Annotated in this window: 42 protein-coding genes; 17 read left to right on the top strand and 25 right to left on the bottom strand. The window is 63.6% G+C overall.

Translation table 11 applies throughout. The features are described from left to right. Positions 1 to 274 precede the first annotated feature (274 nt). From ACFVJ5_RS27950 to ACFVJ5_RS27920, 7 genes are all read right to left on the bottom strand, one after another. Positions 275 to 1,264 carry a zinc-binding dehydrogenase gene (locus ACFVJ5_RS27950; RefSeq protein ID WP_379224519.1) on the bottom strand — a complete coding sequence of 330 codons (990 nt, stop codon included), beginning with the start codon at positions 1,262 to 1,264 and terminating at the stop codon, positions 275 to 277. 146 nt (positions 1,265 to 1,410) lie between these two features. Beyond that, positions 1,411 to 3,090 (bottom strand): CocE/NonD family hydrolase, encoded by a 1,680-nt coding sequence (locus tag ACFVJ5_RS27945; RefSeq protein ID WP_379224517.1) that lies wholly within the window; start codon positions 3,088 to 3,090, stop codon positions 1,411 to 1,413. A 553-nt stretch (positions 3,091 to 3,643) separates the two neighbouring features. Beyond that, on the bottom strand, positions 3,644 to 4,453 hold the full coding sequence (locus tag ACFVJ5_RS27940) for a mycofactocin-coupled SDR family oxidoreductase (protein WP_379224515.1): 810 nt from the start codon (positions 4,451 to 4,453) through the stop codon (positions 3,644 to 3,646). 180 nt (positions 4,454 to 4,633) lie between these two features. Continuing rightward, positions 4,634 to 6,028 carry an FAD-binding oxidoreductase gene (locus tag ACFVJ5_RS27935; protein WP_379224513.1) on the bottom strand — a complete coding sequence of 465 codons (1,395 nt, stop codon included), beginning with the start codon at positions 6,026 to 6,028 and terminating at the stop codon, positions 4,634 to 4,636. Positions 6,029 to 6,180: 152 nt separating this feature from the next. Then, entirely contained in the window at positions 6,181 to 7,296 is a 1,116-nt protein-coding gene (locus tag ACFVJ5_RS27930) for an alcohol dehydrogenase catalytic domain-containing protein (protein ID WP_379224511.1), read from the bottom strand. Positions 7,297 to 7,477: 181 nt separating this feature from the next. Then, positions 7,478 to 8,419: an SDR family NAD(P)-dependent oxidoreductase gene (locus ACFVJ5_RS27925; RefSeq protein WP_379224509.1), complete on the bottom strand. Its 942-nt coding sequence runs from the start codon at positions 8,417 to 8,419 to the stop codon at positions 7,478 to 7,480. A 327-nt stretch (positions 8,420 to 8,746) separates the two neighbouring features. Beyond that, complete coding sequence (locus tag ACFVJ5_RS27920; protein WP_379224507.1) at positions 8,747 to 9,580, bottom strand: IclR family transcriptional regulator; 834 nt, start codon at positions 9,578 to 9,580, stop codon at positions 8,747 to 8,749. Between the two features lie 273 nt (positions 9,581 to 9,853). Here ACFVJ5_RS27920 and ACFVJ5_RS27915 point away from each other — a divergent pair, with 273 nt between their 5' ends. From ACFVJ5_RS27915 to ACFVJ5_RS27885, 7 genes are all read left to right on the top strand, one after another. Then, positions 9,854 to 10,525: a TetR/AcrR family transcriptional regulator gene (locus ACFVJ5_RS27915; protein ID WP_379224505.1), complete on the top strand. Its 672-nt coding sequence runs from the start codon at positions 9,854 to 9,856 to the stop codon at positions 10,523 to 10,525. Positions 10,526 to 10,732: 207 nt separating this feature from the next. After that, positions 10,733 to 12,337: a mycofactocin system GMC family oxidoreductase MftG gene (mftG, locus tag ACFVJ5_RS27910; RefSeq protein WP_379224503.1), complete on the top strand. Its 1,605-nt coding sequence runs from the start codon at positions 10,733 to 10,735 to the stop codon at positions 12,335 to 12,337. A 28-nt stretch (positions 12,338 to 12,365) separates the two neighbouring features. Then, positions 12,366 to 14,198 (top strand): thiamine pyrophosphate-binding protein, encoded by a 1,833-nt coding sequence (locus ACFVJ5_RS27905; protein WP_379224501.1) that lies wholly within the window; start codon positions 12,366 to 12,368, stop codon positions 14,196 to 14,198. A gap of 18 nt (positions 14,199 to 14,216) precedes the next feature. After that, a complete protein-coding gene (locus ACFVJ5_RS27900; RefSeq protein ID WP_379224499.1) occupies positions 14,217 to 15,104 on the top strand; it encodes a sugar phosphate isomerase/epimerase family protein in 888 nt (295 codons plus the stop codon). A 16-nt stretch (positions 15,105 to 15,120) separates the two neighbouring features. After that, positions 15,121 to 16,497 carry an MFS transporter gene (locus tag ACFVJ5_RS27895; RefSeq protein WP_379224497.1) on the top strand — a complete coding sequence of 459 codons (1,377 nt, stop codon included), beginning with the start codon at positions 15,121 to 15,123 and terminating at the stop codon, positions 16,495 to 16,497. A gap of 227 nt (positions 16,498 to 16,724) precedes the next feature. Further along, positions 16,725 to 17,696, top strand: a complete 972-nt coding sequence (locus ACFVJ5_RS27890; protein WP_379224495.1) for an amidohydrolase family protein — start codon at positions 16,725 to 16,727, stop codon at positions 17,694 to 17,696. Positions 17,697 to 17,913: 217 nt separating this feature from the next. Continuing rightward, complete coding sequence (locus ACFVJ5_RS27885) at positions 17,914 to 18,672, top strand: cyclase family protein (RefSeq protein ID WP_379224493.1); 759 nt, start codon at positions 17,914 to 17,916, stop codon at positions 18,670 to 18,672. A gap of 200 nt (positions 18,673 to 18,872) precedes the next feature. Here the strand turns inward: ACFVJ5_RS27885 and ACFVJ5_RS27880 are convergent, their stop codons facing one another. The 5 genes from ACFVJ5_RS27880 to ACFVJ5_RS27860 form a co-directional block, all read right to left on the bottom strand. After that, positions 18,873 to 19,370, bottom strand: coding sequence for a hypothetical protein (locus ACFVJ5_RS27880; RefSeq protein WP_379224491.1), 498 nt, complete (start codon positions 19,368 to 19,370; stop codon positions 18,873 to 18,875). A gap of 257 nt (positions 19,371 to 19,627) precedes the next feature. Continuing rightward, positions 19,628 to 20,236 carry an ATP/GTP-binding protein gene (locus tag ACFVJ5_RS27875; RefSeq protein WP_379224489.1) on the bottom strand — a complete coding sequence of 203 codons (609 nt, stop codon included), beginning with the start codon at positions 20,234 to 20,236 and terminating at the stop codon, positions 19,628 to 19,630. After that, complete coding sequence (locus ACFVJ5_RS27870; RefSeq protein WP_379224487.1) at positions 20,217 to 20,588, bottom strand: DUF742 domain-containing protein; 372 nt, start codon at positions 20,586 to 20,588, stop codon at positions 20,217 to 20,219. Before ACFVJ5_RS27870 ends, ACFVJ5_RS27875 begins: the two co-directional genes overlap by 20 nt. Before the next feature lie 6 nt (positions 20,589 to 20,594). Next, complete coding sequence (locus tag ACFVJ5_RS27865) at positions 20,595 to 21,026, bottom strand: roadblock/LC7 domain-containing protein (protein WP_379224485.1); 432 nt, start codon at positions 21,024 to 21,026, stop codon at positions 20,595 to 20,597. Position 21,027: 1 nt separating this feature from the next. Beyond that, the gene (locus ACFVJ5_RS27860; protein WP_379224483.1) at positions 21,028 to 23,349 is read right to left on the bottom strand and encodes a nitrate- and nitrite sensing domain-containing protein; all 2,322 of its coding nucleotides are present in this window, start codon (positions 23,347 to 23,349) and stop codon (positions 21,028 to 21,030) included. Between the two features lie 740 nt (positions 23,350 to 24,089). On the opposite strand from ACFVJ5_RS27860, the gene ACFVJ5_RS27855 reads away from it, so the two are divergent. Then, positions 24,090 to 24,587 (top strand): MarR family winged helix-turn-helix transcriptional regulator, encoded by a 498-nt coding sequence (locus ACFVJ5_RS27855; protein WP_379224481.1) that lies wholly within the window; start codon positions 24,090 to 24,092, stop codon positions 24,585 to 24,587. Positions 24,588 to 24,915: 328 nt separating this feature from the next. Here ACFVJ5_RS27855 and ACFVJ5_RS27850 read toward each other — a convergent pair whose 3' ends face one another. The 4 genes from ACFVJ5_RS27850 to ACFVJ5_RS27835 all read right to left on the bottom strand — a co-directional run bounded on the left by ACFVJ5_RS27850 (position 24,916) and on the right by ACFVJ5_RS27835 (position 29,375). Continuing rightward, positions 24,916 to 26,106 (bottom strand): acetyl-CoA C-acetyltransferase, encoded by a 1,191-nt coding sequence (locus ACFVJ5_RS27850; protein ID WP_379224479.1) that lies wholly within the window; start codon positions 26,104 to 26,106, stop codon positions 24,916 to 24,918. An 82-nt stretch (positions 26,107 to 26,188) separates the two neighbouring features. Then, positions 26,189 to 26,947, bottom strand: coding sequence for an SDR family NAD(P)-dependent oxidoreductase (locus ACFVJ5_RS27845; RefSeq protein WP_379224477.1), 759 nt, complete (start codon positions 26,945 to 26,947; stop codon positions 26,189 to 26,191). 38 nt (positions 26,948 to 26,985) lie between these two features. Beyond that, positions 26,986 to 27,759: an enoyl-CoA hydratase/isomerase family protein gene (locus tag ACFVJ5_RS27840; protein ID WP_379224475.1), complete on the bottom strand. Its 774-nt coding sequence runs from the start codon at positions 27,757 to 27,759 to the stop codon at positions 26,986 to 26,988. Then, entirely contained in the window at positions 27,756 to 29,375 is a 1,620-nt protein-coding gene (locus ACFVJ5_RS27835) for an AMP-binding protein (RefSeq protein WP_379224572.1), read from the bottom strand. The genes ACFVJ5_RS27840 and ACFVJ5_RS27835 overlap by 4 nt, the downstream gene beginning before the upstream one ends. A gap of 120 nt (positions 29,376 to 29,495) precedes the next feature. Between ACFVJ5_RS27835 and ACFVJ5_RS27830 the strand changes: the two genes are divergently transcribed. The 4 genes from ACFVJ5_RS27830 to ACFVJ5_RS27815 all read left to right on the top strand — a co-directional run bounded on the left by ACFVJ5_RS27830 (position 29,496) and on the right by ACFVJ5_RS27815 (position 34,056). Continuing rightward, positions 29,496 to 30,125: a TetR/AcrR family transcriptional regulator gene (locus ACFVJ5_RS27830; RefSeq protein ID WP_379224473.1), complete on the top strand. Its 630-nt coding sequence runs from the start codon at positions 29,496 to 29,498 to the stop codon at positions 30,123 to 30,125. Between the two features lie 564 nt (positions 30,126 to 30,689). Next, positions 30,690 to 31,802, top strand: a complete 1,113-nt coding sequence (locus ACFVJ5_RS27825) for a GAF domain-containing sensor histidine kinase (RefSeq protein WP_379224471.1) — start codon at positions 30,690 to 30,692, stop codon at positions 31,800 to 31,802. Then, on the top strand, positions 31,799 to 32,380 hold the full coding sequence (locus ACFVJ5_RS27820; protein ID WP_379224469.1) for a LuxR C-terminal-related transcriptional regulator: 582 nt from the start codon (positions 31,799 to 31,801) through the stop codon (positions 32,378 to 32,380). Before ACFVJ5_RS27825 ends, ACFVJ5_RS27820 begins: the two co-directional genes overlap by 4 nt. Positions 32,381 to 32,481: 101 nt before the next feature. Further along, positions 32,482 to 34,056 carry a class I adenylate-forming enzyme family protein gene (locus ACFVJ5_RS27815; protein ID WP_379224468.1) on the top strand — a complete coding sequence of 525 codons (1,575 nt, stop codon included), beginning with the start codon at positions 32,482 to 32,484 and terminating at the stop codon, positions 34,054 to 34,056. Between the two features lie 406 nt (positions 34,057 to 34,462). Here ACFVJ5_RS27815 and ACFVJ5_RS27810 read toward each other — a convergent pair whose 3' ends face one another. The 3 genes from ACFVJ5_RS27810 to ACFVJ5_RS27800 form a co-directional block, all read right to left on the bottom strand. Then, the gene (locus tag ACFVJ5_RS27810) at positions 34,463 to 36,130 is read right to left on the bottom strand and encodes a CocE/NonD family hydrolase (RefSeq protein WP_379224466.1); all 1,668 of its coding nucleotides are present in this window, start codon (positions 36,128 to 36,130) and stop codon (positions 34,463 to 34,465) included. 172 nt (positions 36,131 to 36,302) lie between these two features. Continuing rightward, a complete protein-coding gene (locus ACFVJ5_RS27805; protein WP_379224464.1) occupies positions 36,303 to 37,580 on the bottom strand; it encodes an FAD-dependent oxidoreductase in 1,278 nt (425 codons plus the stop codon). Beyond that, complete coding sequence (locus ACFVJ5_RS27800) at positions 37,528 to 44,769, bottom strand: amino acid adenylation domain-containing protein (RefSeq protein WP_379224462.1); 7,242 nt, start codon at positions 44,767 to 44,769, stop codon at positions 37,528 to 37,530. The genes ACFVJ5_RS27805 and ACFVJ5_RS27800 overlap by 53 nt, the downstream gene beginning before the upstream one ends. A 1,728-nt stretch (positions 44,770 to 46,497) precedes the next feature. Here ACFVJ5_RS27800 and ACFVJ5_RS27795 point away from each other — a divergent pair. Further along, positions 46,498 to 46,848: an Lsr2 family protein gene (locus ACFVJ5_RS27795; protein ID WP_379224460.1), complete on the top strand. Its 351-nt coding sequence runs from the start codon at positions 46,498 to 46,500 to the stop codon at positions 46,846 to 46,848. A gap of 614 nt (positions 46,849 to 47,462) precedes the next feature. Here the strand turns inward: ACFVJ5_RS27795 and ACFVJ5_RS27790 are convergent. The 6 genes from ACFVJ5_RS27790 to ACFVJ5_RS27765 all read right to left on the bottom strand — a co-directional run bounded on the left by ACFVJ5_RS27790 (position 47,463) and on the right by ACFVJ5_RS27765 (position 51,810). Then, on the bottom strand, positions 47,463 to 47,690 hold the full coding sequence (locus ACFVJ5_RS27790; RefSeq protein ID WP_379224458.1) for a hypothetical protein: 228 nt from the start codon (positions 47,688 to 47,690) through the stop codon (positions 47,463 to 47,465). Further along, positions 47,690 to 47,827 carry a hypothetical protein gene (locus tag ACFVJ5_RS27785; RefSeq protein ID WP_379224457.1) on the bottom strand — a complete coding sequence of 46 codons (138 nt, stop codon included), beginning with the start codon at positions 47,825 to 47,827 and terminating at the stop codon, positions 47,690 to 47,692. Before ACFVJ5_RS27785 ends, ACFVJ5_RS27790 begins: the two co-directional genes overlap by 1 nt. Positions 47,828 to 48,068: 241 nt before the next feature. Continuing rightward, positions 48,069 to 48,548 (bottom strand): hypothetical protein, encoded by a 480-nt coding sequence (locus tag ACFVJ5_RS27780; protein ID WP_379224455.1) that lies wholly within the window; start codon positions 48,546 to 48,548, stop codon positions 48,069 to 48,071. Between the two features lie 355 nt (positions 48,549 to 48,903). Further along, positions 48,904 to 49,914 (bottom strand): PH domain-containing protein, encoded by a 1,011-nt coding sequence (locus ACFVJ5_RS27775; RefSeq protein WP_379224453.1) that lies wholly within the window; start codon positions 49,912 to 49,914, stop codon positions 48,904 to 48,906. An 856-nt stretch (positions 49,915 to 50,770) separates the two neighbouring features. Continuing rightward, positions 50,771 to 51,454: a serine hydrolase domain-containing protein gene (locus ACFVJ5_RS27770; protein WP_379224451.1), complete on the bottom strand. Its 684-nt coding sequence runs from the start codon at positions 51,452 to 51,454 to the stop codon at positions 50,771 to 50,773. A 59-nt stretch (positions 51,455 to 51,513) separates the two neighbouring features. Next, entirely contained in the window at positions 51,514 to 51,810 is a 297-nt protein-coding gene (locus tag ACFVJ5_RS27765; protein ID WP_379224450.1) for an AMP-binding protein, read from the bottom strand. 1,139 nt (positions 51,811 to 52,949) lie between these two features. Here ACFVJ5_RS27765 and ACFVJ5_RS27760 point away from each other — a divergent pair. From ACFVJ5_RS27760 to ACFVJ5_RS27745, 4 genes are all read left to right on the top strand, one after another. After that, positions 52,950 to 53,948 (top strand): hypothetical protein, encoded by a 999-nt coding sequence (locus tag ACFVJ5_RS27760; protein ID WP_379224448.1) that lies wholly within the window; start codon positions 52,950 to 52,952, stop codon positions 53,946 to 53,948. Between the two features lie 111 nt (positions 53,949 to 54,059). Continuing rightward, positions 54,060 to 54,539 carry a toll/interleukin-1 receptor domain-containing protein gene (locus ACFVJ5_RS27755; protein ID WP_379224446.1) on the top strand — a complete coding sequence of 160 codons (480 nt, stop codon included), beginning with the start codon at positions 54,060 to 54,062 and terminating at the stop codon, positions 54,537 to 54,539. Continuing rightward, on the top strand, positions 54,536 to 57,202 hold the full coding sequence (locus tag ACFVJ5_RS27750; protein WP_379224444.1) for an NACHT domain-containing protein: 2,667 nt from the start codon (positions 54,536 to 54,538) through the stop codon (positions 57,200 to 57,202). The genes ACFVJ5_RS27755 and ACFVJ5_RS27750 overlap by 4 nt, the downstream gene beginning before the upstream one ends. Continuing rightward, positions 57,199 to 57,671 (top strand): WD40 repeat domain-containing protein (locus ACFVJ5_RS27745; protein ID WP_379224442.1); only part of this gene is annotated, 473 nt, incomplete at its 3' end. The genes ACFVJ5_RS27750 and ACFVJ5_RS27745, both read left to right, overlap by 4 nt.

Raw genomic sequence — 57,671 nt, 5'->3', positions numbered from 1 at the left:
CGGCCTAGCGTGGGCAAATTGCTATGCAGTAGGTCCGTAAGGGCATTCGGGGAGGGCGGCTGTTTACGTCCACACTCTCGCAAAATGTATGGTTTTGCGGCTGCCGCGAAAGAGCGGAAGGCATATTCCCTCTCTGCCGCACGGCGGAGAAGTCGTCGGGGCAACCGGCTTCGGCGTCTGACTCCATGTAGAGCACTGAGCTGCGTCTTGAGCGACCCTCATGGAGCCGTGCGCGCGCAACCGGTACTCGTGACCGACCGGTCGATCTTCTCGCTCAGTTCCGTGACTCCACACGGAGCACAATTTTGCCGACGTGGGCGTTGTCGGCCAGTCCTTTCTGCGCCTCCCGGACACGGCCCCAGGGGTAGATACGGTCGATCAGCGGCCGCAGGGTGTCGGCGTTTGCTTCCAGATCTACGCTGCGTAGGGCTCGAACGATGGCGAATTTCTCGTCGTCGCTGCGGGTCCGGAAGGTGACACCGATCAGCTCGACTCGCTTGCGGGCAAGTTCTTCCATATCCAATGTGCCCTTGGTACCACCGAGGCGACCGACGCTGACGATGCGCGCCTTGATTGAGGCCACACGGATATTGTCTTCGAGGTAGGGGCCGCCGACATGGTCGAGGACGACGTCAGCTCCTTTACCCGCGGTGAGGTCCAGGACACGGTCGGCGAAGCAGACATCCGAGGTGTTGATGAGCTCGTCGAGGCCGATGTTGTCCAGAGCCCGCGCATGAGTGTGGGAGCGTGTGGTGCCATAGATTCGGCCGGCACCGAGTACTCTCGCCAGCTGAATCGCTTGGGTGGACACACCCGCGGCGGCGGCGTGCACCAGGACGGTTTCTCCGTATTGCAGGCGCGCCGCTGTGACCAGCGCATTATGCTCGGTCATCAGTGCGGTAATGGCTGCGGCGCCTTCAGCGAAGGACCAGTCGGTGGGTACCGGCACCACGGCGGCAGCCGGGACAACGATTTGTTCGGCCAGACCGCCGGCCACCATGGCCATGATGCGATCACCGGGAGCGATCTCGCTGACGTCTGCTGCGACCTCGAGAACTTCACCGCATGCGTCCAGCCCCGCTACCGCCGGACCCGCGGAGCTGGAGGGCGTGTGGGTGCCAGCGCGGATAAGCAGGTCAGCCCTGTTGACCGAGGCAGCGCGCACTGCGACGCGGACGGTGCCCGGGCGCAATTCGGGCGGGTCGATGGCAGCCAGTATCGGGGTTAGACGTCCGTCGATCGGTTCCAGTAGCACTGCCTGCACGTGGCCTCCCCTGGTTCAAAAAAGTTTCGGTACCGGGTAACCGACCGCAGTCCAGGCGCAATTCTGTGGATTGTTCGGCCTCGATTGCGAATGTCGGCAGCCCGCGTAGCCCTGGATCGGATCCGCGGGACTACGCGGGCTAGACATCACTGTGCCGGGATCACCGGGAGAATCAACCGGGAGGGTCGTGCGTCGTCGTGGAAGATCTTTTGGTGCGCAGCGCGGTGCTCGGTGGCCACGAGCGGGTCTTCGCCGGTGTTGAGGTTGCGGTCCCAGCGCGGGAAGTTGCTGGAGGTGACCTGCACCCGAAGCCGGTGCCCGGCCTTGATCACGATGCTGGTCGACCACAGGTCGATTTCATGCTCGTCGACGCGACCGCTCTCGGTGTGAACTCGCTTGATCCCGTCGACGATGTTGAGCGAGGTTCCCTTTTCGTCGACATCACACAGCCGAACTACCCAGTCAGTCGATGGTCCGTCGGTGGCGGCGAACAAGTTGGCGGTCACGCGGCCTGTGATCTCGAGATCCTCAGCGAGTGGGTCACTAGTGAATACCAGAACATCATCGCGAGACTCCACTGCGTGCTGATCCTGGGGACCAGCCGGAAAGTCACTCGCCATGACCAACGGCCCACCCGTAGTCGAAACGGGATCTGCAGGGTCGTACACGTAAGTCGAACCGGACGCTTCGCCGGCCGGAGCCGAAGTCGACAGATGACCTCCGGGATGGAGGAAGAACGCGGTGTCACGCGCACGTTCCAGCGGCCATTGCGGTTCGTGCCGCCACTGGTTGATCCCCATGACGAAGATTTCTACGCCCGATGCGGGTTCCTTGTCGGCAGGTCGGTCAGGCAGGAATCGGTCGAACCAGTCCAACTGCACACCGGTCATGGTCCCGTCACCCTCAGGAGGCGCCAACGAGGCCAGCCCGTAGTTCACCGCACCTACCCGACCCGGCGTGAGGCTGGCAAAACTGACGTGTTCCCACGGCCCGACGATCAGGCGCGTCGTGTGGCCCTGGGCACGCGCGGCGATGTAATTGTCGATCGCCCCCTGCATGAACACGTCGTGCCAGCCGGTGATATTCAAGGACGGGACCGTAACGTCGCCGTGCCGGCCCGCGACCCGGGCCGTCGCCATCGAGTCGGGATCACGGAGACCACGCTGCGCACCGAGATCGGGCAACTCCGTGCGCATCAATGCCGGCGCCGCACCGGAGGGAAGCTCCCAGTATGTCTCCTCTGCCAGCCGATCAATATCGCGAATCGTGCCGCCCAGCTTGGCGTACAACTCCCCAGGATCGGCGACTACCTTCGAGTACTGGGCCACCGACTGCAACAGTGACCAAAATACATTCAGCCCGTGCTCGATCGCTCCGCCCCGGAAGAAGATCCCGTCGGTGGGCTCACTCCACGTAATTTGCGGTGCGATCACCTTCAGATGAGGCGGCTGGGTAACTGCTGCGGACCACTGGGTATTGCCGGCGTAGCTGCCACCGAACATTCCGACTTTGCCATTACTGCCGGGTAGTTTCGCGGCCCACTCGATGGTGTCATAGCCGTCAGCGTGCTCGTTAGTCAACGGCAGCCATTCGCCCTCGGACGCGAACCGGCCTCGCGTGTCCTGCTGCACGACGATGTATCCACCCTGCACGGCTCTGAGCGTGTCCAACGTCGAGGCCGCCACTCCTAACGCCTTGCCATAGGGTATGCGCTGCACCAAAACCGGCCATGGGCCCTCACCCGAAGGGCGGTAGACGTCTGCCCTGAGAACAACACCATCGCGCATGGGTACTGGTACGTCGAACTCGATCACTGCCTGGCTCATCTGATCCTCACTGGTTGGTCGACACTGACGCCAGCCCGTATGAAACTTATACGGGTACTCACGATCTCACTATAGTACCGACAAGCGGGTTCGCATAGGGATTTCAGACCGAAAATCGATGTCAACTCGTCCCTACCACCCGGCCCGATAGGTGGTAGCGAGCCTGTCGTTTCGAAGCGCTACAGCGCGCCCGTGTTTGGCGTTTCGGACGCCCGATACCCACGTTGCGCCCCTGGCGCGCATCGGAGTTGAGCCCAGGCAGGCATCCACCGGCACGTCCGCGGCGTTCCCGATCGGTGACTGATCCGACCGCGGGACACCACTCGATCTGTTGGCTTCGGCATACTCTTGGTTCGTGGCACAGGAGTCGCCTTTGTCCAGGACCTGATCGGGGTTGCGTCGCGGTGGGCCCCGACCAGGTTCGGCACCGCGCTCGCGCCGAGCGCGGCCGCCATCATCGGGCAATCCGCAGCGTGGGCCCGCGGTGATCAGCGCAGGGGTCCCGCCATCCATGCAGCCCGCTCGAAACGAGAACGCGCACTGAACCGCGTATTCAGCGAATCAAAGCGCCTCCGTCGACAGGAAGCGCCACACCATTGACGTATCGAGATTCTTCAGACGCCAGCCACACAACCGCAGCCGAGATATCCTTTGGATCGATGATCGGAACGGGCATCACGGGCGGCCTGCGCCTCGCCTGGGGAATTCGAGACAGGAATCCTTCCATCTCGTTGTGCACGACCATCGGTGTCGCAACCCCACCCGGAAGCACCGCATTCACCCTCACCCCGCAGGGCCCCCATTCCAATGCAAAAGCCCGCATCAGTCCGAGGACCGCATGCTTGGAGGCGGTGTAACCGAATCCCCCTGGTGTCTGTCCGACGAATCCTGACATCGCGCTCACCGAACCCGTCAATATCACCGAACCGCGAGCCTGTCGCTTCAAAGCTTCACCACAGGCATAGACGGTGTGAAAAACACCAGATAGATTTACGTCGATGACATCTCGCCACTGGTCCATCGACATATCCTCTGAGAGCGGCGCGATGCCGGCGTTCGCAACGACAACATCGACCGTGCCGAACTTTTCGAGCACGTCGTGCACCACGTTTTTTATCTGCTCGAAGTCACGGACGTCGGCCACATAGGACGAAGCTGTACCTCCGGCAGATTCGATCGCGTCCACGGTTTCCTGCAGATCGTCCCGTGTTGCTAGTCCATATGGCAACGACTTGATGTCGCGGCATATATCGATGGCAATCACATTGGCCCCCGCCTGTGCGAGACGGATTGCATGGCTGCGGCCTTGCCCGCGCGCTGCCCCCGTAATCAACGCGACTGAACCTCGGAGGTCTTCTGACATTGGATTCTCCCATCTTAGCGAACGATCCGTCCTGCGAATTGACCACACATCCGGGCTAACCGTCGCCGAACGCCACTCCGCGGTACCGGTTCCTGGACGCAAGAAGGACCACCGTTCAAAATCTGCCGGACGCCGGATACTCGCCTGTGCGTCGAGTGTCGGCACACAGACAATAGATAATTACCTCAGAGGCTCGATGTTCGTATTGAACCTGAAAAGATTCTCCGGATCGTAAATACCCTTGAGTTTCTGGAGGCACTGGAGTTTTTCCGCTCCATAGACATCATCCAAACTTCCCTCATCAAAGCTCAAATTGACATACGAAGTCTTCATGTCGAGATGCTTTTGCGTCTCGGACCATGTTTCCTTCGTCCAGTCGACAATACGGTCACGCTCGTCGTTCGTGGTGAACCCTACCTCGATAGCGCAGTGCCACTGCGCCGCTCGTCCACTATAGGCCGAAGCATCCTCGGGAACATCACTTGCAGCGCCGCCGAGAGATTGAATCGCATAGACTTCTTTGGGTACAGACGGCGACGCAACCTTTCGGTACTCCAGACAGGATTCAACCATCCGCTCTGCGAATCCCCGAGACAGTTCCCGGGTATGTCCGGACTTCATGTACCATCCGAACCCCCGGTCGGAGACCTTATCGTAGTAGCTCTGGACCGACAGGAAGTCTCGAGGCTCGATGTTGTCGAAGAGAGCTTTTCGGAATGAACGAATTTCCCGAACGATGTCGTCGTCAGGATGCCCGCGGTGTACCACGTTGATGGAAAGTAGTCGTTCACCCATCCTGCTGTCCCCCAAGGGGGTCGATGCCGGGTTGATCCCGAGGCTGAACGTTACGCTTGTTTCTCGTGGAGCGTGCTTCATAATCTCGGAAACGCCGACGATGACGTCGACCGCTTCCGACATTCTGTAAAATAGCCGACCGGAGTAGACGGGGCCGAGTTCGTGGGTTCGTAGCGTGAAGTCTGTGACAACCCCGAAATTTCCTCCACCACCGCGAAGCGCCCAGAACAGATCCGGGTTTTCGGTGTTGCTCACCCAGAGCGCATCCCCATCTGCGGTGACCAGGCGAAGCCGAACGAACTGATCGCACGTGAGACCGAATGAGCGTGTTGTATACCCGATTCCGCCGCCGAGCGCGAGCCCGCCCAAACCCGTGTGGGATACGATGCCGGCAGGAGTCACCAACCCATTCGGCACCGTAACGTTATCCACACTGCCGAGCAACGCGCCACCTTGCGCGTTGACGTATCCGGTCGCAGGGTCGAGTTCGACGTGGCGCATCCGGGACAAGTCGAGCACCAACCCGTCATCGCAGGTCGAGTGTCCTGGATAACTGTGGCCACCACCCCGCACGGCGAGAGGCAGTTCGGCGTCGCGTGCGTACCGGATGGTACTCACGACATCCTCGACGTCAGCTACCTGAACAATTGCGATGGGTCGACGCTTTACATCGCCGTTCCAGATTGCCCGTGCTTCGCCATAGCCTGAATCTGATTCCGCAATCACTACGCCCTTGATGGAACTGAGAAATTTTGACCAGCTCGGGGCTGATGGACGCATCGGTTCCTCCTATGCGATTTGTGGTAATTCCGTGGTCGCCTACACAGGTGAATCTGGATGCGGACTCTGTGTCCGTGATGTCAAATAACTGGATTCGAGTCCGAGCAGCCATATCTCGTTACATCTCAGGCCGACCCTGCTTCAGACACGTGTCAGCGTCGTGATCGATTCGCATCCGGCGAGATCACGAAATTCGAAAATCCTCCGTCCCGCTCGCCGGCGGCGAGGGCGGCCATTGCGGTGTCGAGATCCTCGAGGCCGTAGATCTCGTGTTCTAGAACACTGAGGTCGACGATGCCGCTCGCCGCAAGGTTTGCCATCTCCTGGCCTTCAGAGGTGGTGAACCAGAACGAGCCGAGGTGCGTCTGGTTGCTGGTCATGATGCGCGGCGGGCTCACCGTGACGTCCTCGAGGATTCCGCCGATGTTCACATGTGTCCCTCCCCGCGCCAGGGCAGCAGCCGCCGCGCTGTACACCGCGACGGGACTGCCTGCGGGAAGGGCGTCGAGTACGACGTCGGCGCCGATGCCGTCAGTCATCTCGCGTACCCAGCTCTCGATCGAGCCGGGGTCTGTGGTCGCGTGCACATGAATCCGATCAGGAGCCAGAGCCTTGACCCGTTCGAGGCGCTCGGCATTGCGGCCAACGCCGAGAATCATGGGCGCGCCCAGAGCGAGGGCAAAGATAGTTGCACCCAGTCCGAGCGTGCCCGACAGCCCGTTGATCAGCACGGTTGTGCTCATGTTGACACCTGCTCGGCGCAGACCACTGTATGCGGTGCCGAGATATCCCCAGCGGGCGGCGGTTTCGAAGCTGACCTGATCGGGCAGCGCGACGAGGCTGTACTGCGGTGCGACCATGTACTCGGCATATCCGCCGTGTGGATAGTCCCGCAGCATCCGCGCCGACTTGGGTCCGGTGCCGAAATATCCGTTCAAAGTCGCGTAGTCGCACGCGAGGACGTTGCCTTTCCGACAATGCGTACAACTACCGCAGTAGCGCAGGGGGTTGACATAGACCCGGTCTCCGACCTCGACTCCATACACCTGCGAGCCGACCTCCACAACAATTCCCGCTGGGTCGAGACCGTAGATAGCGGGCAAGGGAGGGGCCTGGACCATCGGTGGCGGATTCAACGAGTTGCTCGTGTTGGGAACGAGCCCGCAGGCTTTGACCTGCACCAGGACGTCGGTCGGCCGCGGCCGGGGTGTTTCCACGACGTCGATCCGGAAGGGGTCCCCCACTCGGTGGTACCGCGCCGCTCGCATGTAATCGGGCGGGGTCGGTGTCGTAGCAAGCTGTGCCGACTCGGTGGATATATCTGTCACGATTCTCTCCTGGATCTTGGCGGTGTCGAGCAGTTCGGTCCGCCGGTGTGGAAATTCGAGCGGTAACGCCGTTGCGGTGCCGTACCTGAATCACCGTGCGTGCAGACACGGCAACGGTCTGTCAGGAACGGACAGTGTCGCTGTAGGGTTTGGGCGTCAGCGACTGTGCCGCGGTCCGGTCAGGATCGGGCACCGACACGGCATCGGTCCGATCGGTGATCGAACCGATTTTCCGGGCGACCGTTTCGAGGTCGAGTTCGGAATCCGGTGCAGTGCCATCGGTCATCGAGAAGAACACTTCTTTCACGCCGCCCGATTCGGTGTGCAGGATCTTCCCGGAGAAGGTGCAGTCCTCGTGCGCGAGCCACGCAGCGACCGGTGCAGCGGCTTCGGGGACGGCACCGTTGCGGCGTGCCCGACTGCTGAATTCGTCCGAAAGCATGGTCTGCCACGCGAGGGTGTCGGCATTGGGCATGATCGCGTTCACGCCGATCCCATGGGCTTGGCCTTCCGCGGCGAGGGCACGAGTCAGCCCGACCACGCCCAACTTCGCGGCACTGTATGCCGATTGATAGGGCATGCCCTTCACCGCGATGGATGAGCTCACATTGACCAGGCGTCCGTAGCCGTTCGCCTTCATGTGCGGCCATGCGGCCCGGCACATCCAGATGTGGCCCATGAGGTGGACTCCCACCACACGTTCGATGTCGGAATCGGAGATTTCGTCGAACAAGGCGAATGGTGCGATCCCGGCGTTGTTGACCACGATGTCGAGCCTGCCCCAGGTGTCCAGGGCGCACTGGACAACCCGTCCGGCGCCGTCGCGGTCCGCCACGCTATCGGTGTTGACGACGGCGTCGCCACCCGCGGCCCGGATTTCGTCTACTACTTGGTCGGGGCCCGAACCGAGGGCACCGCGTCCATCCGGTCCCACACCGAGGTCGTTGACAACGACTTTCGCACCTCGCGACGCCAGCAGCAGCGCATAGGAACGTCCCAAACCGGGATTACCTCCCGCCCCGGTCACGATAGCGACTCGGCCGTCAAACCTCAGTTCGTTCATGGATTCCTCCAGCAGTTCCGGATTGATAGGGGTACGGCGCGCATAGGCAGGCAGTGGATGGGCAAGCCCGGAGATAGCCGCCGACGCGGAGAGTCGCGCGAAGACCGTTCACCGCGGTACAGAACGGCGGTTCTGAACCAGCAATCCATCCGTTCACGGCGACCGAGCGCCGTGGGGCGGCGGCTCGGCCAGCGTGATGGATGGCTCCTAGCAGGTCACCGCTGTGGCCGGGTCGGATGGGAATCTCGGCGAGCGCGGGACCCGCAGACCAGGGTGCAGTATGCGCTAGCTCACATCTCGTTCCTTTCCGCTCAGCGGAAAGTTATATCAGAGACTCTGTGACCCCGTTGTCGGTTCCCACGCTGCGGCGCCCACTCCCCCACACACACGAGACCCTTGAACACCGGTCCGTTGAGGGCCGATGGCGGCAGAGCCCTTCTTCTGCGACAAGGCCCGCCCGATGGCAGCCGCGGCAGTAGTCACCGAGTGCGCCCACCGGCGCGGCGGACCACTGTTCGCCGGCATAACCACCGAGATTGCAGCCGCCGACACAGCCCCCAGCCCAACGACGGCCGCAGCGCAGGAAACGACGCCTTCCGTCAACTCCTCGGACGACAGCGCGAAGCCGCGGTCACGTGCTTGGGCCACCTCTCGCGAGAGAATACGGGCCGCCGTCACCGTATTAGGGGTGTAAGCGACCAAGGGGCGGCCGAGGATGTTCGCCTGGACGTCCAGATCGGAGGCAGCCAATAGCGCCTTTCCGATTGCGGTCGCATGCAGCGGCAGGCGGCCACCGGGCTTACCTACGGTGCCGACCGCTCGCGGATCGGAGATCTTCTCGATCAGCAACACATCGTTGCCGTCGATCACAGCAAGCTGGACATGCTGGCGAGTGAGGTCGAATAAGTCCCGCAGGTACGGCATGGAAACTTCTCGCAGGCCGTGGCTGTACCACGACCGCGTCGAGATCTCCCACAGTCGGAGTCCGACCGCATACCCGCCGTCCTCCGTTCGCTCGAGACCGCCCCAAGCGACCAACTCGCCACCCAACCGATGCACGGTGCTCGCAGGCAACCCCGTCGCACGGGCGAGATCCGAAAGCGACATCGACACCCGATTCCCCGCGAAGGCGTCGAGAATGCTGGTCGCCTTCTCGAGCACTGATCTCCGCGGACCCGAGTTGTTACCGGACAACGGCCACCTCCGCACCTCGCCATGTCAGTCCTTCTGATACACGACGGTAGCCCCGGGCCTCCAGCTGGTGGGCAGAATGACATCAGTCCGGCGGCTCAAAGATTTCGGTTAGACCTCTTGGCTTATCAGCGTCTCTGACATAGAGTGACCTGACGCACATCACTTATCACAGGAGGTGACGAGATGGCGCCTCATGCGCCGCGAGCTTCCCCCGGCCCAGAGCGGAGCTAGTCTCAGACCATGGCCCCTAACAGGGAACGCGCGCGCCGGGATTCAGCTCGGCGGCAACAGATTCTGGATACCGCTCTCGAGCTCTTTGCGACCCGCGCCTACGAGGACATCTCCGTCGACGACGTATGTGATCATGCCGGCGTCGCTCATGGCCTCATCTCCTACTACTTCGGAGGGAAGCGGGGCCTGTTCGCCGAAGCGGTTCGCCAGGCATGGAACGAACTGCTCGAGTACGAGCGCCCCCGTGAGGATGAGCAAGATGCTGTCGAACGGATCCACGGATTCGTTCGACGACACTTCGAGTACGTCGCCGAGCACCCGCATCGCTTCACGACGCTGATGCGGACCGGACACGCGGACCGCGAGGTCTACGACATAGTCCTCGGTGCGCGCGGAGAGGCGTTGGCAGAGTTGCAGTTGAGCCTCGGCTGCCCCGTCAACCCGCCCGCTCAGCTCCGCGCAGCCCTGCACGGGTGGATGGGATATCTCGACAACATGACGCTCGACTGGGCCCTCCATCGCGACCTCGACCTCGATGCAGTCACGGACATGTGTGTCCAGGCCCTCATCGGCGCGGTCCGAGCCAGCGCGGGCAATCGCTACGCACCCGAGGTCGAACTCGCCACCCTGAGCCGAATCGCCGCGGTACCGACCTTGGTCACCACCCCGCGCCGCCCGTAACACCCAGGGCCGCCTCCAAGAGCCGGCCACCGATGCCTTTGAGCATCCAGCTACAGCACTCACAGATTCCGAAATCAACACCGCCGCTTGATAATCGCGGCGCAAATCCGCACCGCAACGAGTTTGACTATCAGTCAAAAATAATTGACTGATAGTCAAATCATCGCTACTTTGTGATCACCATCACTCAACGATGAGGAGAGACCAGTGGAGTACGACGTCATCGTCGTCGGATCAGGATCGACGGGAGCAGTCCTCGCCGCTCGCCTGAGCGAGAAGGCGAGCCGCTCCGTGCTGCTCATCGAAGCCGGCAATGTGTACGACCAGCAGGATCAAATGCCCGAAGCCTTGCTGGACCCGTCGAACATGTCGACGTCGATGCCAGGTAATCCCAGCTCGTGGAGTCTTCTAGGAACGCTGATCCCCGGGGTTGCGGTCCCCGTTGCCCGCGGCAAGGGTATGGGCGGCTCGAGTGCCATCAACGGCGGCTACTTCGAGCGGGCACCTCGGTCGAACTTCGACGACTGGGTGAAGGCAGGCAATGACGAGTGGTCCTACCAGAAAGTGCTGCCCTATTACCTTCGAAGCGAGACCGACCACGACTTCCAGAACGATCTGCACGGCAGCGACGGTCCGATCCACGTACGCCGCGAAACGGCCGATCGGGCGCCGGAATTCACCGGCGCCTTCACCGACGCCTGCACAGGTCTCGGATTCACCGAGGAGCGCGACAAGAACGGCGACAGCCAAGGCGGGGTCGGACCCGTTCCCTTGAACGTGTGGAATGGTGTCCGACAGAGCACGGGCATCGCCTATCTACTCCCCGCAACCGGGCGACCGAACCTGCACATCGTCGGGAACGCCGTCGCTCGCCGCGTTCTGATCTCCGGAAACCGTTGCACCGGAGTAGAAGTCGATGTAAATGGAAATCGTGAGGTCTTCCGCGGAGCCGAAGTCGTGCTCTCGGCGGGTGCTCTTCGGTCACCGCAGCTGCTGATGCTCTCCGGCATCGGACCAGCAGATCACCTTCGTGATCACGGAATCGAGGTCCTGCACAACCTTCCCGGCGTCGGCCAGAATTTGACCGATCACCCGGAGCTCAGTGTGAAGTGGGAGTTCGACGGCAAGTGCACCCAAAGCCCCGGCCGCGGTGTGGTCACCAGCGCACTGAACTGGACCGCCGAAAACTCCGACCACAGCGACGATCTGGAGATCCTGCCCTTCGTCATCTCTTCGGGGGACATGATGCGGGTGACCAGCATGGCAAAGAATCCGAAGCAGGCGCTGGGTGCGCTCCGGAAGACCTCGACGAAATTCGTGGTCGATCAAGCCCTGAACCTGCGGCGGCCATTCACGGTTATCGGGCTGCAGCAACAAGACAGTCGAGGCACGGTCACCCTCGACTCCGCCGACCCGGCCAAGCTGCCCAAGATCAATTACAACCTTCTGTCCGTTGAAAGCGACCGCCGGCGTCTACGTGAGGCCATCCGGGTGACTGCCGAGATCTACAACAGCGCCGCGATGCGCGCCATCGGCGGGCGCACGACCAACCTGTCCACCGACGATCTCGCCACCGACCGGGCTATCGACGAGTGGGCGCGCCGCAACATCTTCGCCGTCGGCCATGCCTCCAGCACGTGCCGCATGGGGCTGGATCCGGACGGCGGTGCGGTCGTGGACCAGCACGGGAAGGTGTACGGCATCGACGGGCTGCGCGTGGCGGACACCTCGATCTTTCCGAAGATTCCCTCCAGGGGACCCAACGCGACCGCAGTCATGGTCGGGGAACGTCTGGTCGAGTTCTTCGACTGACTTACTACAGAGAAACGGAGCTTTACTGATGTCTATTGATCAATCCATCGAAGACCATGTCGAACTCGACGAGGTTCCCGGCGCGGCGGACACACCGCCCAGCGAGATCCGGCGGGAGGGCTCCGAAGCCATCGCCGATGCCCTCGTCGCGTCAGGAGTCGAGATAATCTTCGGCTACACCGGCGGCTCGGTCCCGGCGTTGGCGCGCAGCCTGTTCACGAACAACAAGCTCGCCGAGTTCGGCGGTCGCACGGAACTGACCGCTGCATGGATGTCCTATGGCTACAACCGGGTCAAGCGCCGCGCTGCGTCTGCTGTGGTCAGCTGGGCGGTCGGCGCACTCCACGTCGCCCCCGCGGTCTACGCATCGAAGCTCGATGGCACCCCGTTCATGATGATGGTGATGAACAATCCCCCTGCCTACGAGGCTCGGGACCCGCTGCAGGACGCAGTGGAGGTGTACTCCTCGCTGAAACCCATCTCTAAGTACATCAAAAAGGTCCCCGATGCCGGTGACCTGCCAGTCATCGTCCGGCAGGCGGTCAAGGAGGCCAGCACCGGACGCTTCGGTCCCTCGGTGCTCGATCTCGCACAGACCGCGATGTACCAGACGACCAACATGAGGGTCGAGGAACTCGAGCTTCCCCGCCCACCGGCTGCCCGCGCCGACGACGTGGCGAAAACACTCGAACTGCTCCTCCAGGCAGAACGACCGGTGCTCTATGTAGGCGCAGGTGTACATATCTCCGACGCGGCAGCGGAATTGCGCGAACTCGCCGAACTGCTCGGAGTGCCGGTCGTCTCTACCTCGTGGGGCGGTCGCGGCCTGCTCCCCGATGCTCATCCGCTCTATGCCGGGCCATCGGGTAACTTCGGCTGGCGAAGCGCGAACGACACCCTTCAGCGCTCGGACTTCTGGCTGGCTATCGGCACCTCGTTCTCCCAGATGTCCACCGGCTCATGGTCGCTGAAGAAGCCGGACACCATTGTTCACGTCGACGTGGATCAGCGTGAAATCGCCAAGATCTTCCAGCCGACCCTCGGTATGGTGGCCGACGCAAAAGAATTCCTCTCCCAGCTGCTCGATTCGGCCAAGCAGGCACTGTCCAGCGGCCCTACCTCGAACGGCCAGTCACAAGCCGATATCTCGCCGTGGCGTGACGAGACCGCCGGGATCAAAGCCGAATGGCAGACCGAGATGAATTCCTGGTACGACGGCACCGAAGTGCCGATCAACCAGTACTTCCTGATCAAGACACTCTCAGATCACCTTCCCGAGGACACCCTGGTGGTCGCGGACTCCGGTGGAAATGCCTTCGGCATGTACCGAGCGTTCGAGTACAAGACGGTGACCCCGATGGCGACCGGTGGTCGTTATATGTCCTTGGGCGCCGGCCTTCCGGTCGCGATGGGCGCAAAGCTTGCCGATCCGTCTCGCACCGTCGTCAGCTACCACGGTGATGGCGGCTTGTACTACGACTTCATGGAACTGTCCAACCTCGCGCAGCACAACTTGAAGGTCATCGTGGTCATCGACAACAACCACTGCCTTCTCGCCAATCGTGCGTCCGCGAAGGCATCGGGCATCGACAATCCGTGGGTCGATCTCCCACAGACCACTGATTTCGTCGCAGTGGCCAAGGGCATGGGCGTCGACGGTGAACGCGTCGAGACCCCGGACCAGATCGTTCCGGCGATCGAGCGGGCTCTTGCCGCGGAGGGAAGCTACGTCCTCGACGTGCACACCGAACCCGGCCTGCGTCTCGTGCGCGCACTCAGCGGGATCATTCCGATCGTGGGCGACCGCACCCCCAAGAAGGGCCACCTGGCCGACGTCATCGAAGGCTCCTGGCCGAGCTGATCCACAGGAGGACAGGCCGTGTCATTCACACAGCGTTACACTGCCCACCTGGGTTACGCCCCGCCGAAGTTCCGACCACAGTTTCTCGAATCCGTCGGCACCACGACACCAACCGACCACGTCGAGAACGCCGCCGCGCTCGGGATGGCAGGAATCTTCGACCCATGGGCGCTGGGCCGCGATCGTCGCGAACTCGACGAGATCGGCCGCGCACTCGACGACAACGGCCTGTCCTCCAGCAGCATCGTCTGTGTACCCGCAGACAAGATCACCGCGCCCATCTGGACCGATCGAAGCAGCTCGGGACGCAGCCGTCTCGATCGGTTGATCAAAGAAGCGGCGCAAGCAGGGCATGCCCTCGGCAGTCCCGCACTGGCCGTGTTGGTGGCCGCCGATCCCGACCGCACAGACATCGAACAGCAACGTGCGGATGTCGCTGCGAACCTGCGAGACATGGGTCGGCTGACAGCCGACTTCGGTATCAGCCTGGCCGTCGAGCCGATGACCGTCTTGCCAAACATGTTGCTGCGTAACCTCACCGAGGCCGTCGAGGTGATGAACGCAGCCGACGCTCCCGGGGTGGGCATCATTTTCGACACCGGGCACGCCTCGATAACTGACGGCGACCTGCTCACCGCATTGGCGACGGCCTGGGATCACCTTTCGATCCTGCAAATTGCGGACATGCCAGGACGCGTCGAACCCGGCGCCGGCGAACTGCAACTGGTGGAACTACTCACCTCAGCCCTTGTCGCGGGCTACACCGGTCTGATCGACCTCGAGCACTATTGGGCGGACATGACCATCGACGGCGAACGGGCCGGGATCGAGCGCATCCGCTCCTTCGAAGCCCTCGTCGATGCAGCGGTGCGCTCTCACTCTTCAACCCCAGTCCAGCACTGGTGACAAATCTAGGAGAAACATGACGGTCGAAGAAGGACCGGCACTGGGCCACAAGGCCGAGGGCCCTGCGAGTCCTGCCGTCGACGGGGATCCGTCACCTCCCGGCGAGGTCCGACGCGTCACCGCATCCACCTTCGCGGGTAACACGATCGAATACTACGACTTCATCTTGTACGGGTCGGCGGCCGCACTCATCTTCGGCCCACTGTTCTTCTCGAACCTCTCGCCGACCATGGCAACGATCGCCTCCTTCAGCACCCTCGCCACCGGATACCTGTGTCGGCCCCTCGGAGGCCTGTTGTTCGGGTATCTAGGCGACAAGTACGGGCGCAAACCCACGTTGCTCGCCACGATGGTGCTGATGGGGCTGGCCACCGGGCTGATAGGTCTATTGCCCACCACCAGCGACATCGGAATCTGGGCACCGTTGATGTTGATCGCGCTGCGTCTGACGCAGGGAATTGCCGTCGGTGGCGAGTGGGGTGGTGCCGCCCTCATGACCGCGGAACACGCACCACCCGCCCGACGCGGATGGATCACTGCGATCGGTCAAGCTGGTCAACCCAGCGGTGGAGCGCTAGCCATGGGAGCGATGGCTTTGGTGGCGCTACTGCCGAGCGAGCAGCTGCTGTCGTGGGGATGGCGCATCCCATTCCTTGTCAGCTTCGCTCTGCTCCTGATCGCCCTCTACATGCGAGTACGAATCAGCGAAAGTCCGCTGTTCGAAGAACTCCAGCGTGCCGACAACAGCCAGCGCACTCGGCGCCGACCTGTGTCCACGCTGTTCCGAGACCACCGCGCAGCCCTGCTGCGCGGGATCCTGGTCTCGATCCCGCCGAGTCTGATGGTCACTCTCGTGAGCAGCTTCTGCGTGTCATACGCGGTGGGGGTCGGTCACTCTCGCTCCACTGTTTTGACAGCCGTGGGAGTCGCGTTCGCCGCGGCTATCCCGACGAATCCCATCTACGGCCACCTGTCGGACCGCCTGGGACGCAGGCCGGTTTACGCGGCGGGAACCCTCGCCGTTGCTGTGCTTGTCTTTCCGCTGTTCTGGGCCATCGACTCGGGGTCGACGTTCTGGCTTTTCGTCGCGTTCGTCGTCGCTTTCGCCTTGGTCGCCCCCGCCATCGGCGCTGGCCTGGCAGCCGTCTTGAGCGAAATGTTCACCACATCCGTTCGGTATACCGGGGTGTCGATGTCGTTCCAGATCGGGGCCATCGTGTCCGGACTCTTCCCGGTCGTGGCTACCTCCCTGCTGTTGCTGGGAGACCAGCGACCGGTATGGGTCGCAGTCCTCGTGCTCGTCATCGCCCTGCTCAGCACCCTGGTCGTCACCACGATCCGGGAGTCCAGCGGCACCCGCCTGACTCTCGACATCACCGAAGAAATCCGATGACCGAATCGGCAGTGTGGTTCACCGCGCCAAGGACAACAGAGCTGAGGCCGGCAGAAGTCCGCTTGGTCCGGGTCAGGGCAGCAGAGCGGGGCACCGTAACCGCCGCTCTACCCACTGACCGAGGACGCGCTAGCCAAGACCTACAAGCTCGGGAAGAAGCCGTCGCTCGGCCGCTCGAGCCACGCAGCCATTGCCGTACGCGGCTCATCTGAGAACAGGAGAAGATCATGCGTCGTATCGCGCTGGAGGAAGCATTCTGGCTTCCCGACCTCGGGGAGGAAACCCACCCGTTCGGCCACTTGACCCCGCGCAACCGCGAGTGGGTCGACCATGTTCAGTCCCGGCTGGTCGACCTGTCCGAACAACGCCTCCGTGAGATGGACGAATTCGGGATCGACATCCACGTTCTGTCACTGACTTCGCCGGGGGTCCAAGCACACACGGACACCGCAAGCGCGATCCGGGACGCTCGTCAGTCCAACGAGGTTCTATCCAGAACCGTGACCGCTCATCCCGACCGGTACGTCGGCTTGGCTGCGCTCCCCACCCAGGATCCGGAGGCGGCAGCGAAGGAACTCGAACACTCTGTTCTCGAATTGGGCATGCGTGGTGCTTTGGTGAACGACCACACATCCGGTCGTTACCTCGACGACCGCGCCTATGACGTGCTGTGGAACAAGCTGCAGGAACTCGGCGTCCCGCTGTATATCCACCCCAACGCCGTATCTGCTCAGGCGCTGAAGGTCCTGTCCGGGTACGAATACCTGTCCGGGGGCAGCTTCGGATGGTCGGTCGCCGTCGGCGGACACGCCTTGCGGTTGATCTATGGTCGAGTGTTCGACAGGTTTCCCGACGCGACCGTCATTCTGGGCCATATGGGCGAGTTCCTGCCGTTCCAGATGTCCCGGCTCGACAGCCGCCACGCGAACCTCACGCTGACCGACCCGCCGGACCTCAACCCGTCGGAATACTTGCGCCGCAACTTCATGATTACCACCAGCGGTGTCTGCTCGCATTCCGCGTTGATCGCCGCTGCCGAATCGATCGGTGTGGATCGGATCATGTTCGCGATCGATTACCCGTACGAGGAAACATCGACAGCAGCCGAGTTTCTCGACACCCTTCCGCTGCCTGCATCCGACGTCGCGGCGATCTCTCACCTCAACGCCGAACGAGTACTCGGCATCCCGGCCGAGTAAGTCAAGGCCGGGAGCTCCGCCACCAGCTCATCGCCGCACTCCCGACGAGAAGGCGCCAAGTCAAGGAAGGCTTTATCGCGGAGTAGCGTCGCTATTTCGACGTCACCGACCTTCTGAACCAGATGCCGGCAGTGCACGCAACCGCCAGCGACCACTCGTAAGTCCTACGTCGGCCATCACCGGCGTCTCACCCTAATCGCCCCACCGGAGCACCGAGATGACCAATCCCACCGCACCTCTTCAACTCTCCCTCACCGAGATCGGATCCCGCGTCCGTGGACTGCGCATCCACGACGTTACTCCGATACTCGGCCCGGACACCGCGATGTTTTTCCTGAATCGCGCGCCGAAGGTCGCACAGCTCAGTCGGCACGCGACCGACGGGGCAGCCGCGAACAGTTGGGATTTGCACGAACATTCCGGGGCTCATGTGGACGCGCCGTTCCATTTCGACCCGCAGGGCCAGACCATCGACGAGCTTCCGGCGGACGTGCTGTTCTTCCGCCCGTACAAGAAGTACGACCTCTCGGAGTTCGACCTGGCACCCGGAGCGCATGCGACCCTCGAGCAGATCACCCGCATTGGTGACCGCGACCACCTGACCCTCGACGAGGGGGACATCGCGCTGGTCGACTTCGGCTACGACAAATACCTGCCGGGAATGTCCGACGAGCGTGACCCTGCGTGGTGGGGCCGCAATCAGCCCGGACTCTCCGAGGAAGTATGCGAGTTTTTCGCCGGGGCGAAGGTTGTCGCGGTCGGCTCCGACACATCCGCCTGCGATTTGGCACTCGCCGACGGACAGATGTCGGCCGGCACAGGCCACGGACAGCACTTCCTGCCCAACGGAATCCTCATCATCGAGGGACTGCGGGGGTTGAACGCCGCGCCGGCCACCGGCCTGTTCGCAGCGCTCCCTCTCAAATTGGCCGGTGGTACCGCATCGCCGCTTCGCGTCGTCCTACTGGGACCGTGACCCCGGGCGGGCGGTCGCGAACCCTCGCCCGCCCGCGGCACCGGTCCAGGCACGGCATCCATCACGGCGTGCTCGGGTCGTGCGCGATCTGCGGGGCGCGGCAACTCGGTGGTATGCGTCGACGACGTCCAGGTCCTGCGCGAAGCCGACCGGCTCACATTCCGCAAGGGCTCGTGACCGCGGTGACCGGGGTTTCCGGTTCAGGCAAAATCACATTGATCGTGGAAAAACCCGGTCCCCGCGCTCACACGCATGACTCGGGCCCACTGCGCGCCCATCTCGCCGCTGTCGACGCGCCCGGCATCAGCCGCGTCGGCGTGGCCGACGCCACCCGCATCGGCATCATGTCGCTCCGCTGTAGCCACCTGCAGCAGTGTCCTCGACGATATGCGCGCCTGCGCCACCACCGAACACAGCTTGCCGCCGCGTACAACACCTGCTCGTTGCGCTGTCCCCGCTGGAAGGCACCGGCCAAAATCTCCCTCAACGTGCAGTTTCTGCCAGATGTCGATAACGACTGTCCCGGATGCGGCGGCAACCGCTTTGCGCCCGCCGCCCGCGAGATCCTGCGCCCCATCCAGGGCACGGCTGACGACGACGGAATTGCACGGCCAGATCTCCTCACCCGGACTGTCGCCAAGGGCCATCGAATTCACCGCCGACATCGGCCGTGTCCGCACCCGGTTGTAGACACTCATCGCCGTCGGCATGGGCGACCTCACCCTCGGCGAAGCCACCCGCGCCCTTCTCATGGGACGCGGCAGCGGCACCGTGGGAGACCGCACCATCGCCACCGGCACTCCGACGACATTGCGACCAACTTCCCGACCATGGTGGCACCCGTTCCCCAATCCAGCAGCCGCCGACTGCGTGACGTCAGAGCGCCTTCGGTGCCCTTTCATACCGAGTTGCGCAGTATCAGCCGTTGGATGACACCTGGAGTGCCGGCTTTGTTCTACCAGTGACTGGTGATCTCGGAGGCGGCCTGAAGCATAAGGTGCTCGACGAGTCGGACGAGTAGGAGTTTGACCGACTCGCGGTGTCGGACGTCGCACAGTTGTATCGGGATGTGTGCCCCGATATCGAGTGCGGCGCGGATTTCGTCCTCGTCGTAGATGTCGGCGCCGTCGAAGCAATTGACACCGATGATGAAGGGGATATTGCGTGATTCGAAGAAGTCCACCGCGGCGAAGCTGTCCTGCATACGACGTGTGTCAACCAATACGACTGCGCCCAGAGCGCCGACCGACAGTTCGCGCCACATGAACCAGAACCGGTCTTGCCCCGGAGTTCCGAACAGGTATAGCACCACCCGTGGGCTGAGCGTGATCCTGCCGAAGTCGAGTGCGACCGTTGTCGTAGACTTTCCTTCGACACCGGTCAAATCGTCTACCTCATAACCGATATCGGTGAGACGTTCTTCGGTCCGCAGCGGCGTTATTTCACTGATGGTGCCGACAAGGGTCGTCTTGCCGACACCGAACCCGCCGGCGACGAGGAGTTTGACCACCTCGACCTCGCCGAGCTCCGGCATGCCGAAGTCTTCAGATGTTGCGTACGCCATCGAGTACCGCCTGCAGTAGCTGGGCGTCGGGCCTGCCGACGGATTTGGTGGGGGATCTGAAGATTACGTGCCCGGAGCTGACCAGGTCACTGACGAGGACTTTCACCACTGCCATCAAAAGTTTGAGGTCGGCGGCGATTTCGGCAATCGTCAAAGGCCTGCCGCGGCACATTTGCAGGATCCGGGCGTATTCCGGATCAAGCGCGATCGCGTCGGTGTCTGGTCGAACCGTGACAACAAGTGTGAGGATGTCGAGGTCGTAGAGGTCACGCGAAGCCCTACCCCGTGTCACCGCGAAGGGCCGGACCAACGGACCCGGCTCATCATCGATCCATGAATCATCCTGTGACATGAAGTATCACCGGATCAGTGAATCGCTCACGACCACACGGGGAGCGGCCGATAGCGCGTCGCCCACCTTGCTGACGATCACGTTCATCTCGTACGCGACCAGACCCAGATCGGCACGCTCGGAGGCCAACAACGCCAGACATGCTCCCGTGCCGGCCTCGGTAACGACCAGATAGCCGAATTCGAGCTCCACAACAGTCTGTTGCACGCGTCCTTTACCGAACTGATCACCGACTCCTCGGGCCAGGCTTCCGAGAGCCGATGCCATCGCCGCGAGGTGCTCGCTGTGCTCGCGCGACATATCCCTTGATCGGGCTATCACCAGCCCATCCGCCGATAACACGACAGCGTTCTCCGACCCGGGCAACCTGCCGAGGAGGTCGTTGATCAACCAATCGAGCCCGCGCGCGGTCACGCCGGTTCCTGCGTCTTCGTTCATTTCACGACCATCCGTTTCTTCTTACATTGCGATCCGAGTCACGACCGTCGCGTGTTCCCTTTTGGAACGCAGTCATCGAATTCCGTGCTTGTTCGGCGTCACGTCGGCGCGGTTCATCGAGCAAGGAGGTGTCGCGGCCGGTGTCCTCGGCAGTGATCCGCAGTTGCGGCACCAGATGCGTCGAGCGCTGCCGTTTCGGGAGTGGCGCTTTCGCCCGTCCACCATTGGCTGGTGGTGCCAATTCCCTCATCGGCCGACGGAAACCCGCTCCGCTCGCCTCAGCCGGGTCGGCCGCGGCGACCACCATGTCGAGGGTGCCGCTCTGGCCGCTAGGCAGTGACTCCTTAGCCCTGTTCGCGGTATTGGGCATCCGCGGTACACGATCACTTGCCGTTTCCGGCGCGAAGGCCGGGCGGCGGTCGCGGGCGGAGTCTGTGTGGGTTCCGGCGGCAGCATTCCCGCCATGCCCTGCGGCCGATACGAGCAGGTTCTCAGGAACGAGTGCGACGGCCTTGATCCCACCGTAGGCCGATTCCAGCAGGCTCACCGAAATGCCGTGGCGCTGGGCTAGCTGTCCGATGACGAACAGTCCGAGATGCCGATGCCCCGCCAAAGCCATCTCCTGGAAGTCGGAGGGCTGATGCAGAATCTCGTTCAGACGCTCGCGCTCACCGAACCGGATTCCGAGACCTTGGTCTTCGACCTCGACAACAACGCCTTTACCGACCAGGTTCGCGCGTACCGAAACCGGCGAGTCCGGTGGAGAGAACGCGGTGGCGTTGTCGATGAGCTCAGCCAGTAGGTGGATGAGGTCGGCCACAACCGCGCCTGTCACATCGACCTCTGGCAATCGAACCGCATTTACCCTGGTGAAGTCTCTGGTCTCGGAGATCGCGCCCCGTACGATCTCCTGCAGGCGCACCGGATTGCGCCATCGCCGCCCAGGCTGACCGCCTCCCAACAGCAAGAGATTCTCCGCGTTGCGCCGAGCACGGGTGGCCAGGTGGTCGAGTTGGAACAGCAACTCGAGGTGGTCTGGATCATTCTGCTTCGCCTGGGCGATATCGAGAACCGCGAGCTGCTGATGGACGACGGTTTGGCTTCGATGCGCGATATCCAAGAACACGCGGTTGATACCACTTCGTGTACGCGCCTCCGCAGCTGCAGCCATGATCGCGGTGCGCTGCGCGGTATTCAGTGCCGTCGCGACCTGGCCGATCTCATCCGTGCCACTATCGACTAGGGTCAACTCTGCCTCGACGTCCACCGGTTGACCATCGTTCAGACGCTGCACTATCGCAGGCAACGTGAGTTCCGCCGACTCGAGCATCTTGTCTCGGAGAGAACGAAGTCGCCGTATCAGCGACCCCGCCAACAGAACAGCGACTGTAAATGTCACCGCGGCGATCGCTAGTGCCGCAACACCTATAGCGATATCGCGGTCAATTGCAGCATCAGCTGAATCAGTCGCGGCTCGCTCGGAATATTTTGTATAGTCAGCCCATATTTCTTGAAGCTGCCCACTGACCGCCTCGTTGATCCGCAACCATTCATCCAGCGCTAATGGAAGCATTCCCGTCAGTTCCAGCGCATTCTCGGCTTCTACCATCGAATGCCATTCGACGCTGGCAACGAGTTTGTCGCAACGCGACCTGATATGACTCGGGAGTTTCTCGATGAGGACGTCGTAGCGATGATGAAATGCACCGTTAAGCCGTGTGTGCATTCGCCGGTCCGAAGGAGGTAGAACATCTCTATTTGCCAGTGCCGCCCAAGTACCGCCAACGCTGCGAGAATGCAGATCGGTCAAGCGGATCAATTCGGCAAGTACCATCCTATCGGCGGAAGTCTCGGCATTCGGAGAGATTCGGGCTGAGGTTTCCACACCAATCGCGATAGTCTCGGCGAGCTGAGAATAGAAGTTGTCGACCTCAGCGGCGCCTACTTCGCCAGAATCGACCGCATTCCGGATCGTCGAAATATTGGCGACCAACGACCCGAGCAAAGTCTGCGACCCTTCAACCGCCGAGGTATCTACCTCCCCGAGCCGTGCGAGCGCAACGCTTACAGCTTGCAGCGCCGTATCGGTGTCGCTACGCCGCCCGCCCAGGTCGGCGGAGGCCCGGACATCGTTGTTGAGCGCCCGAAGACTGTATGTCCGCTCTGTCTGCACCGCGTCAACGAAGGCGAAGGGGAGGTCGACTTCCTCGATCAAACGTTGCGACCACTGCCGTGCAGTCAGGCTCTCATCTAGTCGCAGGCTCAAAAATATCGCTCCACCGAGCAGAAGTACGAGCCCGGGTATCAGCGCAATCGCCAGCACACGAAGCTGAACCGACCGGATACGCGATAGAGCGCGCCCCCTACTCCACCATCTCGCTCGTATGCCGGAACGGTGCCTCACTGCATCTCCCTAATAATCGACCCCCGTAATATCTGCGTGACGCAGATATTACGGAGATCATTGCCATTGCGAACATTTCTACTCTACGAATTGAGTATTATTGATTTTGACGAGAGATCGGATACCGCACACGGTTTCGCGTTTGAATTGATCCGCCCGCCGATTCCCACTGCGAATCGGCGCCCAACAAGGGGCGCCGGCATTGACGACCCGAGCAGGGCAAGGTGAGCTATCGGAGCGCCGGAATGCAGTGAGCCAGTATGGGTTCGGCGAGCCCTTAGTTCAGACTTCCTCCAGGCCTCAGGATCTAAGATACCCTGATACGTTATCAGCATCTCTTATATGCGTCAATCGGAACGGAGCTGCCCGATTTCACAGAGGTTGGCTTGAGATTGCTCCGGCCCCGAGGCCGAGCTAGGGCAGTGGAGCGGCCCCACGTAGCCTTCTTTCGACTGACACTGGCATCACGACCCGACAGCGGTCGGCGTTGGGGCACAGCACCTGCCCCGAGCTGGCAACTTTCATCGACTAGGTTCCACCGCGTCAGGCCGAGCACTGGTATTACCGCGACATCGACCGCGGGCCACGGGCTCACTCGACACTGCACCCCTGCCGCACCCGCACATCGAAGGTAGCTTCGGCACGAAGGAACATCCCGGGTGGTTATCAGCAACTCTGATAACCTGATGGGCGTGAACGGAACCTCCGACGACTATGTGATCGGCGCCCAGCCCGGCACGGGCCCGCGCGTGACCTACTTGGTGAAACGCCTGGAGTCCGCGGTTCGTCGCGATCTCGACGACGGACTACGCAACTATGGGCTCACGACACCTCAATACGCCGCGCTCAGCATTTTGGGCCTGCACCCGGGGCTGTCCTCGGCGCAACTCGCCCGCCGGGCCTTCGTCACTGCTCAGTCGATGCAGGTCATGGTGGCCGGGTTCGTGCGATCCGGCTACGTGGTGCGTCAGCCGCAGGCAGACAATCAACGCATTCTGTGTAACTATCTGACCGACGCTGGCCGCGACGCGCTCATCAAGTGCGAACAAGCAGCCGACACCGTCGAGAAGAAGATGCTCGACGGGCTCGACAGGAAGGCAGTTGCCAGCTTGCGCGACGTATTCGAACGCTGCGTCCGCAATCTTGCCGAGAACTGACTAACACGGCACTTGGGAACGATCGAGCGGACCCACCGACGCCTGCGCTGCGCGGAATGCCCCTTGTTCGCCGCCTCTCGAACTCAGTGGCGTGGCCGCCGCCGAGCGGGACACACTCGATTCGCTACAGCGCACTGCGGCGCCGCAGGCCCAAACCTGCGCTCGGGCATACTCAGCATCGTTCCAGACAAATCCTCAATCGAGCGTCGGTGGGACACCATGAGTCCTGCGCCGGAATCCACCGGGCTGCGGCGCGAGACCTCAGGGTGCTGGGATAACCGTCATCAGCCTTCGGACCGGATCCCGAACTCGGCAATAGTTCAGGTGTTCACTTCGGCACTCGCAGGATCAGGGCATCACCCTGTCCGCCTCCGCCGCATAAGGCCGCCACACCAACTCCCCCGCCACGGCGGCGCAATTCGAGCGCCAGGTGCAGCGTGATCCGCGCACCGGACATACCGATGGGGTGTCCCAGAGCAATCGCGCCCCCATTCACATTCACCCGCTCAGGATCAACCCCCAGATCACGGGTCGAAGCGATACCCACTGCGGCGAAGGCCTCGTTGATCTCCACCAGATCTAAGTCGGTGGCAGCGATCCCTGCCCTGGAGCAGGCCGCGAGAATCGCCCGTGACGGCTGGTGGTGCAACCCTGAATCAGGGCCCGCCACCATCCCGTGCTCACCGATCTCCGCGATCCACGACAAGCCCTCGGCCTCGGCCCGCTGCTTGCTCATCACCACGAGTGCACACGCCCCGTCATTGATCGCGGAAGCATTACCCGCAGTGACGGAACCACCGGCGCGGAATGCCCCGGGCAGACGACCCAGCACCTCCACAGACGCATCGGACCGGATCCCTTCGTCGACGCCGAACCGGATCCGCTCCCCCTTCGCGGGACCTGCGACCTCGACCGGCGCGACTTCGTCGTCAAAGATTCCATTGCTCCAGGCCGTTGCCGCCAAACGATGCGAACGCAGCGCGAACTCGTCCTGGTCGGCGCGCGAAATATCACCGATCACGTCGGTGCCGACCTCGGTCAGCAACCCCATCGGCTGATCAGTGAACGCATCGTGGAGTCCGTCGTAGCCCATATGGTCGATCAACGTCACATTTCCATATTTGTGGCCAACGCGTGAACCGGGAAGCAGGTGTGGCGCTTGGCTCATCGACTCCATGCCCCCGGCGACGACTACCTCGCACGCCCCTGACCGAATGAACTGGTCCGCCAGGATGATCGATTCGATCCCCGACAGACACACCTTGTTGACGTTCAATGCCGGCGTGCTCATGGGAATCCCGGCCCCGACCGCGGCCTGCCGCGCCGGGATCTGCCCGCAACCGGCGGTCAGCACCTGCCCCATGATCACGTAGTCGACCGCCTGTGCTTCCACACCGGCCTTGTCCAGCGCGGCGCCGATTGCCACGCTCCCCAATTGCACTGCGGAGACCCCGCGGAGGGACCCGAGTAGCCGCCCGATGGGAGTGCGAGCACCGGCGACAATGACCGAGGTGCGCATAGTTGATACCTCTCGAGTTATCTGAACAGAACTTTCCAGTTTCTGGATCGGTGGACGCGCCATTCAGCGCGGAGCGAATGGGCTAGCGGATGGAAGATCCGATCCCTAGACCGCCATCGACGTCGAGAACAACACCGCTGACGTAACCAGCGGCGGGCGAACACAAATAGGCAGCGGCCTCGGCGATATCGTCGGGCTGCCCGGTACGCCGCTGGGGCACCTTGGCGATGAGCTTGTCGCGGGCGGCTGCGTTCATCGAGGCGAGCATCGGGGTTTCGATGAGTCCCGGCGCGATAGCATTGGCGGTAATCCCCTGGCGAGCGGTTTCGAGGGCAATCGTGCGGGTGAGACCCACGATGCCAGCTTTGGCTGCGACGTAATTCGCCTGGCCGAAGTTGCCGCGCCAGCTCATCGAGGAAAACGACACGATTCGGCCGTATTTGCGCTCACGCATGTGTGGCAGTACCGCTCGAGTACAGAAGAAGGCGCCCGACAGCGAGGCGTCAAGGACCGCGTGCCAGTCACGATCATCGATATCTTCGATCCGGTTGTCGCGGATAATGCCTGCGTTGTTGACCAGAACGTCGATGCGGCCGCGGGACTCAGCGACCGAGTCGGCCCAGGCGGTGACGTCGGCTGAGGACGTGACGTCGACCGCGTGGCTCAGGCAACTGCGGCCGTACTTCTCTTCGAGCCGACGGGCTAGATCGCCGGCGGCCGCTTCGTTGACGTCCGCGATGGCCACGATCGCGCCTTCGGCGGCGAATCGCTGGGCCATGGCCGCGCCGAGTCCTTGGGCGCCGCCGGTCACGAGGACTACTTGATCGGTGTATCGGTTCATTGTTTTCCTGTCGGGTGTGCGCTTGACCGGTAGACCACTCACGAGGATCGGCGATGCAGAAACGCGGTCAGCGTGGCGGGGACATCGGTGGTGTTCCAGTGCTTTTCGAAGGCAACGAGTTCGTGCGCCAAGCCCTGCCTCTCATCCATGGTGGTGAGATCGTGGAGCAGGGCCTTGAACGCTTGCTGTGCGGGGCCGGCTGCCTCGACCAGTTCCTCGGCGACGCTGCGCGCGGCGGTCGAGACATGTTCAGGAGAAACCACCGCGTGTAGCCAGCCGGTGGTAGCCAGCCGCTCTGCTTCGACCAGCTTTCCGGTCAGGGCCAGCCATCGCGCCATGGAATCGCCGACTTTCCGAGTCAGCCGAACGCTCGAACCCGCGGCTGGGAGCAAGTTGTTGCGGACGTGCCCGTCGCCGATCAACGTGCTGTCGGCGGCGACAACCACATCGCAAGCGAGAGCGAGTTCGAGCCCGCCGGCGACGGCGTGGCCGTGCAGGGCGGCAACCACTGGCAGTCGGCTGGTCTCGAGCCGAGTGACCACGGCAGAGACGCGGCGCAGGAACTGCGTCGGCCCGCCAGGGCGGTCGGCCGTATCCAGGAAGTACTGCAGATCCCCACCTGCGCAGAAGCTCTTGCCGGCGCCGGCGAGGATCAGACAGCGAGTGTTGGGGTCGTCCTCGGCCTCGGTCAGCGCGGCGTCGAGCGCGTCGATCAGATCTGGGTTCAAGGCGTTGCGGCGGTGCGGGCGGTTGAGGGTCAGGGTGCGGATCGGCCCGGTACCGGTGACCAATATCGTGGCAGGCTCGGTCATAGAGCACCCGCGCTCGGGCCGGATTCGTCGCGGCGGCGCTGGCGCAGCTGCGCGCGTTGGATTTTGCCGCTGGGGGTTTTGGGAAGGGTGTCGACGAAGTGGATACGCCGCGGGTAAGCGTGCGCGGCGTAGTTGTTCTTGACCCATTGCTGGAGCTGCTCGATCAGTTCATCGCCGACTTCGGTGCCGGGTGCGGCGACCACGAACGCCTCGACAACCTCGCCGCGCACCTCGTCAGGGGCTGCGACGACGGCAGCTTCGTCCACTGCTGGGTGTTGCAGAAGGGTCGATTCGATGTCGAAGGGGCCGATCCGATACCCGGCCATAATGATGACATCGTCGTCGCGGGAGGAAAAGCGGACGAGACCGGTGGTGTCGATCGAGGCAATATCGCCGGTCAAGAAGTAGGCCCCGTCGGCGCGGAAACGGTCGGTGCCGCGACCACCCACATAGCCACGGAAGGTCATCAACGGACTGTCCGCAACCACAATCGCGAGGCGTCCGGTTGTCCCATCGTCGACGGGCTCATCGTGGTCCTCACCCAAGACCGTGATCTGCCAACCTGGCAGCGCGGTCCCCATCGCTCCTGCCACAACAGGGCGGCGCAGGCTCGGATGGTGCGGGAATCCCACCGGCATGCCGAGCTCGGTCTGACCGTAGTGGTCGTGCACGTCCAGCCCGAGTACTTCACGCGTCCAATCATTGACCTCTGGAGTCAAGGGTTCTCCCGCACTCGACAATGCGCGCAGAGCCAGCCCCTCGGGTACTTCCATACCTGAGGCGCGAAGGCCTCGATACACCGTAGGGGCAGCGGTGTAGTCGGTGATCGCGAGGCTCTTCATAACCGTCCACGTCGCCGCAGCAGAAAAACCACCGCGTAGCAGGGTCGTCGGCACTCCAGCCGACAGCGGTGCCACCAGCGCGGTGTAGAGCCCGTAGGCCCACCCTGGGTCGGCGCCACACCAGAACACGCTGTCCGGTCCCACACCCAGACCGAATTCCAGGTAGCTCTGCCAACCAGCGGCATAGCGCACCGGATGCACCACCCCCTTTGGTTTACCGGTGGTGCCGGAGGTGAACATGTGTACCAGCGCCCCGTCACCACCCACAGGCGCCGAACCGATAGCGCGCCACGAAACTTTGGCGAGACGGGAGCCCAAACCCTCGGGCGAATCCGTGCCCGCGACGATGAGCGTCCACGCGCCAGGAGGTACCTTCGTCTGCTGATCTTCGTCAGCGACGACGACAACTGCACCGGCATCGGCCAGCCGGGACCCGATCGCGTCCTCGGCGAATGCGGTGAACAGGGGCACGTACACCGCACCCAGCCGCCAGATACCCAGCACCACGGCGACGAGATCGACACTCTTGCCCATCACCGTCGCGACGCGGTCGCCGCGCCGCACCCCGGACTCGGCTAGCACGGCGGCCGCCCGACGAGACGCCTCGCCGAGCTCACCGTAGGTGTAGTGAGTGAAAGACAAGTCTTCGTCGACTATCGTCACGGCCCGTCGCGAGGCCGGATGGCGGTCACACAGCAGCCAGGCCACATCGGCCGATGGCCGCCCGAATTGCTCGAGAATCTCGCTGACACGAGTTACAGGTTCAGAGCTCATCACCACTCCAATGTGGGTACTTTAATGAATGTCTTGGTACCGAGAAGAGTACCCCATATTTTGGTCTCGGAGAAGTCTGGGCTCGCGGCTACCTGATACCGATGTGCAACACTCAACCTCATGCCGCCTCGTACCGCCTCGACTCGCCTTGCCACCGTCAACACCCCCCGCAAGAGGCGGGTAGATGTGGCGCGTCGCGACGATCTGCTGCGCCAGGTGCAGCAGATCTTTCTGAACGAGGGCTTCACTTCTCTCACGATGAGCGAGCTCACTGAGCGTTTGCATTGCTCCAAGGCCACGCTCTACGGCCTTGCCCCGACCAAGGAGCAGCTGGTCGTGCTGGCCACCAAACAGTTCTTCGGGGAATCCGCCGACGAGATCGAGGCCACAGTCGCCACCGAGACCGATCCGAAGACCATGATCCTCACGTACCTCGGTGGCGTGGCCAACGCGATGCGGCGCAACTCCAAGGACTTCTACGAGGACATGGTGTCCTTCACTCCCACCGCCGAGATCTATGCACGCAATACCGCACGCGCAGCCCAGCGCGTCCGTGAAATGATTGACGACGGCATCGCATCGGGCCGTTTCCGCGCCACCGACGGCACCTTCGCCTCCCAACTCGTCGCGCTTGCCATCGAGGGAGTCCAGTCCGGTGTCTTACTCGAGCGCACCGGCCTCTCTGCCGCGGACGCCTTCAACGAACTAGCCACTCTGCTGCTGAATGGGTTGCTTCACAACCCCGAATGACCAGTTTCCCGCCCGTACGTTCGGACTCCGACGTAGTCACAAACGACAAGAGCCGGGTCTGGGAGGCGTGGATCAGGCGCGACCAGAGTACGTAAGTCGTTCCAATGCATGGTGGCGCCGGTACGCCGGGCTGATGTCGAGTTTCAGGCGAGCCGATTGGTCGGCGCGGTGGCACCGAGCCGGTCGGGGAGCAAGAAGCCGAGATCGCGACACGAGAGCCACTGATCACGGTGGATCGGCGCTCGAGCCAGCGGCACGATGTTGCGGCTGTTGACGATCTTGCAAAGGTCGATACTGCATGCACCTGCGGTATACAGACAGAATTTGTGCCGCCTGGGGAGGCGAAATCGGCGCATTGCACGAGTGCAATCTGAAGGCCAGACCGTACCTCGCCTGGCTGCCGATGCACCGATTTCGCCAGCGTCCTGACCACGTTCGAACACACGGGCTTATGCTCTAAGGCATCAGTCCCGTGACGAAAGTGGACCTGACCTGCCTCCTGCGCGACCGATCGACAGCCTCGAGAAGTGGCCGAACCGAGGCGGTCTGGACCCAGGAGTGACAATGATGCAGGACAGCGCACCGAGCGACCCGCTTCTCGGAACCCTGCTGGACGTGCGGACGATCTTCGACCCACGCTCCACGCTCACCTCCACCTTGCAGGAAGCGCTGGCCGCGGAGTCACGCGGCAGCGTGGTGGCCTGGGTGGCTTTGTCCGAGCCCGACGGTGGCGTCGTCATCGAGCACGTTCTCGGCCACCTCACCGACACGTTGGGTGGCCTCGATGTCGGCGTCGGGCAAGGGCTTACCGGTCGCGTGTTCGAGCAGGTGCGGGTGCACTGGGTGGAGGAGTACGTGGCGGCCGCGTCGATCACACACGAGTTCGACTCGATAATCGAGGCGGAACGTATCCGCAGGATGATCGCCGCCCCACTGAGCGTGGACGACGAGGTGCTCGGCGTCCTTTCCGTCGGACGCCGTGACCCCGGCGACTTCGGTGACAACATGATCGCAGATGTGGAGCGGCTGGCGCGCCGGGCGAGCCTCGCCCTCACTTTGGCCAGAACCGCGCGGGCGAATGCGGCCGCCGCGGCCCTGGCCGAGCGACGACGGGTCAGTGAGGAGCTGCATGACGGGGTCGGCGCTCTGTTGTTTTCCCTGGCTTCGCGTACCGAACGGCTGCAACGCCGCGTCGAGCAGTCCGAGCTGGCTGCGGAGGTGACCGTGCTGGCCAACGAACTCGGCCAGGTCAGCTCCCTGGTGCGGTCGATGGTCTCCGAGTGGCACGCCAGTGCCTCGGCCGACGTCCAGGCCGAGGTACAGAGCGTCGTGGCGGACTTCGAGCGCCGCTCCAACCTGCCCGCGACCGTGCTGTTCCTCGGCAGCGTGCCACCGCTTGATTCGGCCCGGATGCAGGCGGTGACCAGGTTCGTTGGGGTCGCGTTGTCCAACGTGGAAAGGCATGCGAATGCGCGGCGAGTGACCGTGACGGTATCCGCGTTGCCAGGGCAAATTGCCGTCGCGGTGTTCAACGACGGACCAGCGCCGCTGACCGTAGTGCCGGGCATCGGCTTGGGCGGTGCCGAGGAGCGGATCGCGCGAGTAGGCGGCGCACTCACCCACATAGCCGAGGATGACGGCACCGGGTTCACCGTACGCGCACGGATCCCGCTGTGATCTCAGTGTTCGTGATCGACGACCACCCGATCGTGGCTCAGGGCGTCGCGCTGGTACTCGACGGTGACCCCGATCTGCGATTCGTGGGCGCCTGCGAGGACCTGGGAAGCGGCGTCGTGGCGATAGTCCGGCTTCGTCCCAGTGTCGTGCTACTCGACGTCCGGCTGCCAGGCACCGATGTGGCTACTGCGGTACGCACGCTCGCGCACGCCGTCGCGGAGACGCGAATCGTGCTGTTCACCGCCTATCCCGAACACGCGGATGTGCGCCGAGCTCGCTCTGCGGGCGCGGTAGCCACAGCGGCCAAAGACACCCCACCGCCGAAGCTGCGGGAGCTTATTCGCGCCGTGGTCCGCGGCGAATTGCTCGGCGGCGATTTCGAGTCCGGTGTGCTCACCACGCGCCAGCACGACGTGCTGTGCCGGGTGGCGACCGGCATGACCAATGTGGAGATCGCCGAACAGCTGGGGTTGCAGCCCTCCACAGTCAAAGCATATTGGCAGGAGACCATGCAGAGGCTCGGCGTGCGTAACCGCGCAGAAGCGATCGCAGCGGCCTATCAGCGCGGGCTCCTCTGAAGTCATGAGCCAACAGATCCCCTCCGTTTGGAGGTGACACAGGACACTCTGCCCTCGCTATAACAGTGGAATCACCCGCCTGCTTATCGAGGAGTCCTCCCATGCCGAACATTTCGGCCCGCTCGGTTACCGCCGATCGACTTCCGACCCAGCTCGACGGGCTGGGACAGCTCCTGCCCCGGCTCGCCGCCCGCCGACCCGACCACATCGCCCTCGTTACCGATGACCGTCGGATGACCTACGCTGAGCTGGATCAGGAATCCAGCCGGGTTGCGCGCAACCTCATGGCACGCGGAATCGCTCCAGGCGAGCGGGTGTCGATCTTCTCGCAGAACCGCTGGGAGTGGATCGTCTCCTACCACGGTGCGCTCAAGGCCGGCGCTGTCGTCATCCCACTGAACGTGATGTTGACCGGCGAAGAGGTCTCCTACGCACTCGCCGATGCTGAGGCCGCAGCGCTTCTCGCTTCCGGCGAACGGCTCAACGCCGTCGGCGCGGCACTGTCCGAAGTACCGTCCCTGCGGCTAGTCGTTTCCTTCGACGACACCACCCGCGACGTGCAGCCTTTCGCCGATTTGCTCTCCGGCGAGGACGACCCACGCTTCACACCGCACCCGGCGGACCCGGATTCGCTAGCCTGTATCGCCTATACCTCCGGAACGACGGGCCGTGCCAAGGGCGCCATGCAATCGCACCGCTCGCTGGTGCTCAACTGCGCCTACACCGCGACGATGCATGCCCGCACCGCCGATGACGTGGTGGTCACCGCGCTGCCCGCCCCGCATGTTTACGGCAACGTGGCAATCAACGGCACCTTCCTGGCCGGCGGCACGGTGGTGTTGATGACCCGCTTCGACCCGGCGGGCGCCCTGGACCGCATCAGCCGCCACAAGGCGACGCTGTTCGAGGGCGTGCCCGCGATGTACGCGATGATGCTGGCCGATCCCGCACTGACGGACGCGAACCTGGACTCACTGACCCGCAGCACCGTGGGTGGGCAGACCATCGCAGAGTCGGTGATCGAGAGCTGGGAAAAGCGTAGCGGCGCACCGCTGATCGAGCTCTGGGGAATGACCGAGTTGTCCGGCCTCGGAACCACTCACGCCCTATACGCCCCCAACGTGCACGGCTCTATCGGGGTGGCGCTGCCAGGAGTGCAGATCAGGGTGGGCGAAATCGGTGACCTGCGGCGCGAATGCTCACCCGGCGAACCAGGCGAATTGATGGTCCGCGGACCGATCGTGACGATGGGGTACTACAACAATCCCGACGCCACCGCCGAGTCCATCGATGCTGACGGCTGGCTGCGCACCGGCGACGTTGCCATCCAGGACGGCACGGGCCACTTGTTCGTCGTGGACCGACTCAAGGACATGATCCTCACCGCCGGCTACAACGTCTACCCCGCCGAGATCGAGCGCATCCTCATCGGCCACCCCGCGATCGCACTGGTCGCGGTGGGCGCTGAGCCTGACGCGGTCAAGGGTGAGGTCGCGCATGCCTATGTCGTCCTGGCCGACGGCCAGAATCCCGACACCGACTCGATCGTGGCGTACTGCCGCGAGCGACTGGCCGCCTACAAAGTCCCGCGGGCGATCCATTATGTCGACTCGCTGCCCACTACCTCGAGCGGAAAGTTGATGCGGCGCAAGCTGCGCGAGACTCGATCACACTGAACTCAATTCATCTCACGGGGTTTGGAGCGGATAGAAAGCTCCCGAAACTGCCCACTACCCGGGGGACCATCACTGCCGAAGTTCCGACACATCCCAGCATCTCCGATCGTTCCTGCCGATCCGGTGTCGGACGGTGAGTATTCCACTGATCCGCAGACGTCGGTCGACGGTACTCACGTTCGGCCATCGATCTCGGCCGTGCCTTCTCAGGTAGGTGCCAGGAGCCTCGCCTGCCTCGCTTTCGACGAGCCTCCTGACGCACGGATACGCGACAAATGCCCCACGGGGCCCCTGGACACGAACTGGCCGGTCCCCGACGACTTCATCGCCACAGAGGACCGGCCAGTACCGCCGATGCCGTCACCCGTTAGTCCTGTGCGGAATTCACAGGACTACGTGCGAGACGTCACGGTGCCGGGATCACCGGGAGAATCAACCGGGACGGCCGTGCGGCATCGTGGAAGATTCTCTGGTGCGCAGCGCGGTGCTCGGTGGCCACGAGCGGGTCTTCGCCGGTGTTGAGGTTGCGGTCCCAGCGCGGGAAGTTACTGGAGGTGACCTGCACCCGAAGCCGGTGCCCGGCCTTGATCACGATGCTGGTCGACCACAGGTCGATTTCATGCTCGTCGACGCGCCCGCTCTCGGTGTGAACTCGCTTGATCCCGTCGACGATGTTGAGTGAGGTTCCCTTTTCGTCGACATCACACAGCCGAACTACCCAGTCAGTCGATGGCCCGTCGGTCGAGGCGAACAGCCTCGCGGTCACCCGGCCGGTGATCTCGAGATCCTCTCCCAGCGGGTCACTGGTGAACACCAGCACATCGTCACGAGACTCCACGGCCTGTTGATCTTGGGGACCGGGCGGGAATGCACTCGCCATGACCAACGATCCACCCGTCGTCGGGACGGGATCGGCCGGATCGTAGACGTAAGCCGAACTCGACTCGTCCTCAGCCGGATCCGAGGTCGACAACCGACCTCCGGGATGGAGGAAAACGCCGGTCTCGCGTATACGTTCCAGTGGCCACTGCGGCTCGCGCCGCCACTGGTTGATGCCCATGACAAAAAGGTCTACGCCTGATTCCGGTTCCCCGCTGGCGGGCTGGTCAGTCAGGAACTGATCGAACCAAGCCAACTGCACACCGGTCAAAGTCCCATTGCCACTGGGCGGCGCCACGGAAGCCAGCCCGTAGCTAGCTGCACCGACCTTGCCCGGCGTAAGGCTGCCGAAACTCAGGTGTTCCCACGGCCCGATGACCAGGCGCGTCGTATGCCCCTGGGCACGTGCGGCGATGTAATTGTCGATCGCCCCCTGCATGAACACGTCGTGCCAGCCGGTGATATTCAAGGACGGGACCGTAACGTCGCCGTGCCGGCCCGCGATCCGGGCCGGCGCCATCGAGTCGGGATCGCGGAGTCCGCGCTGTACACCGATATCGGGCAGCTCCGTGCGCATCAAGGCCGGTGCCGCGCCCGAGGGCAGCTCCCAGTACGTCTCTTCCGGCATTCGGTCGAAGTCGCCGATCGTGGTCCCCAACCTGGCGAACAGCTCCTCCGAATCCGCAGCCACCTTCGGGTAATGGACTATCGACTGCAGCAGCGACCACCAGACGTTCAGCCCGTGCTCGATCGCTCCGCCACGAAAGAAGATCCCGTCGGCGGGCTCACACCAGGTCATCTGCGGCGCGATGGCCCGCAGATGCGGCGGACTTGCGATTGCCGCGGCCCAGGCGGCATTGCCCGTGTAGCTTGCGCCATACACGCCCACGTTGCCGTTACTACCGGGCACAAACGCGGCCCACTCGACGGTGTCATAGCCGTCTTCATGCTCGTAGGCCAACGGCAACCACTCGCCTTCGGAAGTGAACCGACCCCGCGTATCCTGTTGCACCACGATGTAGCCGCGCCGTACCGCCTTGAACACATCGAGCACCCCCGGCGCCAGCGCACCTTTGTCGTAAGGGCTGCGCAGCACGAGAACCGGCCACGGCCCGTCGCCAACGGGCCGATAGACATCGGCGTACAGAATCACCCCATCACGCATGGGTACGGGCATGTCGAACTCGATAGACATCTGCTGCATTGGATCCTCACTGATCGCGTCAACTCTCGCCACAACAGCCAAGGGAACATAATCAAGTACCGTTGATCCTAATATAGTACCCAATGTGATTTAGCACACCAGCAAATCGAGCTCTAGCGATCGTCCGATGTAGTTTCGGCGTCCGCGCCTAGGCCATCCTGGATCACCCTTCGACGATCGCCGAGGGGGTATCGGAGGTCCCGCCGCGCACAGTCCGTCCCGGCGTCATATGTCCGGGGAAGGTCAGCGCGGGCTCCAGCCTCGCCACCAGAGCCCGATGCGGCATGAGCCGGAAGTACGCGTCCCGGAAGCGGCGGCGCACCGGCCCCTGCGACTGCTCGAAATCGCTGATCGCCCTCGTCGCCTCGACCACCGCGCGGGTGCGGTCGCGCCGTCCGTCCTCGTAGGCGCGCAATGCCGACGAGATGTCGTCTGCCCCGCCGATCTGTTCGGCCAGGATCGCCGCGTCCTCTATCGCCATCGCCGCACCCTGTCCGAGACTGGTCAGCATCGGATGCGCAGCATCGCCCACCAGGGTGACCGGACCCGACCCCCAGCGGTCGATGAACGGGCGGTCGCGGGTGATGACGCTGGTCAGGCTGTCCTCCGGGGTGATCCGAATCGCCTCGACCACCTCCTCTGCCCAGCCTCGGTAGCGGTCGAGCAAGTCGGCCCTACCGCCGCTCCACTCCTGCGCCCGCGCGAGCGGCATATTCTCGGTGGCCCACCAGTACAGGCGACCGTGACCGATGTCCACCAGTCCGAAGCGCTTGCCGTCGCCCCAGAAGTGCACGACCGAACCGGGCTCGAAACGTGGATGCGCGTAATCGGTGATGCCGAGCCACACGATGTAGCCGCTCTCGCGCCAGCCCTCTTCCGGACCGTTGAGCTGCCTGCGGATCGCGGAGTGGAATCCGTCCGCGCCGATCAGCACGTCCGCTTCCACCTCGCGCCCTTCGGCCAGATACAGACGGACGCGATCACCGCTAACCTCGAAGCGTTCCGCCGCCGCACCGAAGACCACCGGCAGATCCGGTTCTTGATCCCGCAGCGTCGCCAGCAGATCACCTCGGCCGATACAGACGCTGGGCACCCCGAGTCGCGCGATGATCTCGGGGAAGGGGAATTCGCGGATCAGCTTGCCGCGCGAGTCCTTGACGTAGTAGCGCTCCAGCGCGCGCCCGCGCTGCTCCAGATCGAGATCGATGCCGAGCGAATCCAATGCAGCGACCGCGTTGCTCATCACCGAAAGCCCGAAGCCACCCGAACGCATCCCTTCGGCGCGCTCGTAGACGGTGACGTCGAATCCGCTGCGTCGCAACGCTATCGCCGTGGTCAAACCCGCTACGCCGGCCCCGGCGACAATCGCGGTCCTATTTTGCGGCATCTCAGCCCACTTCCTGTCGAATTTCGGCCGTACGCATGGCATCGACGAGGGCATCGGCTACAGCACCGACGTGGGGTCGCTCCACGATCGTGAGATGGTCGCCCTCGACCTCGATGACGTGCACTCGGCCCGTCGTGTACTCGTGCCAGCCATTGGCCGGATCGCTGTGTTCGCTGCCGATCGCGCTGTGCATGGCGAGCAGCACCTGTGGCAGGGCCTGCTTCGCGCGGATGAGCACGAGATCCTGGACTACCCCGTCGGGCTGGTATTCGGCGGCCGAGCGCCAATTGGCTTCGTACACCTGGAACAGTCGGCGCACCATCTGCTTGCCGCTGCCCACGGGCAGCACTCCCTCGGCCACGGCCACCTCGGCCATGAACTCGAACTTGGCCTCCGAGGTGGTGAGGTGGGCGGGAAATTCGATCTCGGGTGAGCGCGCGCCGCGCCCCAACAGCAGCAGCTCCCAGAAGAACCAGCCGAGCAGCGCGTCGTCGTCGGTCCACAGTCGCTTACGACGCCCGAGCGCAGTGGTGTCGAGCAGGACGAGCGAGTCGACCCGCTCGCCCGCGTCGGTCAGCTGGCGCGCCATCTCGAAGGCGACGAATCCGCCGAACGACCATCCGCCGATGTGATATGGCCCGTGCGGTTGCACCCGGCGCATGGCGGCGACGTAATCCTCGGCCAAGCGTTCCACGCCGTGCACCGGCCGCGTACCCGCCTCGGTTCCCGCGGCCTGGAACACGTAGAGGGGCTGATCTGGCGGCAGGTGTTTGGCGAGCGGGACGTAGCACAGCACATTGCCGCCCATCGGGTGCACGAGAAACAGCGGCGCCCGAGTGCCGTCCGGTTTGATGGCGACAAGCGGCTCGTGGGCGCGGCCGATCGCGGTGCCTGGGGAGGCGCGTACCCGTTGCGCCAGTCCGGCGACGGTCGGTGCGGTGATGAACTCCGCCAACGGGATTCCCACGCCGAAATGTTGCTCAATCAGCACAGTCGCGCGCATGGCGGTCACAGAGGTAGCGCCGAGATCGAACACGTCATCGTCCACCCCGATCTCGGACAGACCGAGGAGTTCGCCGAGAATGTCCGCCACCGCGCGCTCGTGCGCGTCACGTGGCGCGACAGCGTTGGGCGCGGAGGCGCGGGTCAGCGGCAGCGCGCCGAGCGTGGCGTCGTCACGTTTGCCGCTCGGTGTGAGCGGCAGCGCGGTCAGCCACTCGAAATGGTCGGGTACGAGATGGTCGGGCAGGTGTTCGCGCATTCCGGCCCGCAGGCGTGACAGATCGGTGCGGCCGGGGTCGCCGGTGAGGAATGCGGCAAGGAATGTGTCGCCGCCGGCGTGTTCGCGCGGAACGACCGCGATATCGCGGATCTCGGCCGAGATCGCGTCGGCCACCGCGCGCAACGCCAGTTCGACTTCGGCCGGTTCCACCCGGTGGCCGCGCACCTTCGCCTGCCGGTCACGGCGACCCAAGTGAACCAGTGTCCCGTCGGGCAGCCACATTCCGAGGTCACCGGTGCGGTAGAGACGCTCGCCTGCCCGTCCGTGCGGATTCTTCACAAAACGTTCGGCGGTGAGCTCGGCGCGCCGGTCGTAACCGTCGGCCAGCACCGTGCCGCCGACGCAGATCTCGCCGCGAACGCCGATCGGGACCGGACGCAGCGCGTCGTCGAGCACCAGAACCTCGGCCCCGTCGATAGGCAACCCAATCGGCGGCAACGCGGGAAAACTCCGCGGATCCCCCGACAGGGTGTGTGCCGTCACAACGTGAGTCTCGGTCGGGCCGTACTGGTTCTCCAACAGAACCTCCGGCCCGAGGGCGAGCAGGAAACGCCGCAGCTCGTCGGTCACGCGCAACTGTTCACCCGACGAGCAGACGACGCGCAACGCCTGCGGGATCAGTGCCAGCCGGTCGGCGGCCTCGGCGAGCCGGCGCAGGGCCACAAAGGGCAGGAATACGCGTTCGACCTGTTCACGGTCGAGGTAACGGAGCAGTTCAGCCGGGTCACGGCGCAGCGGCTCCGGCGCGATGACCAGTGTTCCGCCCCCGCACAGCGTCGAGTAGATCTCCTGGAACGACACGTCGAAGCTCAGCGGAGCGATATGCAACGTGCGTCCGCCCAGCGCCGCGCTGGGAACGCTGTTCTGCCACGCGACCAGATTCGCCAGCCCCCGGTGCGGCATGGCGACGGCCTTCGGTGTGCCGGTGGAGCCAGAGGTGAACAGCAGATAGGCCTCGTCCTCGGCGTGCACCGCGGGCAGCGATATATCCGGCTCGTCGTCGGACCCGTCGAGTAGCGCGTCGTAGGTGAAAGTCGTCGCGGTGTCCGGCGACGTCTCGGCCGCGTCGGCGGTGACGACCAGTACCGCCCCACTCTGCGCGAACATGTCTTCCAGTCGCCGCGTCGGATAGGAAATGTCCAGCGGCACTGCGGAACACCCGGCCATGCCCACGGCCAGCAGAACGACCACGCTCCGCGGGGACCGCGGCATCGCGATCGCCACCCGACTACGCGGAGTCGCACCGTTGCGCGACAACGCCGCGGCGATCCTGCGGGCGGCACGTTCGAGGTCGGCGTAGGTCCAGAGCTCGTCAGCGGTACGCAGCGCGTGGGCTCGCGGTGTACACCGAGCACGATCGAGAATAGCGCTCACAACATCCGGATGCTCGGAGCACTGCCGCCGCGGCGCCGGACGCGGACGAGCGGACACGTCGGAAGCGGGCGCGTCCGGCTCTTCGGCGATGGCGCGGAGTAGGCGGATGAAGGTCGCGGCGTGCAGATCGGCTTGACTGTCGGTGAACTGCCTGGGCGCGAAATCCATTCGCAACCGGATGCTCCGGTCGCGCGGACCGCGTATCGCGTTCACCAAGACGGAGAAGTTGGTCTGCTCCCAGCTCGTGAACCCATGGTCGATGACACCGGTCGCCGTAAACGCGGCGCCGAGCTGGCGGAAATGAACGAAGTTGAACGCCGTATCGATCAGCTCGGGCCTGCCCAGATCCTCCTGGATGACGGCAAGCGGCACGCGACGGTGCGGGAAGAGGCGTCGCTCTATGGCTGATACCTCGCGCACGAGGTCCCACCAAGTCGCCCGCGCGATGTCGACCCGAATGGGCACGGTGTTGAGGAACAGCCCGCACATCCGCTCGGCATGTTCGACACCGGGCCTGCCGTGCGTCACCAATCCGGTGGTCACGTCGTCGTCGGCACAGAATTCCCGCAGTGTCGCGATATGCGCGGCGAGCAGAACGGACTTCACCGAAACTCGCCTCCGGTCGGAGAGCAGGTGCACGGCCTCGGTCAGGTCGTCGGGAACGGCGAAATCGCGCACGAGCAGGTCGATGCGCGGTGCCACCGGTTCGTGCGGACCGAAGGCGATCAGCTGCGTCAGCCGCGCACCCCGCAACTCCTCGCGCCAGAATGCGCGCGAGGCCTCATCCGCCACAGCGGCGCGCTCGGCGGCGACGAAGGACGCGGGTGTCGGCAACGGGAGATCGAGTTCGGGGGGGTCGGCGAGCCCGAGGCGGGAAATGTAGTCGTGCAACAACTCCGAGATCAGGTTGGCGACGCTGCCACCGTCGAGGATCGCGTGATGGAAGCTCAGGAGTAGCTCAACAGTCCGCGGCAGCAGGAAGACACGCAGCTGATGCAACTCGGGCTGGTCGATCCGGTAATCGAAGCGGCGCCGGGCCTCGACATGTTCGGCGATCACGGCCTCGGCGTGTCCGTCCTCGGCCGCGCGCAGATCAACGACGGTGACCCGCGGATCGACGCCGATGTGCACGATCTGGAGTGGCTCGGAGTAGCCAGCGAGGTCGAAACCGGACCGCAGCGCCGGATGTCGGTCGATCAATCCCGCGTACGCGGCAACGAAGGCCTCGGGCTGCCACGGCATCGCGAGGCTGTACCGGAAAACGTCCTTGTATGTGGTGCTGTCGCGTCGTTCGCGACTGTGGAAGAGCAAGCCGAGTTGCAGTCTACTCAGCGGATACGCGTCGGCACGGTTGCCCAGTCGCGCCCGGTCCACCTGGGATACCAGGGCGAACGGCGCCAGGACAGCGGGTTCGCGCACGGCCGACTGTGTGCTCGCGTCGGCGCGCTCCGCCAGTGCCGCGATGGTGGGGGAATGGACGAAATCGTCGAGCCCGAAACCGATTCCGGCTCGCTCGGCGAGCGCGCGCACCTTCAGCATGGAGATCGAATCCCCGCCGACGGCGAAGTAATCGGCATGGACCCCGACCTGTTGCAAGCCGAGCACTGTCGCCCAGATCTCCGCGAGCGCTGTTTCGGTCGGTGTGCGCGGCTCCTGCACATCAGCGTCGCAGCCGGGGACGGGCACTGGAGGCAGCGCGCGCCGGTCCACTTTCCCGTTGGGGGTCAGCGGTATGCGATCCACGCGCACCAGATGCGCCGGGATCATGTGGTCGGGCAACGCCTCGGCCAGCCGCGCCCGGATCGCCTGCTCCTGTACTTCTCCGACGCTTCGGTAATAACCGACCAGTGCGACACCTCGATCCTCGGACCGGATGTCGATCACTACCGCGTCGTCGACACCGTTGACCGCGACAAGCGCGTTGCTTACCTCCCCGAGCTCGACCCGATGGCCCCGTATCTTGACCTGATCGTCGATCCGCCCGAGGTACTCGATGGTGCCGTCTGCGAGCATCCGCCCGAGATCTCCCGTGCGATACAGACGTTCGCCGGGACGGAACGGATCGGCGCCGAATCGTTCCGTGGTGATCTCGGGCCGGTCGAGATATCCGCGCGCGATCTGCACGCCACCGATGCAGAGCTCACCGGGGACACCGATCGGCTGTGGCTGATCTCCCTTGCCGAGAACATAGACCGCGGTATTGTCGACCGGACGGCCGATCGGCACCGAGGTGACGGGTCCGGCCGGCGGGCAGTCGAATGCCGTCACATCGATCGCGGCCTCGGTGGGACCGTACAGATTCACCAGCAGCGGAAGCCCCTGCGCCGAGCCCGAGCGCATGGCGGCGAACAACCGGTTGAACCGGTTGACGCGTTCGGGCGCGAGCGCCTCCCCGCTGCAGAACACGTAGCGCAGTGTGGTGACCGACGCGAGCAGCGCCAGATCCTGCTCGATGGCTTCCAGGAACGGCCCGAGCATCGACGGCACGAAATGGACTGCGGTCACCGAGTATTCGCGTATCGCGCTGATGATCTCGCGAGGATCGCGCTCGATACCCGGCGCGGGGACGACCACGCACGCGCCTGTTCGCCCCCACCAGAACAGTTCCCACACCGAGACGTCGAAAGCTGTCGGCGTCTTCTGCAACAAAGTGTCGCCGGGACCGATGGGGTACCGGCGCTGCATCCACATCAACCGGTTGGTGACCGCGTGGTGCTCGACGATCACTCCTTTGGGGCGACCGGTCGATCCTGAGGTGTAGATGACATAGGCCGGATCCGTGGCTCGCGCAGTCGGGGGGAGCGGTGCGTCCGAGTCGGTGAACAGCTCGCCGATCCGGCGGACCACAACCTCGCTGGAGAATTGCGTCCGCACCCCGGTGGAGGTCAGTACCAGCGCTGGACGGCTGTCGGTCACCAGTAGATCGATCCGCTCCGCTGGATAGGACGCGTCGATGGGGACATACGCCGCACCGGCCTTCAAAACACCGAGCAGACCCGGTAGCAACTCGGGACCGCGTTCGGCCACGACCGCGACCCGGTCGCCGGGACCAGCTCCCGCGGCGCGGACAGCGCGCGCCACCCGGTTGGCGAGCCGGTCCAACTCAGCGTAGGTGATCGAGGAGCCGGACGCGGCGTCGATCACCGCGGTCAGATCTGGGGTGATCGCCGCCTGATCGGCAAATGCGTTGTGCAGCGGCTTCTCTCGTGAATACGGGACGGTCTCACCCTGACGGTGCCGAACGAGGTCCTCGTATTCGGCGTCGGCCAGCATGGACAGTGTCGAGACCGGCAGTTCGGCGGCGTCGAGTCCACGTCGCAACAGCGCGTCGAGGTGGCCGGCGAAGGCCTCGACCGAGAAATCTTCGTCGAAGACGTCGCGGGCATAGTCCAGGTCGACGTGGATCCAGTGCTCGTTCTCGGGAGCATGGATAACGATCGACATCACGTCGGCGTCGTGGACCGGCGAGAGATGTACGGCCGACACGGTGATGCCGGGAACCGGTTCCGGTGCGGGCAGGCGAACGTAGGAGACGGTGACGTCGAACAGTTGACGTCGCCCGTTCCCATCGCCGTCGCCGTCGTGGACGCCGACGATATCGCCGATGGGCAGTCGCGCATGCGTGCGCAATTCCCGTATGTCCTCGCGAATCCGCTCGGACAGATCGAACAGTGACAGCGCCTCGTCCGCGTGCACGTGCAGCGGCAGGAAATTGGCAAAGTGGCCGACCACCTCGCGGTGCCGATCGGTGGGCCGGTTCAGGAAGGGCACCCCGACGATCACCTCGTCGGATCGATGAATCCTGGCCAGGCAGATCGACAGCGCCGCATTGAAATAGGCGAAAGGCGACGCGTTCGCGTCTACGATGCGCCGGGCGGTCTTCTCGTCGATGACGAACGAATGCCGCCCGCGCGCCGCCCGCCCCACGCCGCGCCGCGCGAACAACGGGGAAACGACGCCGGACAGGCGATCTCGGAAGAACTCCAGATCACGCTCGGAATCGACGGAGTCGCGATAGCGCAGGTAGTCCTCGGTCAAGTCGAAATACCTCGGCGCGGGCGAGTTACGCGCGGCGTCGGGGCCGGGTCCGTGGTGTCGGCGATACTCACTCAGGATCTCGGTGGTCAGCAGATCGAGTCCCCAGGAATCGGTCACGATGTGATGGGCTACGAGGAACAGATGCACGGTCTCGGGCCCCGCGCGCAGCACCGTCGGGCGACACAGCGGTTCCGAACCATCCAACGCGAAGCCACGACCGAGCTGGTCCGAACACCACGCGGCCACCGAGGCCGCCGGATCCAGTTCGGCGCTCACATCTATCAGCTCGACCTCGCCGATGGATATGCGGGCGCGATAGGCGACCGGTTCGCCGCGTTCGTCGGTGCGGAAACCGACGGAGAACACATCGTGCCGGCCGAGTACACGCGGCACGCACGCACGCAACGATCCGATATCGACAGTGCCCGTCAGCGTCAGGTGCGTGGCGACGGTGAACTGCGGCCCGCCTGGACCGCGGGCTTCAGCGACCCAGATATCGCGCAGATATCCGTTGAGAAGGAAAAGGTCCGACGATTCGGATGATGGCATGGCGAAATCAGCCCACTTCCAGATACTGGAATCCCCAGCCTCGAACCCCCCATTGGGTACTCGATTGGGTACTACGTACCGGGCAAACGTACCCTCTCGTTCGTGGAGGCGCAAGAGTCCGTCGAAGGCATCAGCGGGCCGGCCGCGAGCGCCGAGACGAGCAGGACAGGCGCAGCCAGCACGACGCCTACTTTGCGGAACTGCTTGCACCCGTGAAGGTTCCGCCCATTTGCGCGAGGCACCACGCAGAGATCGACGGTCCATTCGAAGGCATCATCGCCACCGGCCACCTTGGCGTCGGACCCATTGCCGCGCACCTTGTTGCGGCGTAACGGCTTCCGCGATCAGAATATGGATCTCCGAGGCGACACCACGCGTCAAAGCAGCAGTGAACAGGGCATTTTCAACGTGTTCGGTGCGCGCGCGATCACCGATCGTCCGACCAGGCGGCGGGAGAAGCAATCGATCAACGTGGCCAAGTATTCGACTCGCCGTTCGTGCAGAGAAGACAGGCGATGTCACCACGTATTTTTGGCGGTTCGGCGCGGTCACGGTGAAGTCCCGGCGCGCACTCGGTCAGCGGACGGGCGACGGCAGGCTCAACGATGGTGGCGCGGTGGCCGTGGCGGAGCCGCAACGCTCGATGCTTCTCTCGCGCGTGATCCTTGCGATCCATTTGCGGTTGATCCGCTGTCCGGAGAGTGCGCCGACGTCGAGAAGCGATGCTCGCGTTTCGCACGTCGAGAAGTGGCTAAAGAATGAGCAGCGCGAGTCTGCGGTCCGAACCACCCACCTGCCACGAGAACACAAGTAATCTCATTGCAAGCCAACATCTTTACGCACGCACTACCCGGCGGGCATCTCGCTGCCTCAGGAATGCGCGCCTTTCTCGCGGCCGTCGCACACCGTGCGCCCAATGGGACGGCGGCGTCCTTCGTCGACGAACGGACGTCTTGCTTGTCGAGTGCGATCGTGAAAGCGAGGTGAATGCACCTCGCCGGACCGGGCAGCGCCGCTCGCCACCGTGCCGCCGAGTACGACTACCTCCATGGTGAGCCATCACTTGTCGGCAATTTGCCGCTTCGGCACTCCAAAGGTCGATCGTCGAGGATGACAGGGCCATAGCCAGTGACTATCTGCAAGACGGCAGATCCACAGCCGCTCCTTTCCCCACTACCGCGAGATCGCGGTGACGCTCGCAGACTCGGCAAAGCAACGGATTTGTCACCCATAGCTCGCAATCCTTCGTCCGCTTCCATGACTTCCACCTCACTACAACCGCCAAGTCCGCAGACTATCGGCGACGCAGCAGCACCACCCGTGCTTCCGATCTGGATGAGCCTCTGCCACGAACAGCGATTGGCTGTGGACAGGTCGGGCTCCTCCGACCAGCCGCGAGCCGCCAAGGGTTAGCGCCGTCCACCGGTGTGCCACCTGGCCACTGATAAGGAGTAATTAGCGGTGGTCTGACCGCCCGTCGACCCCTGGCATCTGTATTCGATCCGCCGATCCCTCTTGGCTGCACCACAGTACGCAGGTTATGGAGTCGCGGCACTTCTCGAGCTCCGTGCCGACGGGAAATGCCGCCCGAGCCCTTGACGGACCGCGTCAGCGATCTCTCGACTTCGCTCCCCACAGCTGCCAGTGCGCTGGCACTGGATACGCTCGAAGTGCGTTCGGCTACTACGATCCGTAAACACCCCCTGTACTCGAACGAAAAGGATCCCCATGGCACGCAAAGTCATTGTCAGCCTCATCGACGACTTCGACGGCACCTCCGAAGCAGACCAGACCGTCACCTTCGCAATCGACGGAGTCGCCTACGAAATCGACCTCTCCGATACCAACGCCACCAAACTGCGCGACACCTTCGACCAGTGGCTCCCCTACGCACGTCGAATCAGCCGCGCCAAGACATCCACCGGCCGAATCGCCGCGAAATCTCCTGCAGCCGCACCGATTCGACGCAACGACCTCACTGACATTCGTACATGGGCCAGCAAGAACGGCCACACAGTGTCGACCCGCGGACGGATCTCGGCCGAAGTTATCGCCGCCTACGAGGCTGCATCTGCATAGCGCAGAAGGTCAGTCAGGACCAGGGCGGCGCATCCGTTACTGGATGTCCAGCCAGTAACTCCACCATCCCTAGCCGTGTCGAAGCCAAAAGGGCACAGGAGGTCTCGCTTCCGCATCAACGCCCTTCGGCTCACACAACAACGCCCGCACACGGCACTGCCGAGTAGCCCTTTCGCGGCTGATCCAGCAGCTCGGGGTGAGCCGATCGACGGCGGCGTGGTAGTCAACTGCCGCTGCCGTATACGCCACCCAGCAGGCGACGCCGCCGACGGCGCTTGACGTCCGGTCGGGCCGAGGCTGCTCAGCGGCGACTGCTAGTCGGGGTCACGCTTGGTTTGCGAAAGATCCCACGTCAAGCTCGTGTTCGGTAGTGCGATACGAAGCGATCGGCGAAACTTGTTCTTGCCGAAGGCTTTCCAATCAGGACGGTTTCGGCGGGCTCACTGATTCGCGGCGCGACGATTTCCTGCAGGGCGGCGACGTGGCCGGTGAAGGCATGCCCCCACGCTCGGCGCGTCAATGCCCCTTACTCGCGCTCCTGACCCTCTCCCACGTAGCCAGTCGGCTGGAGCGCGGGTGCAGTGGTCATAGCTCGACCCTTGCACCGCGCCGTTTCAGCCCTCCAGATTAGTGCGAGCACCGCGACCGGGACGCTCGGCGTTCCAGGCGTCGATGGTCTCAGGAAGCCAGCCGCGAACCGATCCGGGCAGCGGCTCGCCCGCGTCGTCGACAGGCCCGGTAATGGCGTCGGCCTTGGGAAGGGTGTAGCGGCTCAGAGTCGGCGGCTTCACCCCGATCCGTTCGGCGAACTGGGCGCGATTGAGGTAGACGACAGTCGACATCAGCGCCTCATGATCCACAGGACCGCGGCCAGGGCGGCGAGCACGCCCCAGATGATCCAGAAGATGGCCGGTGCGCCGATGACGGCGAGTACCGCGGCGGTGACGCCGAAAACGAACAGTTGACTTGTTGTGCGCACAGTGGGTTCTCCCTCGTTGTGCTGGGTGTTGCAGAGATGGGAGGATGGAGGTGGACCGGGGCGCTAGTTCCGCCCGGTCCTTGAGGGGATCAGTTGTCGGGCCGATCCGGTTCCCGCGCCTCCTCGCTTGTCGCGGCGGTCAAACAGACACCGATTCCTCGATCACGCACCCAATCCCGCAGCTAGCCGTGTGGTGGCGGCCGGGAGTGTCTGTGCGGCTTACCTGCCCGGGGTGCAGGGCTCAGCCGTCGATGTATCTACGAACAGCGTGCGCCAGGTCATCGGCGGAGAATGAACCCGAGCCGCGTTCGTAGGGGATGAAACTGACTCCCCTGTGATCGCGCGAGCGACGAACCGCGGCTTTCGCTCGCCCATCGAGCACGAACTTCGTCTTCTCTCCGTATGTCCGAACAATCCCTGTTTCGAGTCCGACCGCACGCCCGTCAGATGTCACCACGTGTGTGCCGTGATCGCTGTGGTCGGAGATCACCCAATATTCGCCCGCGTAGGTGTAGGTCTCGGTCTTGACCCAGCTGCCCCAGCGCTTCTGTTCGCTCGTGGACAGGTGGAAGTACGGCAGGCTGGGGATGCTGTGGCTCTTCATTAGCGTGGCGAACTCCGCGCATAGCCTGCTCAGATCGGTTTGGGCCTGGTCGAATTGCGCCTTCCGACGGGATTCCGCATCCCGTTGTGCCGCAGCGATATCTTCCAGCTCACCCATCCCGCCAGTCTCTCACCGGGGCGACCGCTCGCGCAGCGGAAGTGATGCGCGACAGCCACTTCCGGCTCATCCGGCAACACGCACCCGCGTGGCGCCGAGTGCAGGCTTGCCGAGTCTCGTCGTTTGAACTACCGCTTGGACCGGATGCACTAGGGCAGTGTGATCGTCATACACCGATTGCAAAGTCGAGTTTTGCATTTGCTGCAGGTTGCTCAATACCGCGATCGACTCCATCACTTCCGGCGGCACCCGCGAAACCAGCGGGGGTCCAGACCCGTTCGGGATCGCCAAGACCGGCATCAGCTGGTTTATCGGCATGGCCACCCGGTTCAGGACCGGATCGGGTCGTTGACGGCTACAACCGGCCCAGCAGTTCCTGCTTCTTGGCCGTGAATTCCGCTTCGGTGAGGATCCCCGCCTCGTACAACTCTGCGAGTTTGCGGAGCTGGTCGGTGATGTCGGGGGCCGACGCTGCAGTGGTGGCCGGAGGAGACGGTGAGCCGTGGGCGATCTGCTGGCGGATGGCTTCGGCGATCCTTTCCAGGTCGTCTTTCACGACCCCGGAGATCTTCGCGGTGTTGCCGGAGGAGAAGATCTGCAGCTCGCCGGTGATCATGCCAGTCTTGGATTGTACGGAGCTGATGCTGCGTAGGGGGAAGTCCTCCTTGCGCTGACGAACTATGCCGTGGAACAGGAACAGCAGCCGGGTGTCGGTGAGGACGATGATGCCCTGGTCGTCGCTGTAGGTGCCCTGGGCGATCAGTTGCACGGTCTCGGTGTCGTAGAGATGCGCACCCAGGTTCTTGATCTCGCGTCCACCACCGAGTTTCCAGCCCATCCGCGCCACCGCATCCTGAACGTCGCGGCGACCATCTGGTCCGGTCATACGCTCCGCTTGCTGAGCGCGGTGATGCTGATCCTTCTCGTTGAGCTCCTGCTTCTTCTGCTCGAGGCGGTCGTCGAGCTGCTGGCGCTTCTGCTCGAGCCGGTCGAGGCGGGATTCGCCTTGGTCGTAGGCGACCGCGGAGGGGTCGATGCCGGCGCGGAGATTGAGCTCGACGACCGACTGCAGCCATTTGTGCAGCTGGTGGAACTGGTCACGGGACTTGTGGGTGAACACGACAGTGTCGGGGTCACCGGTGGCCTGTGAGCCGAGCTCCCGTATCGGCCGTCCGCCCAGCCCCAGCTGGATGTGGCCGTTGACCAGCCGGGTCGCGTCCTTGAACCCCACACCCGAGATCGCCGGCAACGGGATCCTGCGATCCGGTCCCGCCGTGCCGCCCATCCGGGCCACCATGCCCGTGCGTCTGATGATCAGCGCATCGCCCACTACCTCGATCTGCCCGTTGAGTCCGGCGTACTGCACGCTGCATACCTCGCTGTCATCTCGTGTCCGTGCGTTGCCCGTCGCGGTCGAGGCTGGCAGCGTTACAGACCCGTCCGGCAACCATCCTCACGAGCTGTGACCCTAGCGTGCCCTGATCACCACGTAGGGCTGTTCAGACCCAGGTCCAGGACTATTGCTCGTGCGGTGGCCGAGCCACGGCCGGGCCCGCACGATGACCTGGCGACGACCTGACGGGAGCAACAGTCGTCGAACGTAGCCCGCTGGCCGGGATCGGACGCGGCCAGCATCACACCCGGCGCCGAAATCAACCGCTCTGCCGCGCTGTTGAACACGTTGTCGGCGTCCGGAACAGCCCGGCCCGCGCCCCTTTTCGTCGCTTCGAGCGACCACTCGCCGAGAGGCGCTTGTTGGGCATCGACACCCGAACACCACGCACGCCCCGGATCCTGCCCAGGACAGGGGGCGTGTGCGCGTTCACCACCTCGATCGCTCCGGCGCCGGGCCGGATGGAATATGCGGGCGCGGTCAGGCGTGTGCCGATGGAGCCTCTACGCTGATTCCGTGGTGGATCTACGCAAGTCCGCGAGCCCTGATGTGGAGCGTCGGTCGGTGGTTCGGTCGCAGCTGCAGGCTCATCTCGTCGGGCACTCGCACGGCTCGCAAGTCGCCGCGGCGCTGTTCTCGAACCACCTCGATGCCCTTCCACAAGCGCTGATGCCACCCCCGGACCCAGAGCCGGTGGCGGGCTGGTGCGGTACGCCCTACCTCGATTGGCTGATGCGCCAGCGCCGATCCGGCTCTCCCACAGCGACGTGAAACTGTCGGACCTGGTCGATGTGCCGCGCCCCGGCCAGGACAGGGCTGGGACGTTAAATCAGCTCTTCAGGCCGGTAGCTGGTTTGCGTACCGAACGGGCTCCACGGCTGGATACCGGGTACGACGCGTCGGCGGTGTTGTCGTCGGTGTAGTCGGGCAGGCCGCTGGTATGTCCGAGGATCATGCGTACCGTGATGCGTTCGTCCAGACCGAAACTGGGCAGGTAGCGGGCTACCGGATCGTCGAGGCCGAGCACGCCCTCACCAACCAATTGCAGTACAACCGCGGCGGTGAACATCTTGGTGATGCTGCCGATCCGGAATCGGGCGTTGGTCGGCACCGGCTGGTCGCCACCCAACGCCGTTGCACCCGCCGCGGCGGACCAGTCGCCCTGACTGTCGTGGATTCGGACCTGCACCCACTTGGCGCGCGTACCAGTTGTCCAGACCCTACCCATCAGTGCCCAATAGTGCTCAGCACCAGCTGCTTTCGCGAAAAGACTGTTCTCAACGATTCCCATGGATTCGCGTTGATTCCGGTCAAAAGTGTGGGGTTTCTGTGGGGCGCTTCCCACCGTCACCACGCGCGACCTCCAGAAGAACTGGACGATCGCGACATCGTCCGGATCGACCCGAGGCAGCCCCGCTACCTCCCATTCCGCGAACAAGGTTGCGGTATCGAGGAATTCGACGTCGATGGCCGCCCGCAGTGGTTCGACGAGAGCGGCGAACTGCGGCGACACCAGAATGGTCCGTATCCCGGCGGCGGTAGCGATTCCCGCCAAACGCGCTGGGTAGGAGGCTAATTGGCGGGCCCCGGTGGGCAGCGGCAGCGGGGTGGCCGCCCGCCCGCAGTCGTGGTCGCGAACAGGCCGACAAGGAACTCCGGTGCGTTCGGGCAAAGCAGGCCAACCGGCTCACCGCGCCCGATGCCGCGTGCGACCAACGCGGCAGCGGCGGCAACGGACTGTTCCCGGAGTTCGGCATAGGTTAGCGTCGACTGCGACAATGAACAGAACGTGGTGCGGACCTGTGAGTGCTCGGTCGCGACCTCGGCCAACCGCTGATGCAGCGTCGGTCCCGATGTGGACGATGTCATTGTTGTATGACAAGGGCCCCAGGCATCCAAATACTGAACGACAGTTAAATGCGGTGCTGCGATAACGTAGTCCGCTGCGTTAATAACAATACCGCGAAATCCCCCAATTAGCTTGGCTCAAAAGCAAATCCGGGCCCGGCGAGAGAAAACGACCTGGACCCGGATCCCATCGACAGGCACTGGACGTTGTGGGTCAGGAAGTCGGGGATGCCTGGGTAGGGGTGAGTTGATCCACGGCAATACCCACTGTCCGTCGAAGGCCGTCGTCGCCCGGCGCAACGCGGACAGAAACGTTCGATCGGTCGCTGTCGCTGTCGCTGTCGCGAGGTGCACTATCAAGTCCCAGGGGTTGGCGCGACTACCAGTTGCCCGCCGGATCGTCGGGTACCACGAACGATCGCACCGACCTCTATCGTTCGCCCCAATGCTCGGCAAGCACTTCGATCTCGGCGCGCGGACGATCGCTGGTCGGAACTTCGATGCGCGAGAAGCCGGTGCATCAAGATCCACAGCCCGGCCTGCTGATGTCCGGATTCGCGGCAGTCGCGAAAGTGCTCGGCATCCTCCGCTTAGGGCAGCAGCGCAGCCAATCCTTCCCATAGGTTATCTACGTATGCCTCATAACGGCTACCGCCGCCCACCGACGCAACCCTACTGAGTTCGGGGCGTGTCGGCCAGTTCGCGCCTCGTTGTCATATGCCGAAACACACTCGCGGTGGGCAACGGTCGGGTAGCGATCCCCCTCGCGCAAGCCACCGGTTGAACCGTGATGACCGTCGCGCTGAAGGCCAAATGAGGTGCTCGGCCTGATCGTTTTGACGTCCACCGCTTATACCATGTCTGTGTGACGGGACCCCGGTGATCGGTCCACCTGATCTCGCCCTTCATGGTGGACCGTAGACGGGAGGTCACTGGAGGGATAATGCGGCACCGGTGATCGCCGCCGCAGTGGTCGCTCGTTCGGGAACGCGCACCTCCGGTAACGGCTAGGGTTCGTCATGGTCGGGGCGAATAAGTAAGGGGCGATGGTGTTTACAGCAGGATCAGGAACGGACGCACGTCGGCCAATCATTGCGGTGGTCGGCGGCATCAGGCCCCCGAGCCCGGATGATCGCCCAACCTGGACGACGGAGGCCGGCGTGGGTGCCGCTCAGCAGCTCGGCGTCTCACTCGCAGAGTCCGGTTACGACCTGATGGTATATTCCAGCGCAGCACGGTTTATCGAGAACGATGTCGTGTCCGGCTATCTCTCGGTCTCCCCGGTCCGGCCTGGATCTGTGCATGTTCGACCACCCTACGAGAACCCAGAAGTCGACTTTAGCGGCCGTGCGGATCATCCAGATGCTTTCAATATCCGTCACGATTCGGGGGTGGACTGGGAGATCGCATACTACCGGTCGCTGCGGGATTCCGACGGGGTCGTGATGCTCGGTGGTGGGCGCACGGCTCTGATCACCGCGATGATCGCGCAGGCTTTCGAGATCCCGCTCGCACCGGTCGCGGCGTTCGGTGGCAGCGCGCGCAAAGCGTGGTCGGCCTTGGAACGGTCGTCCGGGATCAGCGCCGTCGACCGGTCAGCGCTCGGCGAAACATGGGACTCCTCATCAGCCGCGAAAATCGTAGCGGCTCTGGAGAATCAACGAGCCGCGCGAGCGACGGCAGCGGCCCAGCGCGCCAAGCGCGACTCTCGATTGCTCACGCCTACTGGACCCATCGTCGGTTCCCTGCTGCTCATTCTGGGCTTGGCGACGATCCCGGTGGTCTACACCGGCGAAGGCAGCGCGGTCCGGACACTAACCGGACTGATCGTTGGAGCCTTGTGCGTCGCGGCGGCCGGTGCGATTATCCGCGCTGTCATCGACGGCACACGAGACTGGATGCGGTCGGCGTTTCTCGGGATGGCCGCGGGCGCGATCGCCGTCTTGCTCTTCATCGCAGCACAATTGGCGACCGCTCCCGACCTGCTCTCCGATCCCGGAGCGCGGCGACTGCTGTTCGTCGTTCTCGCGGTCGCCTCGGTCGCGGGGCTCACCTTCGACGCGGTCTACTCGAAACTGCGACAGCAGCCGGTTATCGACACGTCCAGCCTCCCAGGTGCAGCGCCCGACAACACCGGTGCAGCAATCGACACGAATTAGCCTCATGATCAACACCTTTCGCTTGTCGCGACGATCTGAGCAGGTGTAGAATCGCACCAGAGCAGTTCGGGACACCTCAGGGACAGATCGGACACGAAGGTGAGCGCTCCGATGCCGACGGCTGGCAAGCAACACGTTCGGGGATTCCTCAGCTATTGCAGCCCCGATAAGGCGCTCGCCTCAACGCTGTGGTGGACGCTGAAGGACCTCACCCGGATCGACAAGACCTACAACTTCGAATTCTGGGACTTCAAAGCAGGCGGCATCCGACCAGGACTCGACTGGCACACTGAAGTCGAATCTGCGGTACAACGTAGCGATTTCGCGATCCTCGCCGTCAGCAGGCACTACCTCGCGAGTGACTACATCCACGAGCACGAAGCGCCCCCGTTCCTGGCAACCGGGCGGGCGGTTCCGGTCCAGCTGGAGACTTTCGAACTCGACCGAGCCGATAACCGAACACTCGCGGGCCGCCAGATCTACCGCGGAGGCAGTCAGGCTTTTGATGCCGTCGCGGACAACCCAATCGCCAGCAACGCCTGGGTTGAGGGGCTCGTCGATGCCATCCACCGGGTCCTGCGCGAAACATGACCCAACCTGATACCCACATCCTGCCTGGCAACGCCATCACCAGGATTTCCGCGACCGACGCGTTCGGCACCGATAAGAACCTCGTGCGCGCGGTCCAGCTCGCTCGGCACATGGGTGAGCGCACGCAGATATCGATCGCCGAGGCGCAAGACATTGTGCATCCCGGCGGCACCTCTGACGCGAAAAACAAAGCACTACAACGAGTTATTACGGCTGTGGCCGCGTGCACCGGAGATATCCGGCTGGACACCACCGGCGCCCGGCAATTGGGTGGCGACCGACGAATCGGCTTCACCGCGCGGCTGACCAACGAGTCTCGACCAAACCTGCCCGAGCTGCGAGCCGTCGGCGATCGCTACGTCAATGGTCAGCCCGCGACGGTCAGCGTGGACGGCAAACCGGTGGTCCAGGTGTTCTTGAGTAGTTGCGATGCCGATCGGGAGCGTGCCGATCAACTATGGCAAGCGCTGAAGTCAGTCACCGATATTGACGCTACCTACCGGTTCATGTTCTGGAACCACGACAACATTCGAGCGGGTGCGGATCGCCACGACGAGATCAAGGCCGCGATCGAACGGAGTGACCTCGCCGTACACACGGTGAGCAAGCGGTTTCTGGCGAACCATGACCTCATCGAATCCGAGCTGCTTCCCTTCTTACATCGTAACCGGGCGATTCCCGTGTTGCTCGAGACCTTCGACCTGGACAGAGTCGACGTCGGGCATCTCGTCGGTCGCGAGATCTATGGCCGCGGCCAAGCATTCGACACGGTCGTCGATGACAGAGTGGTGATGAACCGATGGGTCGAGCGACTCCGAGATCAAATCCATCAAGCGGTAGAGCACCCGAGTAGGACCGATGATTCGCTCTGCGAACCCCAGCGTATAGCGAGCGCGAGACTTCCTGATTTCGACGCGACTCCATATCTCGCTCCCAGCTACGGTCACCCCACCCGGCTGCCAGGTACTTTCTACGCCACTGAATCGGTAGCTCCGGCGGGTTCGCGCGTTGACGCGATCGACTATCTCCTTGATTGGTCCCGATCGGACGGAGACCGCAAACGTGCCCCGGTTGCGGCGGTACTGGGCGAGTACGGAACCGGTAAGACGATCAGCTGTCAACGTCTCGCGCAGGCAATCACGCAACGACGCGCGGCCGGTGAGGAGTCGCTACCCGAAGCGCTCTACTTCGATCTAAGGAATCTGAGCAAGCTGCGGGACCGTTCCCGGGTCCCGACTGTCGAGGAAGTCCTCCAAGAATGTATCGACCGGGGCTGGAGCCCAGGCGATTCGGGTCGACCGTCAGCCGAGGATGTGCTGCGTCGAGCAGATCAGGTGCCGACTCTGTTCATCATCGACGGACTTGACGAAGCCCTGGTGCACCTGACCGCAGGCGACGGAAAGACCTTCACTCGTGAGCTGCTGAGTCTGCGGACAGACCGTTTCGACAGACAATCTGTTCGAAAACTGTTGCTGTCGTGTCGAACCCACTATTTCCGGACGGTATCCGAACAATATGGCTCGTTCGTCAGTCAGCATCGCGACGGTGCGGAAGCGGCCGATTTCGAAGCGCTACTGCTGTTGCCGTTCGATGCCGACCAAGTCCGCGCCTATCTGACCCGCGCCGTCCCCGACGGCGATGCCGCGCGGGCCTATGAGATGTTGACAGCCGTCCACGATCTCAGCGACCTGATCAGCCGACCGGTGACCCTCAAATTGGTGGTCCAACAGATCGCCTATATCGAGCGGCGAGTACTGGCCGGCGAGCCTGTCTACGCCACCGAGATCTACGCCCGGATCGCCGACGACTGGATCGAACGCGACAACGGCAAAGGCAAGTTCAGAGCTGGCGACAAGCTCATGCTGGCTTCCGGGCTAGCCGCGTGGATGTGGCGACAGGGCGCCAGGACAGTTGAACTGGACTCGATCGAGAACTGGTTGCACACACAGGTCGGCGACAACCCCAGGCTCGTTCGATACAAGAGCATCGATCCGGAACTACTGGAAGAAGAACTGCGGACCGCGACCTTCCTGGTTCGTCAGGACTCCGATGACGGTTCGCGTACCCGAGGGTTTCGCTTCGCGCACACCTCATTTCAGGAGTATTTTCTCGCGCGGCACCTGCTTGAGGCGGTCGCGCTGAATCTGCCCGACGAATGGGCCACCGATCCCAGCGACGAAACGCTCGGATTTCTCGCAGAACTGTTCGCGCTTCGACCAGACCGCGCGGATCTGTTGGCCGTATTGAGTTCGTGGGGCTCGACTTATCGACCGCCGTGTAGCGAACTGCTCTTGCGGTTTGGGATGCGGGTCGCGGCCGATGGAAATCCGGTGCCGTTTCTGGCTGGAATCGATCTCTCCGGTGCTGCCTTGACCGGGTGGAGGTTGATCGGCACCCAAGCCGTGGCCCTAAATCTAGCTGGGGCGCGTTTGCGCGGCACTGACCTTCGTAACACCCGACTCGACTTCGTCGACCTCTCCGGTGCGGATCTCGGCGCAGCCCGCTGCGACCGTGCGGTGCTGCATCGATGCCGCTTGGACAACGCCGATATGACCGACACCTGCCTGCGAGGCGCGTTTCTCCATGAATGCGCTTTCGACCCCGCAGGTCTCGTTGCTGCGGATACCTTCAAGACTCGGATCGTTCGGGAGTCGAACCAGTGACAGACCCGATCTCGTATTCCAGCTCGACGTTGACACCGATGTCGGGCCACTCCTACTGGGTGACCGCTGTAGCCTGGTCCCCCGACGGCATCCACCTCGCCACCACCAGCCGCGACGGCACCCGCATCTGGGACCCCACCACCGGCGAGGAAACACTACACCTGACCGGCCACACCAGCGGGGTTACCAGTGTGGCCTGGTGCCCCGACGGCACCCGGCTCGCCACCACCAGCTATGACCGCACCACCCGCCTGTGGGACCCCGCCACCGGTCAGGAAACACTGCACCTGACCGGCCACACCGACGGGGTTACCGCTGTGGCCTGGTCCCCCCACGGCACCCGGCTCGCCACTACCAGCCGCGACACCGCCCATCTGTGGGACCCCGCCACCGGTCAGGAAACACTGCACCTGACCGGCCACACCGACGGGGTTACCGCTGTGGCCTGGTCCCCCCACGGCACCCGGCT

Source organism: Nocardia sp. NPDC127606 (genome assembly GCF_042671725.1).
In the GTDB taxonomy this organism is placed as follows: Bacteria; Actinomycetota; Actinomycetes; order Mycobacteriales; family Mycobacteriaceae; genus Nocardia.
The sequence above is the reverse complement of the archived record's forward strand: the minus strand, read 5'-3'. Positions and strand labels throughout refer to the sequence as shown.

Bases quoted from the DNA above. Each gene is read 5' to 3' on its own strand.
- ACFVJ5_RS27765 (WP_379224450.1), bottom strand. From the start codon at position 51,810: ATGACATCGTCCACATCGGGACCGACGCTGCATCAGCGGTTGGCCGAG.
- ACFVJ5_RS27755 (WP_379224446.1), top strand. From the start codon at position 54,060: ATGCCGACGGCTGGCAAGCAACACGTTCGGGGATTCCTCAGCTATTGC.
- ACFVJ5_RS27885 (WP_379224493.1), top strand. From the start codon at position 17,914: ATGACCAATCCCACCGCACCTCTTCAACTCTCCCTCACCGAGATCGGA.
- ACFVJ5_RS27925 (WP_379224509.1), bottom strand. From the start codon at position 8,419: ATGAACGAACTGAGGTTTGACGGCCGAGTCGCTATCGTGACCGGGGCG.
- ACFVJ5_RS27875 (WP_379224489.1), bottom strand. From the start codon at position 20,236: ATGGCGTACGCAACATCTGAAGACTTCGGCATGCCGGAGCTCGGCGAG.
- ACFVJ5_RS27790 (WP_379224458.1), bottom strand. From the start codon at position 47,690: ATGTCGACTGTCGTCTACCTCAATCGCGCCCAGTTCGCCGAACGGATC.
- ACFVJ5_RS27835 (WP_379224572.1), bottom strand. From the start codon at position 29,375: ATGAGCTCTGAACCTGTAACTCGTGTCAGCGAGATTCTCGAGCAATTC.
- ACFVJ5_RS27840 (WP_379224475.1), bottom strand. From the start codon at position 27,759: ATGACCGAGCCTGCCACGATATTGGTCACCGGTACCGGGCCGATCCGC.
- ACFVJ5_RS27905 (WP_379224501.1), top strand. From the start codon at position 12,366: ATGTCTATTGATCAATCCATCGAAGACCATGTCGAACTCGACGAGGTT.
- ACFVJ5_RS27895 (WP_379224497.1), top strand. From the start codon at position 15,121: ATGACGGTCGAAGAAGGACCGGCACTGGGCCACAAGGCCGAGGGCCCT.
- ACFVJ5_RS27780 (WP_379224455.1), bottom strand. From the start codon at position 48,548: ATGGGTGAGCTGGAAGATATCGCTGCGGCACAACGGGATGCGGAATCC.
- ACFVJ5_RS27795 (WP_379224460.1), top strand. From the start codon at position 46,498: ATGGCACGCAAAGTCATTGTCAGCCTCATCGACGACTTCGACGGCACC.
- ACFVJ5_RS27940 (WP_379224515.1), bottom strand. From the start codon at position 4,453: ATGTCAGAAGACCTCCGAGGTTCAGTCGCGTTGATTACGGGGGCAGCG.
- ACFVJ5_RS27805 (WP_379224464.1), bottom strand. From the start codon at position 37,580: ATGCCCTCGTCGATGCCATGCGTACGGCCGAAATTCGACAGGAAGTGG.
- ACFVJ5_RS27850 (WP_379224479.1), bottom strand. From the start codon at position 26,106: ATGCGCACCTCGGTCATTGTCGCCGGTGCTCGCACTCCCATCGGGCGG.
- ACFVJ5_RS27810 (WP_379224466.1), bottom strand. From the start codon at position 36,130: ATGTCTATCGAGTTCGACATGCCCGTACCCATGCGTGATGGGGTGATT.
- ACFVJ5_RS27815 (WP_379224468.1), top strand. From the start codon at position 32,482: ATGCCGAACATTTCGGCCCGCTCGGTTACCGCCGATCGACTTCCGACC.
- ACFVJ5_RS27845 (WP_379224477.1), bottom strand. From the start codon at position 26,947: ATGAACCGATACACCGATCAAGTAGTCCTCGTGACCGGCGGCGCCCAA.
- ACFVJ5_RS27880 (WP_379224491.1), bottom strand. From the start codon at position 19,370: ATGAGTGTCTACAACCGGGTGCGGACACGGCCGATGTCGGCGGTGAAT.
- ACFVJ5_RS27830 (WP_379224473.1), top strand. From the start codon at position 29,496: ATGCCGCCTCGTACCGCCTCGACTCGCCTTGCCACCGTCAACACCCCC.
- ACFVJ5_RS27915 (WP_379224505.1), top strand. From the start codon at position 9,854: ATGGCCCCTAACAGGGAACGCGCGCGCCGGGATTCAGCTCGGCGGCAA.
- ACFVJ5_RS27865 (WP_379224485.1), bottom strand. From the start codon at position 21,026: ATGAACGAAGACGCAGGAACCGGCGTGACCGCGCGCGGGCTCGATTGG.
- ACFVJ5_RS27890 (WP_379224495.1), top strand. From the start codon at position 16,725: ATGCGTCGTATCGCGCTGGAGGAAGCATTCTGGCTTCCCGACCTCGGG.
- ACFVJ5_RS27870 (WP_379224487.1), bottom strand. From the start codon at position 20,588: ATGTCACAGGATGATTCATGGATCGATGATGAGCCGGGTCCGTTGGTC.
- ACFVJ5_RS27800 (WP_379224462.1), bottom strand. From the start codon at position 44,769: ATGCCATCATCCGAATCGTCGGACCTTTTCCTTCTCAACGGATATCTG.
- ACFVJ5_RS27945 (WP_379224517.1), bottom strand. From the start codon at position 3,090: ATGAGCCAGGCAGTGATCGAGTTCGACGTACCAGTACCCATGCGCGAT.
- ACFVJ5_RS27935 (WP_379224513.1), bottom strand. From the start codon at position 6,028: ATGCGTCCATCAGCCCCGAGCTGGTCAAAATTTCTCAGTTCCATCAAG.
- ACFVJ5_RS27750 (WP_379224444.1), top strand. From the start codon at position 54,536: ATGACCCAACCTGATACCCACATCCTGCCTGGCAACGCCATCACCAGG.
- ACFVJ5_RS27930 (WP_379224511.1), bottom strand. From the start codon at position 7,296: ATGCGAGCGGCGCGGTACCACCGAGTGGGGGACCCCTTCCGGATCGAC.
- ACFVJ5_RS27825 (WP_379224471.1), top strand. From the start codon at position 30,690: ATGATGCAGGACAGCGCACCGAGCGACCCGCTTCTCGGAACCCTGCTG.